At 71.5% G+C, this 57671-nt stretch carries 46 protein-coding genes and 2 pseudogenes; 27 read left to right on the top strand and 21 right to left on the bottom strand.

What is annotated here, in order from left to right:
* Positions 1–40: 40 nt before the first annotated feature.
* Genes AB0I88_RS24905 through AB0I88_RS24895 form a run of 3 tightly spaced genes read left to right on the top strand, consistent with a single transcriptional unit; the run spans position 41 to position 3983 of the window.
* Positions 41–1477 carry a Y4yA family PLP-dependent enzyme gene (locus AB0I88_RS24905; protein WP_361029025.1) on the top strand — a complete coding sequence of 479 codons (1437 nt, stop codon included), beginning with the start codon at positions 41–43 and terminating at the stop codon, positions 1475–1477.
* Complete coding sequence (locus AB0I88_RS24900; RefSeq protein ID WP_361029022.1) at positions 1474–2793, top strand: pyridoxal-phosphate dependent enzyme; 1320 nt, start codon at positions 1474–1476, stop codon at positions 2791–2793. The genes AB0I88_RS24905 and AB0I88_RS24900 overlap by 4 nt, the downstream gene beginning before the upstream one ends.
* Before the next feature lie 5 nt (positions 2794–2798).
* Entirely contained in the window at positions 2799–3983 is a 1185-nt protein-coding gene (locus AB0I88_RS24895) for an aminotransferase class V-fold PLP-dependent enzyme (protein WP_361029019.1), read from the top strand.
* A 27-nt stretch (positions 3984–4010) separates the two neighbouring features.
* Here the strand turns inward: AB0I88_RS24895 and AB0I88_RS24890 are convergent, their stop codons facing one another.
* On the bottom strand, positions 4011–5075 hold the full coding sequence (locus AB0I88_RS24890; protein WP_361029016.1) for a hypothetical protein: 1065 nt from the start codon (positions 5073–5075) through the stop codon (positions 4011–4013).
* A 14-nt stretch (positions 5076–5089) separates the two neighbouring features.
* The gene (locus AB0I88_RS24885) at positions 5090–5296 is read right to left on the bottom strand and encodes a hypothetical protein (protein ID WP_361029013.1); all 207 of its coding nucleotides are present in this window, start codon (positions 5294–5296) and stop codon (positions 5090–5092) included.
* Between the two features lie 115 nt (positions 5297–5411).
* On the opposite strand from AB0I88_RS24885, the gene AB0I88_RS24880 reads away from it, so the two are divergent.
* Entirely contained in the window at positions 5412–6227 is an 816-nt protein-coding gene (locus tag AB0I88_RS24880; RefSeq protein WP_361029010.1) for an SAM-dependent methyltransferase, read from the top strand.
* Positions 6228–6290: 63 nt separating this feature from the next.
* Here AB0I88_RS24880 and AB0I88_RS24875 read toward each other — a convergent pair whose 3' ends face one another.
* Together AB0I88_RS24875 and AB0I88_RS24870 are read right to left on the bottom strand one after the other, a co-directional pair.
* Complete coding sequence (locus AB0I88_RS24875; RefSeq protein ID WP_361029007.1) at positions 6291–8591, bottom strand: S8 family serine peptidase; 2301 nt, start codon at positions 8589–8591, stop codon at positions 6291–6293.
* A 231-nt stretch (positions 8592–8822) separates the two neighbouring features.
* On the bottom strand, positions 8823–9737 hold the full coding sequence (locus AB0I88_RS24870) for a hypothetical protein (protein ID WP_361029004.1): 915 nt from the start codon (positions 9735–9737) through the stop codon (positions 8823–8825).
* Between the two features lie 83 nt (positions 9738–9820).
* Here AB0I88_RS24870 and AB0I88_RS24865 point away from each other — a divergent pair, with 83 nt between their 5' ends.
* Positions 9821–10513 (top strand): hypothetical protein, encoded by a 693-nt coding sequence (locus AB0I88_RS24865; protein WP_361029001.1) that lies wholly within the window; start codon positions 9821–9823, stop codon positions 10511–10513.
* On the opposite strand, the gene AB0I88_RS24860 is transcribed toward AB0I88_RS24865, so the two are convergent.
* Positions 10514–11911 (bottom strand): GGDEF domain-containing protein, encoded by a 1398-nt coding sequence (locus AB0I88_RS24860; protein WP_361028998.1) that lies wholly within the window; start codon positions 11909–11911, stop codon positions 10514–10516.
* Between the two features lie 75 nt (positions 11912–11986).
* Between AB0I88_RS24860 and AB0I88_RS24855 the strand changes: the two genes are divergently transcribed.
* The 4 genes from AB0I88_RS24855 (at position 11987) to AB0I88_RS24840 (ending at position 19160) form a co-directional block, all read left to right on the top strand.
* The gene (locus AB0I88_RS24855; RefSeq protein WP_361028995.1) at positions 11987–14509 is read left to right on the top strand and encodes a helix-turn-helix transcriptional regulator; all 2523 of its coding nucleotides are present in this window, start codon (positions 11987–11989) and stop codon (positions 14507–14509) included.
* 208 nt (positions 14510–14717) lie between these two features.
* Positions 14718–15845, top strand: a complete 1128-nt coding sequence (locus AB0I88_RS24850; RefSeq protein WP_361028992.1) for a hypothetical protein — start codon at positions 14718–14720, stop codon at positions 15843–15845.
* Positions 15846–15858: 13 nt separating this feature from the next.
* Positions 15859–17640: a dynamin family protein gene (locus tag AB0I88_RS24845; RefSeq protein ID WP_361028989.1), complete on the top strand. Its 1782-nt coding sequence runs from the start codon at positions 15859–15861 to the stop codon at positions 17638–17640.
* On the top strand, positions 17637–19160 hold the full coding sequence (locus tag AB0I88_RS24840; RefSeq protein ID WP_361028986.1) for a dynamin family protein: 1524 nt from the start codon (positions 17637–17639) through the stop codon (positions 19158–19160). The genes AB0I88_RS24845 and AB0I88_RS24840 overlap by 4 nt, the downstream gene beginning before the upstream one ends.
* A gap of 8 nt (positions 19161–19168) precedes the next feature.
* Here the strand turns inward: AB0I88_RS24840 and AB0I88_RS24835 are convergent, their stop codons facing one another.
* Positions 19169–19654 (bottom strand): hypothetical protein, encoded by a 486-nt coding sequence (locus tag AB0I88_RS24835; protein ID WP_361028983.1) that lies wholly within the window; start codon positions 19652–19654, stop codon positions 19169–19171.
* A gap of 99 nt (positions 19655–19753) precedes the next feature.
* Between AB0I88_RS24835 and AB0I88_RS24830 the strand changes: the two are divergent.
* Positions 19754–20791 (top strand): annotated as a pseudogene (locus AB0I88_RS24830) (Hsp70 family protein); the annotation flags it as partial.
* 134 nt (positions 20792–20925) lie between these two features.
* On the opposite strand, the pseudogene AB0I88_RS24825 reads toward AB0I88_RS24830, so the two are convergent.
* The 3 genes and pseudogenes from AB0I88_RS24825 to AB0I88_RS24815 form a co-directional block, all read right to left on the bottom strand.
* Positions 20926–21144: pseudogene (locus tag AB0I88_RS24825) on the bottom strand (hypothetical protein); the annotation flags it as partial.
* Between the two features lie 752 nt (positions 21145–21896).
* Positions 21897–24608: a LuxR C-terminal-related transcriptional regulator gene (locus AB0I88_RS24820; RefSeq protein ID WP_361028980.1), complete on the bottom strand. Its 2712-nt coding sequence runs from the start codon at positions 24606–24608 to the stop codon at positions 21897–21899.
* 227 nt (positions 24609–24835) lie between these two features.
* On the bottom strand, positions 24836–25942 hold the full coding sequence (locus AB0I88_RS24815; protein ID WP_361028977.1) for a zinc-dependent alcohol dehydrogenase family protein: 1107 nt from the start codon (positions 25940–25942) through the stop codon (positions 24836–24838).
* Between the two features lie 67 nt (positions 25943–26009).
* On the opposite strand from AB0I88_RS24815, the gene AB0I88_RS24810 reads away from it, so the two are divergent.
* The 6 genes from AB0I88_RS24810 (at position 26010) to AB0I88_RS24785 (ending at position 31212) form a co-directional block, all read left to right on the top strand.
* Positions 26010–26387: a VOC family protein gene (locus tag AB0I88_RS24810; protein ID WP_361028974.1), complete on the top strand. Its 378-nt coding sequence runs from the start codon at positions 26010–26012 to the stop codon at positions 26385–26387.
* Positions 26388–26841: 454 nt separating this feature from the next.
* Positions 26842–27042, top strand: a complete 201-nt coding sequence (locus AB0I88_RS24805; RefSeq protein WP_361028971.1) for a hypothetical protein — start codon at positions 26842–26844, stop codon at positions 27040–27042.
* Positions 27009–29738 (top strand): AAA family ATPase, encoded by a 2730-nt coding sequence (locus tag AB0I88_RS24800; protein ID WP_361028968.1) that lies wholly within the window; start codon positions 27009–27011, stop codon positions 29736–29738. The genes AB0I88_RS24805 and AB0I88_RS24800 overlap by 34 nt, the downstream gene beginning before the upstream one ends.
* An 85-nt stretch (positions 29739–29823) precedes the next feature.
* Positions 29824–30135, top strand: a complete 312-nt coding sequence (locus tag AB0I88_RS24795) for a hypothetical protein (protein WP_361028965.1) — start codon at positions 29824–29826, stop codon at positions 30133–30135.
* An 89-nt stretch (positions 30136–30224) separates the two neighbouring features.
* The gene (locus AB0I88_RS24790) at positions 30225–30527 is read left to right on the top strand and encodes a GNAT family N-acetyltransferase (protein ID WP_361028962.1); all 303 of its coding nucleotides are present in this window, start codon (positions 30225–30227) and stop codon (positions 30525–30527) included.
* A 124-nt stretch (positions 30528–30651) separates the two neighbouring features.
* Positions 30652–31212 carry a DUF4262 domain-containing protein gene (locus AB0I88_RS24785; protein WP_361028959.1) on the top strand — a complete coding sequence of 187 codons (561 nt, stop codon included), beginning with the start codon at positions 30652–30654 and terminating at the stop codon, positions 31210–31212.
* Between the two features lie 12 nt (positions 31213–31224).
* On the opposite strand, the gene AB0I88_RS24780 is transcribed toward AB0I88_RS24785, so the two are convergent.
* Positions 31225–31734, bottom strand: a complete 510-nt coding sequence (locus AB0I88_RS24780; RefSeq protein WP_361028956.1) for a DUF309 domain-containing protein — start codon at positions 31732–31734, stop codon at positions 31225–31227.
* 457 nt (positions 31735–32191) lie between these two features.
* Positions 32192–33031 (bottom strand): NAD(P)H-binding protein, encoded by an 840-nt coding sequence (locus AB0I88_RS24775; protein ID WP_361028953.1) that lies wholly within the window; start codon positions 33029–33031, stop codon positions 32192–32194.
* Between the two features lie 108 nt (positions 33032–33139).
* On the opposite strand from AB0I88_RS24775, the gene AB0I88_RS24770 reads away from it, so the two are divergent.
* The 6 genes from AB0I88_RS24770 (at position 33140) to AB0I88_RS24745 (ending at position 38683) form a co-directional block, all read left to right on the top strand.
* Positions 33140–33502: a helix-turn-helix domain-containing protein gene (locus AB0I88_RS24770; RefSeq protein WP_361028950.1), complete on the top strand. Its 363-nt coding sequence runs from the start codon at positions 33140–33142 to the stop codon at positions 33500–33502.
* A 414-nt stretch (positions 33503–33916) separates the two neighbouring features.
* The gene (gene iolC / locus AB0I88_RS24765; protein ID WP_361028947.1) at positions 33917–34864 is read left to right on the top strand and encodes a 5-dehydro-2-deoxygluconokinase; all 948 of its coding nucleotides are present in this window, start codon (positions 33917–33919) and stop codon (positions 34862–34864) included.
* 243 nt (positions 34865–35107) lie between these two features.
* Positions 35108–35983, top strand: a complete 876-nt coding sequence (locus AB0I88_RS24760; RefSeq protein ID WP_361028944.1) for a TIM barrel protein — start codon at positions 35108–35110, stop codon at positions 35981–35983.
* A gap of 5 nt (positions 35984–35988) precedes the next feature.
* On the top strand, positions 35989–37026 hold the full coding sequence (locus AB0I88_RS24755) for a Gfo/Idh/MocA family oxidoreductase (RefSeq protein ID WP_361029086.1): 1038 nt from the start codon (positions 35989–35991) through the stop codon (positions 37024–37026).
* Between the two features lie 110 nt (positions 37027–37136).
* On the top strand, positions 37137–37544 hold the full coding sequence (locus AB0I88_RS24750; protein ID WP_361028942.1) for a YciI family protein: 408 nt from the start codon (positions 37137–37139) through the stop codon (positions 37542–37544).
* The gene (locus AB0I88_RS24745) at positions 37541–38683 is read left to right on the top strand and encodes a sigma-70 family RNA polymerase sigma factor (protein ID WP_361028939.1); all 1143 of its coding nucleotides are present in this window, start codon (positions 37541–37543) and stop codon (positions 38681–38683) included. Before AB0I88_RS24750 ends, AB0I88_RS24745 begins: the two co-directional genes overlap by 4 nt.
* Here AB0I88_RS24745 and AB0I88_RS24740 read toward each other — a convergent pair.
* The 7 genes from AB0I88_RS24740 to AB0I88_RS24710 form a co-directional block, all read right to left on the bottom strand.
* Complete coding sequence (locus AB0I88_RS24740; RefSeq protein ID WP_361028936.1) at positions 38674–40263, bottom strand: FGGY-family carbohydrate kinase; 1590 nt, start codon at positions 40261–40263, stop codon at positions 38674–38676. The genes AB0I88_RS24745 and AB0I88_RS24740 overlap by 10 nt on opposite strands.
* A gap of 103 nt (positions 40264–40366) precedes the next feature.
* Positions 40367–41680: an aromatic acid exporter family protein gene (locus tag AB0I88_RS24735; RefSeq protein ID WP_361028934.1), complete on the bottom strand. Its 1314-nt coding sequence runs from the start codon at positions 41678–41680 to the stop codon at positions 40367–40369.
* Between the two features lie 139 nt (positions 41681–41819).
* Positions 41820–42587, bottom strand: coding sequence for an alpha/beta fold hydrolase (locus tag AB0I88_RS24730; RefSeq protein ID WP_361029083.1), 768 nt, complete (start codon positions 42585–42587; stop codon positions 41820–41822).
* A gap of 173 nt (positions 42588–42760) precedes the next feature.
* Positions 42761–44410 (bottom strand): aminotransferase class V-fold PLP-dependent enzyme, encoded by a 1650-nt coding sequence (locus tag AB0I88_RS24725; RefSeq protein ID WP_361028931.1) that lies wholly within the window; start codon positions 44408–44410, stop codon positions 42761–42763.
* 89 nt (positions 44411–44499) lie between these two features.
* Positions 44500–46536: a cellulose binding domain-containing protein gene (locus AB0I88_RS24720; protein WP_361028928.1), complete on the bottom strand. Its 2037-nt coding sequence runs from the start codon at positions 46534–46536 to the stop codon at positions 44500–44502.
* Between the two features lie 66 nt (positions 46537–46602).
* The gene (locus AB0I88_RS24715; protein WP_361028925.1) at positions 46603–47181 is read right to left on the bottom strand and encodes a helix-turn-helix transcriptional regulator; all 579 of its coding nucleotides are present in this window, start codon (positions 47179–47181) and stop codon (positions 46603–46605) included.
* 7 nt (positions 47182–47188) lie between these two features.
* Positions 47189–47815, bottom strand: coding sequence for an AAA family ATPase (locus AB0I88_RS24710; RefSeq protein ID WP_361028922.1), 627 nt, complete (start codon positions 47813–47815; stop codon positions 47189–47191).
* 113 nt (positions 47816–47928) lie between these two features.
* On the opposite strand from AB0I88_RS24710, the gene AB0I88_RS24705 reads away from it, so the two are divergent.
* The 3 genes from AB0I88_RS24705 (at position 47929) to AB0I88_RS24695 (ending at position 51910) form a co-directional block, all read left to right on the top strand.
* Positions 47929–49041 carry a tyrosine-type recombinase/integrase gene (locus tag AB0I88_RS24705; RefSeq protein WP_361028919.1) on the top strand — a complete coding sequence of 371 codons (1113 nt, stop codon included), beginning with the start codon at positions 47929–47931 and terminating at the stop codon, positions 49039–49041.
* Complete coding sequence (locus AB0I88_RS24700; RefSeq protein WP_361028916.1) at positions 49038–49397, top strand: helix-turn-helix transcriptional regulator; 360 nt, start codon at positions 49038–49040, stop codon at positions 49395–49397. Before AB0I88_RS24705 ends, AB0I88_RS24700 begins: the two co-directional genes overlap by 4 nt.
* A 1106-nt stretch (positions 49398–50503) precedes the next feature.
* Positions 50504–51910: a hypothetical protein gene (locus AB0I88_RS24695; protein ID WP_361028913.1), complete on the top strand. Its 1407-nt coding sequence runs from the start codon at positions 50504–50506 to the stop codon at positions 51908–51910.
* Positions 51911–51912: 2 nt separating this feature from the next.
* Here the strand turns inward: AB0I88_RS24695 and AB0I88_RS24690 are convergent, their stop codons facing one another.
* Entirely contained in the window at positions 51913–53613 is a 1701-nt protein-coding gene (locus tag AB0I88_RS24690) for a DUF6119 family protein (RefSeq protein WP_361028910.1), read from the bottom strand.
* 473 nt (positions 53614–54086) lie between these two features.
* Positions 54087–54605: a TrmH family RNA methyltransferase gene (locus tag AB0I88_RS24685; protein WP_361028907.1), complete on the bottom strand. Its 519-nt coding sequence runs from the start codon at positions 54603–54605 to the stop codon at positions 54087–54089.
* Between the two features lie 126 nt (positions 54606–54731).
* On the opposite strand from AB0I88_RS24685, the gene AB0I88_RS24680 reads away from it, so the two are divergent.
* Together AB0I88_RS24680 and AB0I88_RS24675 are read left to right on the top strand one after the other, a co-directional pair.
* Complete coding sequence (locus AB0I88_RS24680) at positions 54732–55106, top strand: metalloregulator ArsR/SmtB family transcription factor (RefSeq protein WP_361028904.1); 375 nt, start codon at positions 54732–54734, stop codon at positions 55104–55106.
* A gap of 296 nt (positions 55107–55402) precedes the next feature.
* Entirely contained in the window at positions 55403–55882 is a 480-nt protein-coding gene (locus AB0I88_RS24675) for an SRPBCC family protein (RefSeq protein ID WP_361028901.1), read from the top strand.
* Here AB0I88_RS24675 and AB0I88_RS24670 read toward each other — a convergent pair.
* Positions 55879–57246, bottom strand: a complete 1368-nt coding sequence (locus tag AB0I88_RS24670) for a phenylacetate--CoA ligase family protein (RefSeq protein ID WP_361028898.1) — start codon at positions 57244–57246, stop codon at positions 55879–55881. The genes AB0I88_RS24675 and AB0I88_RS24670 overlap by 4 nt on opposite strands.
* Between the last annotated feature and the right edge of the window lie 425 nt (positions 57247–57671).

Here is a 57671-nt window from a genome sequence, read left to right as displayed (position 1 = left end):
TGGGGTGGACCGGCGCGAAGCGCGGTCGGGCGGGAGTGTGATGGCGCCATATCTCCAACCGCGCGTCGACGGCGATCTGCGGTCCATCCTCGACGGTCACGACAGACTTCACCAGATGGTGGACGCCCTGGGTTCGCCGCTGAACCTGGTGCTGCCGGACCGGCTCGCCGCCAACGTGCGGGACTTCCGGGCAGCCGTCCGGGCGCACGGCCTGAACGGCGGCGTCTACCTCGCACACAAGGCGAACAGATCCAGCGCCCTGATCCGGGCCCTGGCCGCCACCGATGCCGGAGCCGACGTGGCCTCACTGGGAGAACTGCAGCACGCGCTCGGCGCCGGCCTCGGACCCGACCGGATCATGGCGACCGGCCCGAAGAGCCGGGAGTTCCTGTGGCTCGCCGCGCGTACCGGGGCGACGGTCAACGCCGACTCGGCCGCCGAACTCGCCGAACTGGCCGCGATCGTGGCGGCGCACCGCCTGCCCCGCGTCCGGGTGATGGCCCGGTTGTCCGCGTTCGCCTCCACCGGCGCCAACGTGCTGACCCGGGCCAGCCGCTTCGGCACCCCGGCGGCCGATGCCGATCCACTCTGGGCGGTCCTCGGCGAACACCGCGACCAGCTCGACTTCCACGGCTTCGCCTACCACCTGGACACCAACGGGCTGCCGGAGAAGGCGACCGCCCTGGAAGGCTGCCTGGAAGCGATGGTCGAGGCACAGCGGCGCGGCCTCAACCCGCGGGCCGTCGACATCGGCGGCGGATTCGGCGTCAACTACCTCGCCGACAGCACCCAGTGGGAGGCGTGGACCACCGAGCTGACCGGAGCCGTCCTCGGCCGGCGGCCACCGATCACCTGGGACGGCCACGGGTACGGGCTGCGCAACGAGAACGGGCGGCTGCGCGGGACGCTCGCCGTCTACCCGGCCCACCGGGCACTCGCCGGACCGGCCTACCTGGACCGGCTGCTCGCCACCACGTCACCGGCGCACCGCCGCCCACTCGGCGAACTCGTCCTCGACCACCTGTACGACCTGCACCTCGAACCCGGCCGGGCCCTGCTCGACCAGTGCGGCGCGGTGCTGACCCGGGTCGAAGAGGTACGCGACGGCCTGGTCCGGATCGCCGCGAACAGCAACGACATCGCGCTGGAGGCGCACGGCGTACTGATGGACCCGATCCTCGTGCCCCGCGGGCAGCCGCGGCCGGACGACGGCCCGGTGGGGGTGTTCCTGACCGGCAACCTGTGCCTGGAAGCGGATCTGATCACCCGGCGGAAGGTGTTCCTGCCGGCCCGGCCCCGCGCCGGCGACCTGCTGGTGTTCGCCAACACCGCCGGCTACCTGATGGACTTCAGCGCCGGGAGCGCGCTGATGCAGCCCACCGCCCGCACCGTGGCCGCCTGGCGGCACGGTGACGGCTGGCGGTGGTGCCTGGACGAGCGGTACTGGCCCGTCACGGGCCGGGAGGAGACCGGGTGAGGTACGACAGCGTCACCGACATCATCGGCGGCACCCCACTGGTGCGCATCGACGACGCCGTGCACGGACTGCGCAACATCGACCTGTACGCCAAGATGGAGCTGTTCAACCCGTTCGGATCGGTGAAGGACCGCGCCGCGTGGAACATGGTCCGCCACCGGCTCGGCGAGGCGGCCGAGCGGGGCGACACCGTGGTCGAGCTGTCCAGCGGCAACACCGCCAAGGCGCTCGCCGTGATCGCCGGCATGCACGGGCTGACCTTCCGCAGCGTCACCAACCGGATGCGGATCCCCGAGGTGAAGGATCTGCTGCTGCTGCTCGGCGCGCAGATCGACGAACTGCCCGGCCGGTCCGAGTGCCTGGACCCGGCGGACACCGACGACCCGCTCACCCGGATGTACCACACCGTGTCCGCGGCCGGCGGCGGCTACCTGCACACCGACCAGTACTTCAACGACCTCAACGTGGAGGCGCACACCCGCGGGACCGGCCCGGAGATCATCGCCGACCTGGACGGCCGGGCCCCGGACTACTTCATCGCCTGCGTCGGCACGGCCGGCTCGTCCACCGGCGTGGCCCGCGTGCTGCGCCGCCACGACCCGGCGGTACGCGTCGTCGGGCTGGTCGCCGAGAAGTCCGACTTCATCCCGGGCATCCGCAACATCGACGAGGTGCACGAGGTGGGCCTGTTCGACCCGGACGTCTACGACACCATCGAGGCGGTCAGCTCGGACGAGGCGATCGACGGGCTGCTCACCCTGGTCCGCCGCTGCGGAACCCTGGCCGGGCCCACCGGCGGCGGCGCCTACCAGGGGGCCGTCCGCTATCTGCGCCGCGTCGACGAGGAGCTGACCGAACGGCGTACCGCGGTGTTCATCGTCTGCGACCGGGTCGAAAGCTACCTGAGCTACCTGCGGGAACGCCGGCCCGAGCTGTTCCAGCAGCCGGCCCGCGCCCACTCGGTGCGCACCCTCACCGGCGACGAACTGGCGGCCGTCCGGACCGTCGACGTGGCCGGGGCACAGGAGTGGATCGCCCGGGAACAGCCGCTGATCGTGGACCTGCGCAGCCCGTTCGCGTATAGGGCGCTGCACCTGGACGGGTCGGTCAACATCGCCGACGACCTGTTCGAGGAGATGCTGCGCGGCGGCCTGCCGTTCAGCCGGCGCCGCCCCGTGCTGCTGGTCTGCCCGGTCGGGGAGAAGTCGGCCCGGTACGCCGCCCTGCTCACCCGGATGGGCCACCCGGACGCCCGGTCCCTGTCCGGCGGGGTGATCGCCTGGCGGGACGCCGGCGCGGAACTGGTGAGGGACTGACACCGGTGTTCCCCGACGACCTACGGGACTGGCAGTCCCGCCTGCGCGACCAGTTCCCGATCCTCACCGCCCACCCGGGCCACGCCTACCTGGACAGCGCCGCCACCGCCCAGAAGCCACAGGCCGTCCTGGACGCCGTGACCGCCTACCTGACCAGCGAGAACGCCAACGCGGGCCGGGGCGCCTACCCGTGGGCCAACCGCACCACGGCGCTCGTCGACCTGGCCCGGCAGCGGGTGTCGGCGTTCCTCGGCGACCCGGAGCCGGACCGCTCCGGGGTGCACTTCGTCAGCGGAACCACCGAAGGACTGCGGGCGGTGGCCCGGGACTGGCTGGCCCACGAGCTGCGCGACGGCGACGAGATCATCGTGCCGTTCGCCGACCACGCCGCCAACGCGCTGCCCTGGCGGGAGACCGTGGACCTGCTCGCCCGGCAGGGCGTCCGGGTGACCGTCCGGCCGATGCCCTACGACGCGGCGCACGACTACGACATGCGCGCGCTGGCCGGGATGATCACCGACCGTACCCGGCTCATCGCCACCACCCACGTGCACCACGTCTACGGCGGCGACATGAACCTCGCCCGCCTCCGCGCCGCCGCCGGCCCCGACGTGGTGATCAGCGTGGACGCCGCGCAGAGCGCCGGCCACCTGCCGATCGACGTCGCCGCGATGGACGCCGACTTCGTGACCTTCTCCGGGCACAAGGCGATGGCGCTGCCCGGCACGGGCGTACTGTGGGCGGCCAACCGGCGCGGCCCGCGATTCACCCCCGGCGGCTGGAGCGGGACCCCGAACACCAGCGGCATCGTCAGCCTCACCGCCGCCCTCGACTGGCTGGACGCGGCCGGCGTCGACCGGATCGCCCGCTGGACCGTGGCCCTCGGCGCCCGGCTCACCGACGGCCTGCGCAAACTGTCCGCCTACGAGGTCCTCGGCTGCCAGCGGAGCCTGGCCGCCGACTCGCCGGTCCAGCAGCGGCACGGCATCGTGACCTTCCGGCACCACGCCATCGGCTCGAACGATCTCGGGTTCATCCTGGCCGCCGACGGGTTCATGGTCCGTTCCGACGGCCACTGCCAGGCCCATCACGGCGAGAAGACCTCTTCGGTACGGGTGAGCCTGCACGTCTACAACACGGTCGACGAGGTGGACCGCCTCCTCGACACCCTCGCCGGCCTCGACGACTGACCGATGCCGGAAGCGATATCCGTCTGATCAGGCGAGGTCGATCCGAAGCCGTTCCGCCTCGCCGAGCGCCCGGTAGTGCTCCGCCCTCGCCTCGTCGCCGGCCTTCCCGGCCGCGTCGGCGGCGGCTTGCAGCACCATCAGAGGCAGATCGGGCACGTCCCGCGCCTGACGGTCGGCCTCGGCGAAAACGGTGGCGGACAGGTCGCCGTCAGCGGCCGCGGCCAGCCGGAACAGCTCCTCGACATAGGTGCGGCCCAGGCCCACCCCGGTCCAGCCGGGCACATCGTCGAGGATGCGGCGGCACTCCCGCAGCGCAGCCCAGGCGGCATCGAGATCGCCGGCCCGGCGTTCCAGCGAGGCCAGATCACGCCGGCGGGCCGCGGAGTCGAACGTGCTCCAGGCCAGCGGGAGCCGCTCGCGCTGCACGGCCGCGGCCTCGGCGAAGGCGCCCAGCTCGGTCAACTGGTAGTGGAGCATGTCCAGGGTGTCCTTGTCCCGCGGGCGGCCGGCCGCCCAACGGTCCAGCCACTGGCGGGCCAGCACCGGATCGCCGGTCCGCATGGCCCGCGCGACCCAGGTGATCTCGTTCTCGTCGGCCGGATCAGCCGGAAAGGTGGCCCGCCGGTGCTCGAACCACTCCGCCAGCTCCTCCTCCGGCAACTCCGGTCGCCCGTCCTCGCCGAGCAGGTACTCCAGGACGTCGTCCCGGTCGGGGTGGGTGCTCTCGCGTACGAAATCGATGGTCCTCTGAACGCCCGCGGCGACCAGATGCTCCATGCCGTAGCCGCACCAGGTGTCGAAGTCGGTGCTCTTGATCTCCCAGTGCAGCCAGACGTCCTCGACCTGCCGGTACCCGGCGAGCAGGAAACCGGCCAGGCCGGTCTCCTCGTTCAGTTCCGCCTCCTGCTCGGCCAGCAGGCGCACCAGCGCGAGATCGCCGGGCCCGTGGTCGTACTGGAGCGCCCACAGCACCCGCGCCCGCCGCAGAGCGTTGCGGTCCTCGCCGTCCTGGTCCGGGTCGTGGCGCAACTCCTGCCACGCGTCGGTGGACTCCCGCATCCGTCGCAACTCGCGCCGCGCAGCCTCCAGCATCCGCCGATGATCTACTACCGGCCGGCGAGCCGTGTCACCGAGGTCCGGCGGCCCCACAGGATGGAGCCGAAGAACATGAACAGGTTAACGATCCCCGCGGATGAATCCGGGGGATTTCCCTCCGGGGCTGGTGGGCCCTGGATTTCCAGCTCGGACTGCATCTGATCCACGGAGGACGGCCAGGGAGCGATCGGGGTGGCGGTGGTGTCGGCGACGGTCATGACGCTTCTCCTCACGAAGGTTCGGGTCTCACTCACTCAGACCGGCGTGGTCACCGGAACCCATCGGTGGCCGGGCCGCCTCGCCACAGTGGATCGGTAGGTGTTAGATAGCGGCGTGGATCAGACGACCGCGGCCGCCCGGGGCATCGACCCGACGCAGCCCCACCCCGCCCGGCGGTACAACTACTGGCTCGGCGGCAAGGACAACTTCGCCGCCGACCGCGCGTCCGGTGACGAGCTGGAGAGACTGTTCCCGAAGGTGCGGCTCGGGGCGCTGGCCAACCGGGCGCTGCTGCAGCGCGCCACCCGGTTCCTCGCCGCCGAGGCCGGGATCCACCAGTTCCTCGACATCGGCACCGGCCTGCCGACCGCCGACAACACCCACGAGGTCGCGCAACGGCACGAACCGAACAGTCGGATCGTGTACGTGGACAACGACCCGCTCGTCATGGTCCACGCCCGGGCCCTGCTCAACAGCAGCCCGGAGGGGCGGACCGCGTACATCGAGGCGGACCTCAACGATCCCGGGGCGATCCTGGCGCACCCGGTGCTGCACGACACCCTCGACCTGAGGCAGCCGGTGGCGCTCATGCTGATCGCCGTCCTGCACTTCATCCACGGCGACGGCGCCGCCAAGCCGGTGGTCGGCCGCCTCCTCGACGCCCTGCCGTCCGGCAGCTACCTGGTCGCCACCCACGCCACCAGCGACTTCGGCACCCCCGAGCAGCAGGCCCTCTACCGGCAGCTCGTCGAGCAGGGCAAGTCGGACGTGTGGACCCGGCCGCGCGACGAGTTCGCCGACCTCTTCGAGGGCCTGGAACTGGTCGAACCGGGTGTGGTCCCGGCCAGCGAGTGGCGGCCGGAGGAGGGCGCGGTGATCCCGGAGCGCTCCGACATCAACGTGTGGACCGCGGTCGGCCGAAAACCCTGATCCGCCCGGGGCCGGGCGCGGTTCGCCCCGCGCCGTTCGCGATCGGCGGGGCTCGCCGGGTTCTCAGCCTCTGCCGGGGCCGGCCGTTGTGCTCCGGCGGTAGGCCATGACGGCGGCGTACGCATCGACTTGACCGGCGCCGGCGGCGGGCGCCGACGTCGCGCCGCAGGTCGGCTCGGCCGGGACAGCGGTGGCTGTGCTCGTCAGCAGCGACCTGGTGGCCGGCAGGTCGCCGATCAGATCCGGGGCGGCGGACCAGAGCAGGGCGACGACGCCGGCGACGTGAGGCGCCGCCATGGAGGTGCCGCTCATCGTGCCGTACGTGCCGCCGGGCAGGGCGGACAGGACCTCGGCTCCGGGCGCCACCAGGTCCGGTTTCGCTCGTCCGGCCGAGGTGGGGCCACGGCTGGAGAACGCCGCCACCGTGCCGGACTCGTCGGTGGCGCCGACCGTGACGACGTCGGGGTAGAGCGCCGGCGGGTCGGTGACCGTGCCGCAGGCCGGTCCGGTGTTGCCGGCGGAGGCGACCAGCATGATGCCGGCGGTGGCGAGTGCCGCGGTGGCGTCCGCGAAGGTGTCCGCTTCGCAGCCCTCGACGGCCGGGCATCCCCAGGAGATGGTCAGCACGTGTGGCGCCCGCGCCGGATTCCCGTCGGTGAACCGGTCCCCTCCGGCGGGGAACGGCGCCAGCATGAACTGCAGGCAGTCCAGATAGCGGGCGGGGCTGCCGAGATTGCGGTGCAGGTTGACGCACCCGGCCCACCGTGCGCCCGGCGCGACCCCGGTTCCCGTCCGGCCGACCGCCGAGGCCAGCGTGTGGGTGCCGTGACCGCCGTGGTCGACGGGCGTGGTGGCGTGATTCCATGGGTCGTACCAGGAGTCCCGGCCGCCCCGGAAGCCGTCGGCCAGTGCGGGATGGCCGCCGTCCGCTCCGGAGTCGGAAGCGCCGATGACGATGCCGGCCCCGGTCACACCGAGTTCGCGGGCGACCCGGTCCGCTCCGATCGCGGCGATGTCCCACGGGGTGCCGGCCGGAGCCGACTCGGCGCCGGTCTCCACCGGGATCGTGGCGGGAAGCGGCCGCGGCCGGGGGCTGTCCAGCACGGCGGCCACGTCCCCGCGTCGGCGCAACCAGGCACGTACGGCCGGCCCGCCGTCGACCTCGATCGCGTTGACGAGGTAGTAGGACGTGTAACGGACGTGCCCGCGGTCCAGCGCGGCACGCAGGTCCACCTGGGTTCGCTCGGCATGGGCGAGGAGGATCCGATGGACCTCGCGCACCCGGGCATCGCGGCCCGCCTGCCCGGTCCGGCGGGTGTCGACGCCGGAGAGGTCCGCCTGCTCGGTGAGGACGACGAACAACCGGTCGCCGTGCAGGCCCGGCTGGCCCGGACCCAGATGGACGGCGCCCGCCACGATCAGCACGACACCGGCGCACCCCGCCGCCAGCCTTCCCGACGGCCGCCGGGTGCGCCGCCGGCCGAACAGCAGACCGTAGCCCAGCCCGAGCGACGCGCCCACCCCGAGCGTCGCCACCCCGGCGACCTGCGTCCAGTACGGCACGTCACGGCCGTGCAGCATGACCGTCACCTCCTCCGGGCCGAGGAACGCCAACGGCCCGAAGACGGCGATTCCGATCAGCAGCGCCGTCGGCGCGGAGCCGGTCGCCGGCCGGCTCAGCAACGGTTGGAGGGCCGCCAGCGTGAACCCGGCGATTGCCAGCGCCGGTGACACCAGGGCCGGCCCCGGCTGTCCGGCACCCCCGGCGACCAGCGCCAAGGTGACCCCGGCAACCGCGCCGCCGGCCAGCACGGGGCGCGCGCCACCCGGACGCCGGCGATCGGCGTACACCGCGAAGAACCCGGGACTCAGGATGCCCGCCGCCAGCCAGCCGATCGCGGCCGCCGCAACGGCTGCCAGCACGGTCTCCAGCAGGCCGCCCAATGCGCCGAGCCACAGCCACGGCATCAGCGACACGAGCCCTCCGCCTCCGGCCGCCGCCAGAGCCGGCACATCCGCCCCGGCCCGGCCGGGATCCCGGCGCCGGCGCGGCAGCCGCAGCAGCAGCCCGCCGGACAGCGCGAGGACCGCCAGCACCGCGAGGTACGCCTCATGCCGGGAGACCGGGACCAGCCGGGCGACCGACAGCAGCGTGTACGCCGCCGCGCCCAGCGCCCACGCACGCCCGGCGGCTCGCACGGTGGGATGCACCGGCAACACCGCCAAGAGCAGCGCGGGCAGGCCGGCGAGCAATGCCGCCGTGCCGGCGAGCACAACCGCGGGCCGGCCGTCCGGTTGGTGCCCGGTAGCGGCCAGCACATCCTGCCCGGCCTGCCAGGCGGTCACCAGGCTGCGACGGGTCACCCCGATGATCCAGACCGCTACGCATATCGCCGACACCACAGCCCAGAACCGGCGTTGCGGCGTGAGGACGCGAATCCACAAAGGACTGCCGGGGTGACTGGCCATGTCGGCAGGATAGATCGCCACCTCGATGCGCACGTTGCGTTGCCCCGGCTCGGCTCGGCGCGGGTTCGTGCGAGTCCGATGCCGTGCGGTGCGAGCAACGCGGACGTCGACCGTGAAGGGCCGGTGTCAGCCGTCGGCGGTGAGACCCCGGGCGGTACGCGTCAGCTCGGTGAATCCGGTGGCCAGCAGGAAGGCCGCGTAGTCCGGCTCCTCATCGGCGTCGGCGTAGTCGAGCAGCCGGGTCACTCCGCCCAGTTCCAGCCAGCCGGCCGCCTGCCCGGCCAGCCAGGTGCCGATCCTTCTGCGCCGCATCCCGGGGCCGACCCACCGGTTCCCGACGTCCGCCCATGCTCCGGCCCGCGACATCCGCGGCCCGGCGTCGAGGTTCGTCTCCACCTCGATGTAGCCGACCTCGGCACCGTCGAGCAGCGCGGTGATCCGGGTTCCGTTGATCCCGACGGTCCGGCGGGTGGTCAGCCCGTCGAGTGGTGCCGCCGGGCGGGGCATGTCCTCCACCCGGGCGAGCAGGACGATCTCGGTGGGACCCGTCTGGCGGAAGCCGATGCGCTCGTAGACGGCCCGGATGTGCGGCCACTGCTCCGGCACCCCGTAGACGCCGGGGGCGGGCAGGGCCCCGTCGGCTAGGCGGCGGCTCACACCCCACCGCCGGAACTGGGCGTGGCAGGCGACGGCGAGGGCGTCCCCGGCCTCCGACGCGTCCGGCCAGTACGGGGCGTCCACCCAGCACACCAGCCACCGGATCTCGCCGGCGTCACGGTACGTCTGCCCGGTGCCGGGGTCGTCGCCGTACCGGAGCAGATGGGCGGCCGCGACGACGCGCCCGCGCTGCTCGGCGACCAGGGTGACCCGGTCGGAGACCCAGCGGTCGACGAACTCGCCCGGCTCCCGCTCCAGCTGGCTCAGCAGGGCCTGCACGGAGACGGACATGCCGGGTACGACGGCGGCGATGTGGGCATTCACCAGAGAGGTGACCTGATCACGGTCACCGCGCGCGAACGGACGGACAACTGTCGAGGACATGGCGGACCCTCCAACCCGATCGACTGGACGAGCCGCTACCACGCGGTACGGCACCACTTTACAAAGAGGCGCAAGGTGTAGACATGACGACCACATCGTTTCGCCGCACGGTGAGCGGCCTGCTGCTGCTGGCCGCGATCGCCGCGTGCGGCACCGGCACCGAGAAGGCCGCGCCCGCCGCGCCGGCGTCCGCGGCCCCCACCGGGGCTTCGACACCGGCCCCGGCCTCCCCGGCCGGCATCCCGGCCGCGGCGCTGCTGCAACCCGCCGACATCCGCGGCGCCAGGCCGGAGAACCTCGAACAGGGGGAGTACGCCTACGTGCGCCCGCTGCGCCCGTGCGGCGACGCCCGCTACCGCTCCGACAGCACCCGCACCGCCGCGGTGGCCAAACGGTACGTGGTGCCCGGCCCCGGCCAGGAGACCGTGCCGACCGTGGTGGTGCAGTTCATCGGCCGGCACTCGGCCGGCGGCGCGGCCGGCCAGGTCCAGGACATCGACGCGGCTCTGGCCAAGTGCCCGGGCGGGCTGGGTGAGGGCCGCCGGAAGTGGGACATCATCGAGTCGGACGCCGATTCGATCCTGGTGCGGATCGGCCAGCGGTTCAGCTACGCCGACGAGGAGCCGGCGACGGTCAACCACTACGCCGCACTGGCCCGGGTGAACGACGCGATCGTGGTGGTCGCCGACATGGGCTGGGAGAACATGGACGGCTCCGAGGACCTGGTCCGCGACCTGATCGGCAAGGCCCGGCAGCGTGCCGAGGCCGTCGGCTGATCAGCTCCCGGCCATCACCCAGCGGCCCCGGCCCTGCTTCTTCGCCTCGTACATGGCCATGTCGGCGTTGCGCAGCACGTCGTGTCCGGCGTCCGGCCCGTAGGCGGCGATGCCGACGCTGACGCCGATGTCCAGCGTCTCGCCGTGGAACGGGACGGGCCGGGCCACGTCGCCGAGCACCCGTTCGGCGAGGCGGATCGCCTCGGCCTCCGGCAGGTTCGGGCAGAACAGCACGAACTCGTCGCCGCCGAGGCGCACCACAAGGTCGGTGGCGCGTACGGCGCTGGACAGCCGTTCCGCGACCGTGGCGAGCACCAGGTCACCGGCGTCGTGCCCGTACGTGTCGTTGACCTCCTTGAACCCGTCGAGGTCGAGGTAGAGCACGGCGACCGGCCCGTCGCGCCGTTCCAGTTCGTCGGTGAGCGCGGCCCGGTTGGCGAGCCCGGTGAGCGGGTCGTGCCGGGCCTGGTAGGCGAGCTGTGCCTGGGTCCTCTCCTGTTCCCGGACGGCGAGGCTGAACCGGGTCAGCACGAACGCGGTGCTCAGGACGGTGGCGACCATCCCGGCGACGGCGTGATCCTGGAACAGCGAGAGCGCCGGTGTGGTCAGCAGCGCCAGGCCGAGGAACAGCACCCGCGCCGGGTGCAGCATGCCCACCCGCTGGCCGGGACTGGTCAGCTCGGCCCGCCGCTCGTGCAGGCACGTCGCGGTGATCATCGCGTTGCCCAGCATGATCAGCGGGCCGATCCGGGCCACGACCGCGTAGTCCAGGAACAGCGGCAGCACGTTGTAGGCGATGTCGATCGTCAGGTAGAGCACGACCGCGCCGAGCAGCAGCCGGGTCGGGACGCCCCGGTCGCCGGGCGACAGGGCGATGAACAGGATCGCGGCCAGCAGCACCACGTCGGCGACCGGGTACAGCGGCGGCACGATCGTCTCCGCCAGGGAGAGACCCGAGCCGAGGTACGGCATGATCAGGTACTGCCAGGAGGCCAGGGCGGCCGCCACGGTCAGGGTGAGGCCGTCCAGGACGGCGCCGCGCAGCCTGCCCGGGGCGCGGCGGCGGGCCATCATCGTCAGGGCCACCGCCAACAGTGGGTATCCGGCCAGCCAGAACGCGTCGGCCAGACCGACCGGCGGCACGCTGGACAGGTAGAAGTAGACCAGTTCGATGACGTCGCCGGTCAGCCACAGCGTCTGCGTGACGGCGGCCAGCAGCCACGGGCGGCGGTCCGGGCCGGGTGGGACACTTCGGACGGCCAGCCAGGCGAAGGCGCACAGCGTCGCGTAGACGATCAGGTACATGATGTTGCCGACCGTGGTGTTCCAGGTCAGCATCAGGCCGGCGACCGCCGCGGTCGCGCCGCAGAGGAAGATCCGGATCCGGCTGGTCGTCATGAGCGGACATTCGGTCGGCGGCGGCCCGATCCGCGGGAATCCCACTGTGACGCACAGCACCGGTATGGTCGCTGTGTGACGGTCGTGGTCGGGGTGGACGGCGCGGGCCGTACCCATCGGCTCCGCGTGCTCGCCGCGGCGGTGACCGGGCCGGTGTGGTTCTCCGGCGAGGTGACCGCCGCGCTGCGGGACGCGCCGCTGGTGGTCGTCGACGACGCGCACCGCCTCGACGCCGCGACCCTGCGGGAACTGGCCGCCCTGTGCCGCTCGGGCGTGCCGATGGCGATCTCCCGGCGGCCCACGATCGATCTTCCGGAACTGGCCGACCTCGATGAGGCCGCCGCGGCCGACGGCGTGGAGGTGCTCGGGGCGCTGGACTCCGACGCGGTGGCCCGGCTGGTGGCCACGGTGACCGGGCGGCCGGTGTCGCCCGAGGTGGCCGACGCCGTGCACCGGGCCTCGGGTGGGATCCCGGTGGTCGCCGTCGCGACCGCCACGGCGCCGGCCGGTGAGGTGGCGCCCGCGCTGCTGGCCCGGGTGCAGCGACGGTTCGCCGTGCTCGGTGATACGGCCGTCACCGTGGCGCGGGTGCTCGCGCTGCGACTGGACCTCGGCGACGAGGTGATCGCCGCCGCGTGCGGGCTCGACGTGACCGGGCTCGGCGCCGTTCTGCGGGTGCTGCGGGACGAGGGCCTGGTCCTGTCGTCGGAGCGGATGGCCCCGGCGGTGGCCGAGGCGGTGCTCGCCGAACTGCCCGGAGCCGAACGGCGGCGCCTTCACGATGCGGTCGCCGGCGCGTTGCTGGCGACCCGGGCCGATCCGGTCACCGCGGCCGGTCGGTTGCGGGCCGCGCGGGCGTCGACCGAGGCGGCCGCGTCCGTCTACCGCGCTGCGGGGGAGCGGTTGCGGTTCACCGACCCGTCGGCCGCGCTCGGCTGGTTCGACGACGCGGCCGACTGCGGCGCCGGCCCCGCCGGCCTGGCGGTGGGCCGGGCCGAGGCGCGCGCGCTGCTCGGCCTGCCGGTCGACGTCGACCAGCTCAGCCTCACCACCTCCCGGGAGAAGCTGGTCGCGGGGGCGGTCGCCGCCCAGGAGGGCCGGGCGGCCCGGTCCGCCGAGTTGCTGCTCGCGGCCGGCGGCATCGGCCGGATCCTGGCGGTGCCGGCGCTCGTCGCCGTCGGCCGGCCGGGTGGGCACGTTCCCGCTGAGCGGGTGGCCGATCCAGGCGATCCGGCGGTACGGGTGAGCGACTTCCCGCCCCCGGAAGCGGGCCTGTCGCCAAGCGCCGGCTCGCCACCCGTGGGACGGCACCCGGGAATGCGAGCGCCGGGTGGAGGGTCCCCGGGGGCGGGGCCGCCCGAGATCGGGCCGCCCGAGATCGGGCCGCCCGAAGCCGCCGCTCCCGAAAGCGTGTTGCCCGAGGTCGGGCCGTACGACGTCGGGGTGCCCGGAAGCGTGTTGCCCGTGCACGTCCCGGCCGCGTTGACGCGCCTCGCCGAAGGGGCTCTGGCGGCGACCGCCCCGGAGGCCGCGTTGCCGCTGCTCATCGAGGCGGCCGAGGCGATGGAACGCGGATCTCCGCAACTGGTCCTGCCGGACACCCCGCACGCGATCGCCGCCGTGGTGGCCGTCGCCGCCGGGGACGTCGCCTCGGCCGAGCATCTGCTCACCCGGGCCCGGGCGGCACGGGTCGGCGGCCCGGCGGCCGACGAGCGGCACCGGCTGCTGCTGGCCTGGGCTCGCTTGCGGGCCGGCCACTACGACACCGCCCTGCACGAGCTGCGGTTCCCGCCGGGCGCCGAACCGTCCGGCCGGGACCGGCTGCTGCGGGCCGCGCTGGCCGCCGGGGTCGCCCGGCGGCGGGGTGACATCGCCGGGCTGCGGGACGCCTGGACCGGGATCGAGCCGCTGCTGGCCCGCCGTGCCGTCGATCTGTGGCAGCTGGAACCCCTGGAGGAGCTGGCGGTGGCCGCGGCCCGGCTCCGCCGCCTCACCCGGGTCGCCCCGGTGCTGGCCCTGCTGGACCGGATCGTCGCCGGACTGGGCGGCCCGGCCACCTGGTCGGTGGCGCTGGACTGGCTGCGCCTGCAGACCGTGATCGTCACCGAGGACGCGGCGGCGGCCGCCGAGACGGCCGGGCGGATGGCGGCGGCCGATCCGGCCGAGGCCCGGCCGCGGGCGCAGTGTGTGGCCGCCCGGCGGTGGGCACAGGTGCTGGCCGGAACGGTGGACCCCGACGGCGTTCTGGCCGCCACCGAGGACCTGCACGCCGCCGAGCTGCCGTGGGAGGCGTCCCGGCTGGCCGGGCAGGCGGCGATCCGTACCGCTGATCCGCACGCCGCACGCCGCCTGCTGGAGCGGGCCCGGGAGTTGTCCGAGCCGGACACCGAGAGCCCCGGCGGCGGTGGCGGGCTGTCCGAACGTGAAGTCACCGTGGCCCGTCTGGTGCTGGCCGGCAGCACACACCGTGAGATAGGCGCTCAGCTATATATCGCGCCGAAGACCGTCGAGCATCACGTGGCACGGATCCGCGGCAAGCTCGGCGCGAACACCCGGGCCGAGTTGCTGGCGATGCTCCGGGAGATGCTGGACGGCTGACGGCCCCGTCTCGTGGATCTCCCGACCTGCCTCTTTGCAACGATTCCGCGATCCGATGAGTTGGATCTCGGACACCGCACTGTGGATCCCCTAGCGCACCCCCTATACCACGGGGGACACCCCGATGCCCGGACCGGGTTGCGGGTCGCACGCTGGTGCCGTGCCCGGATGAAGGAAGCGGGACACATACACCGACCTAGGAGAGATCATGACCGTCAACGCAGCCGACCTGCTCAAGGACTTCGTCGTCAATCTGCTGACTGACCGTGACTTCGCGGCCCGGTACGCCGAGGACCCGAACGGCACCCTGACCGCCGAGGGCGTCACCGATGTCGACCTGTCGGCCGTGAACGTCCCGGCGGTCGTCAACGAGGCCGCCGCCGAGCCGGAGGTCTCCTCCGAGGCCCGGTCGGCGCTCAGCAACTACTCCGGTGGCGGTGGCGGCGGCGGTGGCTCCGCGCCGGCCGCGTCCAGTGCCGGCACCCAGTCGGTCGAGCAGGTGGTGCAGCACCTGAACTACGTCACCTACACCACCTACGAGGGCGACGAGACGATCACGCAGAACCTCGACCTGTCCGTCACCACGATCACCGACAACAGCCTCGACCTGGACGTGGACGGCAACGTCTTCGGCGACATCGACGCCAGCAACACCAGCGCCTCCGGTGACGGGGCGGTGGCCGGCGGCGGGAACGTGAACGCCGCGACCGGTGACGGCGCGGTCGCCACGGCCGGCGACGGCGACGTGAACGCGGCCACCGGCGACGGCTCCACCGTCGTCGACGGCGACATCAACTCGGTGAGCGGCGACGGGGGCCTGCTGATCGACGGCGACAACTTCGGTCAGGCCAACACCGGCGACGGCGCGGTCCAGGCCGGCGACGACATCTCCGGCGCCGTGAACACCGGCGTCAACACCGGCATCGTGGCCGACGAGCTCGACGACGCCGTGGTCGGCGACGGCAACCAGACCGCCCAGGTCGACGGTGGCGCCGACGAGTCGGTGTTCAACTTCGGCGACGGCGACGTCAACAACCTGCCGGACGCCGAGATCGAGGACAGCGCGGTCACCTTCGGCGGCGGCGACGCCACCAACGTGTCCGACGTGACGGCGGACGACGGCTCGGCCGTGTCGGTCGGCGGCAACGCCGGCGGCAACAACGAGGACAACGACACCACCGTCACGACGGTGTCCGACAACGACACCCAGATCAACGACAACGACACGAACATCAGCGACAACGACACCAACATCACCGACATCGACACCACCAACGTCTCGTCGGACGACGACACGATCGAGAGCGGCGACGACACCACCGTCGTCGGCGCCTGACCCTGGAGGAGACGTGGCCGAGGTCGCGAAGGCCGTTGCCCTGGTCGATCTGGCGCTGCGCGCCTGTGAGGCGTACGACCGTCTCGACGCGGCCACCAGGCTCACCGCCGCGAAGGAGTCCCTGGCCGACCCGGTGCTGCACGTCGTCGTGGCCGGCGAGTTCAAACAGGGCAAGAGTTCCCTGGTCAACGCCCTGGTCGGGGCGACCGTCTGCACGGTCGACGACGACCTGGCCACGGCGGTGCCGACCTACGTACGGTACGGCGAGAAACCCGAGGCGGCCCTGCTGTACGGGCCGGGCCGCCGAGAGCCGATCCCGGTCGCCGACGTCCGCCGGCACGTGCTGGAGGGCAGCGCGAATCCGGCGGCGGGCGATCGGGTGTCCGGTGTCGAGGTCCGCATCCCCCGCAAGATCCTCGCCGGCGGTCTGGTCCTGGTGGACACCCCCGGCGTCGGCGGCCTCGGTTCGCCGCACGCCGCGGCCAGCCTGGCCGCCGTGTCGATGGCCGACGCCGTCCTGTTCGTCACCGGTGCCGCGCAGGAGCTGACCCGCAGCGAGATGGACTTCCTGCAACGGGCCCGGTCGCTGTGCCCGGTGGTGGCGTGCGTGATCACCAAGACCGACTTCTACCCGGCGTGGCGGCGCATCCGGGACCTGAACGAGAGGCACCTGGCCGCCCACTGCCCGGTGCCGCTGATGCCGGTGTCGTCGGCGCTGCGCTCCCGCGCCGTGAAGGCCAACGACACCGCCCTGAACGCCGAGTCCGGCTTCACCCACCTGGTCGGCTTCCTCACCGACAAGATCGGCGCGTCGGCCGCCGACAAGCTGGCCGCCGAGGCGGCGGCCGAGGTGAACGCCCTCTGCGACCAGCTCGACAGCCGGTTCCAGGCGGAACGCGCGGCGCTCGCCGACCCGGAGGCCGCCGCCCGGGTGGTCCGGCAGCTGACCGGCGTCAAGGAGCGCGTCGAGGCCCTGAAGAGCGCCGCCGCCAAGTGGAACCAGACGCTCAGCGACGGCATCACCGACCTCACCTCGGACATCGACCACGATCTGCGGGCCCGGGTCCGGGTGGTGATCGCCGAGGCGGACACCGCCATCGAGGAGGGCGACCCGGCCGACACCTGGGCGGAGATGGAGGCGTGGCTGCAGTCCCGGATGGCCGACGAACTGCTGGCCAACTACGAGCTGCTCCGCGAGCGGGCCACCGACCTGGGCGTACGCGTCGGCGACCACTTCCACGAGGCGTCCACGATGATCATGCGGCGGCCGTCGGTGACCGATCCGACCCCGCTGGCCAGCGTCGCCGACTTCCAGCACAAGATCGACCTGCAGCGGATGAAGCTCACCAAACAGGCCATGGTGGCGCTGAAGAGCGCGTACGGCGGCGCCCTGATGTTCATCATCCTGGGCAGCCTGGTCGGCGTCTCGCTCGGCCCGATCGGCATCGGCATCGGCCTCGTGATGGGCCACCGCGGCCTGCGCGACGAGAAGAAACGCCAGGTCACCAAGCGCCGCGCCGAGGCCCGCAACGCCATCCGCCGCTACTGCGACGAGGTCAGCTTCGTGGCCGGCAAGGACTCCCGGGACACCCTGCGCCGGGTCCAGCGGCAGCTGCGCGACCACTACAGCGGACTGGCGGAGGAACTCAACAAGGCCAACGCGCAGGCCCTGAACAGCGCCGCCGAAGCCGCCAAACGCACCCAGGCCGACCGGGAGAGACGGCTCAAGGACGTGGACGCCGAACTCGCCAGGGTCCGGCAACTGCGCCAGCGCGCCCAGGCGGTGACCACATGAGCAAGTTCGGACAGAGTTTCGACACGGCGCCGGAGCGCGGCGGAGGTGGCGCGATGAACCTCACCGACCGGACTCGCGCCGTCCTCGGCCAGGCGATCGCCACCTACCACGGCACCGCCGACGCGGCCCGCCTCGCCGCCGTCCGCGACCGGCTCGCCGCCCCGCTGCGGGTCGCCGTCGCCGGCCGCGTCAAAGCGGGCAAGTCCACGCTGCTCAACGCACTGGTGGGGGAGCGGCTCGCGCCCACCGACGCGGGCGAGTGCACCCGCATCGTCACCTGGTACCGGGACGGCCACGCCTACCAGGTGCAGGCCGCCCTCAAGAAGGGACCGGCCCGGCCGCTGCGGTTCACCCGTGACGACGGCGCCATCGACATCGACCTCGACGGGCTGAACGCCGCCGACATCGACCGGCTCACCGTGACGTGGCCGTCGCGCGCGCTGCGCACCGTCACCCTGATCGACACGCCCGGCATCGGCTCACTCTCCGAGCAGACCGCCCGGCACACCTGGGAGCTGCTCGCCCCGGACGACGAGGAGACGCCCGCCGACGCGGTCGTCTACCTGCTGCGGCACCTGCATCCGGGTGACGTCGAGTTCCTGCGCGCCTTCCACGACACCGAGGTGTCCCGGCCCAGCCCGGTCAACGCGATCGGGGTGCTGTCGCGGGCCGACGAGATCGGGGCCGGCCGGCCCGACTCGATGGCGTCGGCCCGGCGGATCGCCACGCGACTCGGGACCGACGGCAACGTGCGCAGGCTGGTGCAGTCGGTCGTACCGGTGGCGGGTCTTCTGGCCGAGACGGCCGTGACGTTGACCGAGACCGAGGTCTCGCAGTTGCGGAAGATCGCCGCCCTGCCGGTCAAGCAGGCCGAGGAGCTGCTGCTCTCCGCCGACCGCTTCGCGTCGGCCATGCCCGAGCTGGGACTGACCTCACTCGAGCGGGAGGCGCTGCTGGCCCGTTTCGGCCTCTACGGGGTACGCCTGACGAGCACCCTGCTGCGCCGGGAGGTGGCCACCACCGCGACCGCCCTGGCCAAGGAACTCGCCGACCGCAGTGGCCTGACCCAGCTCAAGGAGATCATCGGCTCGCTCTTCTACGACCGCGCCGACGTGCTCAAGAGCCGGTCGGCGCTGCTGGCCGTGGCCGAGACCGTGCGGGAGCGCCCACGGCCGGGCAGTGAGGCGGTGGCCGCCGCCGTCGAGGAGATCATGGCGTCCGCGCACCCGTTCAACGAACTGCGCGTGCTGTCCAGTCTGCGCGCCGGGTGGATCACCGGGAAACCGGACGCGGTCGCCGACCTGGAACGTCTGATCGGCGGCGCCGGAAGCGCGCTGAGCGACCGGCTGCACCTGGCACCGGACGCGGCCGCCGCGGAGCAGGCCGCCAGTGCCCGGGAGGCGCTGGCCCGCTGGCAGCGCCGTGCCGAGAACCCGCTCACCTCGTACGAGATGAGCGTCGCCGCCCGGGTGGCGGTGCGTTCCTGTGAGGGCATGCTGGCCCGGCTGGAGCAGCGCTGATGTGCCGCCTAGAGGACGGCGTCGCCGTCGCCTGGGAGGTCGTCGATCTCCGGCCAGTCCACGGCGAGGTCGTCCATGCCGGCCTCCACGGTCGTCTCCGCGCCGGCCTCCAGGCCGGTCTCCGCGGTGCCGAAGTCGGGCAGCTCCTCGTGCGTGATCTCGACGGCGTCCTCGTCGAACAGGCCGGTCGGCTCGCCGACCGTGTCGGCGCCCGTGCCGAAACCCAGGTCGGTCTCGTCGATCTCCGGCTCGGCCTCCACCGGCGCGGTCGCCAGCAACTCCAGCCAGCCCGGATCCCCGGCCTGATCGTGGCCGCCGACGGCGCTGTGGGCGCTCACGAACGGCGCCAGATGCTCGGCGACCTCGGCGGGCGCGGTGTCCGCGTAGCTGACCACCGCCTCGGCGACCAGCTCCTCCGGCAGCTCGCGCAGGAAGTCGCCCGGGTCACGGCCCGGGCCGGCGAGTCCGGCGAACACGTCGCGGAGGGGTTCCATGCCTCTACCTTATGAGCGCCGAGCGCCGACCCGCCTGGGGGAAACCCCCTGCCGTACCCCCAACCCGACCGATCACGACACGATACGGAGCATCCGGCGATGTACGCACTCGGCATAGACCTCGGTACCACCTACACCGCGGCCGCCACCTGGCGCGACGGGCACGCCGAGATCGTCCCGCTCGGCAGTCACGGCGCCGCTGTCCCGTCGGTGGTCCTGCTCCGGGAGGACGAGACCTTCCTGACCGGGGAGGCGGCCAGCCGTCGCGGCCTGACCGAACCGCACCGGGTGGCCCGCGAGTTCAAACGCCGCATGGGCGACACCACACCGATCCTGCTCGGCGGGGTGCCGCAGTCGGCCGAGGCGCTCACCGCCCGGATGCTGCGGGCCGTCGCCGACCAGGTGATCGCCAGGGAGGGCGGGGCACCGTCGGCCACCTGCGTCTCGTACCCGGCGAACTGGGGTCCCTACAAGACGGACCTGATGCGGCAGGCCGTGCGGATGGCCGACCTGGACGGGCCGGTCACCTACACCACCGAGCCGGAGGCGGCCGCGGTCAGCTACGCCCAGCAGCAGCGGATCGAGGCCGGCTCGATCGTCGCCGTCTACGACCTGGGCGGCGGCACCTTCGACGCCGCGGTGCTGCGCAAGACCGGCCTCGGCTTCGGCATCCTCGGCCGCCCGGAGGGCATCGAACGGCTCGGTGGCATCGACTTCGACGCCGCCGTGTTCAGCCACGTGCAGGCCGCGCTGGGCGGCAAATTCGCCGAACTGGACGAGGACGACAGCACCGCGATCGCCGCGGTGGCCCGGCTGCGTGAGGAGTGCGTCCACGCCAAGGAGGCGCTCTCCGCCGACACCGACACCACCATCCCGGTGCTGCTGCCCAACGTCGCCACCGAGATCCGGCTCACCCGCTCCGAGTTCGAGGCCATGGTCCGCCCCGCCCTGTACGGGTCGGTCGAGGCGCTGAAACGCGCCCTCCGCTCCGCCGACGTCACCTCCGCACAGCTGCACTCGATCCTGCTGGTCGGCGGCTCGTCCCGGATGCCGATCGTCGCCCAGCTGGTGGCCGCCGAGTTCGACCGGCCGGTCGCCGTCGACGCGCACCCCAAACACGCCGTGGCGCTCGGCGCGGCCTGGCTGGCCAGCGGGAAGCAGGCCCAGCCCGGCGGTCCGGTGTCCGGGCGGGCCGTCGCGCCGCCGCCCCGGCCGGTTCCGGTCACCCCGGTGAGTTCCGCGCCGGTCAGTTCCGCGCCGGTCAGTTCCGCGCCGGTCAGTTCCGCGCCGGTCAGTTCCGCGCCGGTCAGTTCCGGTCCGGTAAGCGTGCCGCAGGGCGGTTTTTCGCAGGGCAACGTCCCGCAGGGCGGCTTCTCGTACGGCAAGCCTCCGCCGCCGGCCACCACCTTCCTGCCGGCGTCGCCCGTCCCGCCGGCCGCGCCGGTCAAGGCCCGGGCGGCGGCCGTCCCGAGCGGAGGCCTGCCCACCATCACGCCGCGGCCCGCCCCCACCGGGAAGGCCGCCGTCACCCGCCGGCGGTCCCGCCGCCGGCTCACCGTGCTCGCCGCCGGGAGCGCGGTCACGGCCGTGCTGGTCGCGGCGGGTGTCGCCTACGCCGAGTACCGCCTCGACGATCGCGGCGAGAAGCTGACCGGCGCCGGGGCCACCACCCCGGCGTCACCCAGCGTGAACGCCGGGCCGCCGGCCGACGAGGTGTGCAGCGACGCCATCAAGAGCAACAAACGCTGGGTGTGCCTCACGTCGGCGGTCGTCAGCGACGGCAGACTCACCGTCGACTACGACGTCGAGTGGGCCGGATCCACACCGGACGTCAGCGGCGGCTACCACCTGCACGTCTGGGGCGGGGACGGGAAATACCCGGCAGACCATGACATGGGCTCCCACGCCCCCAAAGCCGACCAGGGCGAATGGTACGTCGAGGACCGGAACCCGTCGGTGCTGGACCTCGACGACAAACGGTACCTGCGGGCGATCGACGACGCGCCCAAGGTGTGCGCCCGGATCGCCCTCGCCGGGCACGGGCTGGTCAAGGACGAGAACTCCACCTATCTGACGGGCAACTGCGTGCCCATCACCCGCGAATGACGGCACCCGCCGTACGCCCGTCCGGGCTCCGACGGACCGATGGCGGCTGTGCGGCGGTGACTCGCCCGGCCGCCGCCGCTCAGCGGGCCGGCCGACGTGGAGCCGGGCCGACTCCGCCGCGCCGCGGCCGGTGATGTCAGAGGATTCCGAGGCGACGGGCCTGGGCCACGGCGTCACTGCGACGCTCCACATCCAGTTTGCGGTAGATCGACCTCATGTGAGCCTTGACGGTGTTGACGGACACCCCGAGTTCGGTCGCGATCTGGGCCGCCGTCAGCATGGTGGGCAGATAACGCACCACCTCTGCTTCGCGTTCGCTGAGGGGCCCGCCGGTGGGCGCCGGCGCGGCCGGCTGCCCGGTCGTACGCAGGTCGTCGATCATCGTCGTGGTGAGGTCCGGATCATCAGGGGTGAGGAGCCGCATCCGGTCGGCCAGAGCCGTGAGCCGGCTGCCGGACAGGGTGACGAACGGCCGCCGGATCCCCTCGTGAGCGGCCAGGCGCACGGCGGCGGCGAACAGGTCCACCGCCCGGGTGGTACGACCGCGCGCGTCGGCGACGAGGGCCGCGACGATTCCGGCGGTCACCGTGGCGACGGACCCGTCGGCCGTGGAAGCGCCGACGGCGAGCAGCTCCTCGGCACGGCGCGGCTCACCTCGGTCGAGGGCTGCCCGGGCGAGGCAGACCCGGTGCGCCAGACCGGACGGCGTGCCGGTGGACAGGGCCGCGTAGCGTCGTTCGACCCGGTCGGGTGATCCCGCGGCGAGGTCGGCCTCGGCATCGAGCAGCAACACCCAACGGTCGAGTTCCGGCACCCGCATCCGTTCGTTGCGGTCCTGGTGCGCCTGGGCCAGCAGGGAGCGCGCCTGACCCGGTTGCCGGTGCGCCAGCGCCAATCGCGCCTGGACCAGGAGCGACACGATCCGTTGAGCGGCCTCCGGCTCGCTCTCGTGAGCACGCAGGCCGTGCCGGGCGGCCTCCGCCGCGGCGGCCGGCTCATGGCGTTCCAGATGCACGAGCGCCTGTGCGAAATGCGCCGCGACGGCCTGCACGGTGTAGCTCCACCCTCGGCGTTCGGCAAGCCGCCGGGCGTTGCCGGCGAGTTCGGCCGCCTCCCGGACCGACCCGTGCATCAACTCCAGCAGCGCCAGGTGACCGGTGGCGTTGACGTGGGCCAGCTCGACGCCGACCGCCTTGGTCGCGGCGGTTGCGGCACGCAGGTCCCGGGCGGCGCGACCGATGTCACCGGTCCACAACCGCGCCAGGCCCCGGCTGTTGAGGCCGATCGCCCGGTACTGCGCGGCCGCTGTGGCGTCGTGGAACGGAGACTCCGCCAGTGACGTGAGCGCCTCGGACTCCACCGCGACGACTGACGGCATGTCCCCGACGGCTCGATCCGCGGCCACCCGCAGGGCCATCAGCAGGACCTCGGCGGGATCCCGGCTCGCGGCCGGGAGCCCCCGCAGCAGCTCGCGGATCCGGGCGACGCGGGGCGGGATGGCCTCGTAGTCGCCGGAGTAGAACAGCAGCAGCACGTCGCCCGCCATCAACTCCGGCGTGGAGGTCATCACGTCGCGGGGAATCTGGCGGAGAATCCGGATCAGCGGCCCACGGTGAGCGGTGAGGAGGAGCGGCCCGGCCTGGCCGACCAGCAGCCGGCCGGCATACGGCCAGTCCTCGCCCCGGACCGCCTGCGTCAGGGCCTCGATCACCGAACCCCGGCCGGCGTACCAGCGTGCCGCGCGACGGTGCAGCTCGGCCACTCTGCCCGGCATCTCCAGCCGCAGCCGGTGGCGCAGCACGTCATGCAGCAGATGGTGGTACCGGAACCAGACGGGTTTGGGGCCCAGCCGAGTGACGAAGTCGTTGGCGTGTTCGAGATCCTCCAGCATGCGCTGCCCGTCACCGGCGCCGGTGATCGCGTTGACCAGGTCGGCGCACATCTGGTCGCAGACGCTGGACTCGAGCAGGAAGCGGCGTTGCCGCGGCGGGCGCCCGGCCAGGACCTCGTCGGTGAAGTACTCGTCGATGCCGCGGATGTCGCCGGCGAAGTCCGCGACGGAGCGGGTGCCGCCGTCACCGGTGAGGAAGGCCGCACCGAGGCGCAGACCCGCGACCCAGCCGGCGGTCCGGTGGAGCATCATGGACATCTCGTCGGGATTCAGGGCGAGCCCATGGCTGCTCAGCAGAGCCGTCGCCTCGTCCATGGTGAAGGCCAGATCCTCGGCCAGCACCTCGCCCACCTGCCCGGCCGCCTGCAGCCGGGACAGCGCCAGCGCGGGCGCCGTCCGGCTGACCAGGATGAACCGAAGCGGCGACGAATGCCGCAACAGGGCGTCCATCTCACCGAGCACCTGACGGTCGTCGACGAGATGGAAATCGTCGATCACCAGCACGGTCTGATCAGGAAGCCGGGTGAATCCGGCGAGGATCCGCTGACGGCGCTCCCGCTCGTCGCGCGGCACCGATCGCATCCCGGCCAGGGGACTGTCCTCGTTCAGGGCTCCGGTGGCCCGGAGCGCGGCCACCACATACGTCCAGAACCGCTGCGGGTCGTTGTCGTAGGTGTCCAGGCTGAGCCAGGCCACCGGAGTGCTCCTGCGGTGCGCCCAGGCGGACACGAGAACGGTCTTGCCCCAGCCGGCTCCGGCGCGGACGATGGTCAACTGCTTACCGGCGGCCCGGTCGAGGAGCTCGAGCAGGCGTGGCCGGGGGACGTCACCGTACGTCGCCACCGGACGAGCGATCTTGGTGACCGCCAGGGACATCAGCGCGGGGGCGGTCACCGGCCGGCCGTCGCCGGCATCCGCCGTGGCCCCCGTCGATCCCGCCGCGCTGCCGTGGCCCACATCGGCACGGTAATTGCTGTTCATCGACACCCGGCATCGCCTCACCCGCGGGTGTGACTGTCAGCCACACGCCCCGGCGCACGTGTTCACGTCGTCGTCGACGCGACCAGGCGCCAGCGAAACATGAAACCCGCGCGGCGGCAAACCTTCGACCCGTGATCTCCGGGACCAAGGTCCATCGACGACAGGGTGGCCTGCCCGCCGGGGCGGAGACGATGCCTTGACGTCTACCTGCGGCCTCTTCGGCCGTCGATCACCGCCACGCCGTGATCGTCACCGGCCACCGGCGTCTCCGGGACGGGCAGGGCCGGGTCGATCATCGTCATTCCGGCGACCGGGGCCCGGTCGAAGTGGGGCAGCAGCCCGGCCGCCTCGTCGAGCCCGACGGTCCGCTCGATCAGCCGCTGCGGGGCCAGCACGCCCCGCTCGATGATCGCCATCATGGCCGGATAGTCGGCGGCCGCCATGCCGTGGCTGCCGAGCACGTCGAGCTCCCAGCCGATCACCCGGGCCATCGGCACGCGCGGGTGGCCGTCGACCGGCGGCAGCAGCCCGATCTGCACGTGGCGGCCCCGGCGGCGCAGGCTGAGGATGGCGTCGGCGCAGGTCTGCTCGCTGCCGACGGCGTCCACCGCGACGTGGCCGCCACCTCCGGTCAGCGCGGCGACCGCGGCCGGGACACCGTCGCCGGCGAGCAGGGTGTGCTCGGCCCCGAGGTCCGCGGCGACGGCCAGCGCCCCCGGATTGCGGTCCACGGCGATCACCCGGGCGCCGAGGGCACGGGCGATCATCACGGCGCTCAGGCCGACCCCGCCGGACCCGATCACGGTGACCCACTCACCCTCGGTGACCCGCGCCCGTCCGGCCAGAGCACGGTACGCCGTGGCGAACCGGCATCCGAGACTCGCCGCCGCCGCGAAACCGACCGTCGCCGGAACGGCCACCAGGTTGGTGTCGGCGGCGTGCAGGGCGACGAACTCGGCGAACGATCCCCAGTGCGTGAACCCGGGCTGCTCCTGGTCCGGGCACACCTGTGCCTGCCCGGACCGGCACCACTCGCACCGGCCGCAGCCGCAGACGAACGGCACGGTCACCCGGTCGCCGACGGTCCAGCGGTCGACCCCGGCGCCCACCTCGGCGATCACACCGGCCAGCTCGTGGCCCGGCACGTGCGGCAAAGTGATCTCGTCGTGCCCGGCCCAGGCATGCCAGTCGCTGCGGCACAGCCCGGTGGCGGCCACCCGCACCACCACCCCACCGGGCGGGGCCACCGGGTCGGCCACCTCCCGCACCTCGGGCCGGCCCTGAATCGCATCGAAGATCACCGCACGCACCCGTACATCCTGTCAGGCCTTGAGCAGAGGTCAGAAACCGGCCGCAATGGACGGCAGGATGGGACTCATGACAGCGACGTGGAAGATCGAGCTCATCCCGGTGCCGGTGACCGACGTCGACCGGGCCAAGGCGTTCTACGAGAGCATCGGGTTCAACGCCGACCACGACCACACGGTCCACGAGGGGCTGCGGTTCGTGCAGCTGACCCCGCCCGGTTCGGCCTGCTCCATCGCGATCGGCGACGGCCTCACCGAGAAGACCCCGGGCACCCAGGAGATCCAGGTGGTCGTCGCCGACGCCGACGAGGCCCGCGAACACCTGCTGGACGCCGGCGTCGAGGCGAGCGAGGTCGACGAGCAGCCGTGGGGCCGTTTCGTCTACTTCCGCGACCCGGACGGCAACAGCTGGTCCCTGCAGGCGATCAAGCACCGCCCCCAAGGCTAGCGTGTGGAGTACGGGCGCGGATCGCACCCGAATTTCACACGCTGGGTTGGCGTGCTGGTGGTGGACCGAGGGTCGGCGAGAAGCGCTGGTCGATGCCGGTGTGTGGGGTATGGGTGCGGATCGCACCCGAATTTCACACGCTGGGTTGGCGTGCTGGTGGTGGACCGAAGGTCGGCGAGAAGCGCCGGTCGATGCCGGTGTGTGGGGTATGGGTGCGGATCGCACCCGAATTCCACACGCTGGTTTGGGCGTGCTGGTGGTGGACCGAGTTGTCGGCGAGAAGCGCCGGCCGGTGTTCGGTGTGTCGTCCCATGGCCGACTAGGTATACCTAGGCGCCCCGCGCACCTGTCCTAAGTACCCCTGAGCAGCGAAGATACGTACGGCGTTGCCGATGTGCCGGGCCTTCCCGCGACCGAGGATCGATGTATCGGAAGTCGACCGGAAGGAACGGACATGTTGCTGCACCCCGACATGATGCTGGATCTGGCGAACGCGCGGAACCGCGAGCTGATCGCCGAGGCCGACCGCGGCCGGCTGCTCCGCCGGGCCTGGTGGAGCCGGGCCCGGCGGGCCGCGAAAACCACACAGGTACGCGGACGCCCCACCGGTAACCTGGCGTCGTGCGAACGACCCGTGGCGGCGCCAGCCCGATGATGATCGGACGGGAGGGCGAGCTGCGCCGGTTGGCGCGGCTCGCCTGCTCACGTGAGCCGGCCGTCGTGATCATCGCGGGGGAGCCCGGCATCGGCAAGACCCGGCTCGTTCACGAGCTGCTCGACACCGTCCCGGCCGAGACGGTCGTGCTGGTCGGGCAGGCCGAGCCCGGCTCGCTCTCCCGGCCGTACGAGGTGCTGCTCGACGCCGTCGACGGCCGTCCGGGCGTCGACGGCGACCAGCTCACCGCCCTCACCGACCCGAGACGCAGCCCGGTCGAGCGGCTGCACGCCGGCCTCGCCGTCCTGGACCGGCTGATCGGCGACGCCCCGGCCGTCGTCGTCTTCGAGGACCTGCACTGGGCCGACTCGGAGAGCGCCGCCCTGTTCGAACGGATCGCCGACCAGCGCGGGCCGCGACTGGTCATCGGCACCTACCGGCCGGACGAGGTGACCGTCCGCCAGCCGGTCGCCGGCCTGCTCGCCCGGATGGAGCGGCGGCACGCCGTCACGTACGTCCGCCTCGATCGGCTGACCCCGTCGCAGACCGCCGCCATGCTCGCGGCCGCGACCGGAGCGCCCGCGCCGCTGCGCGCCGCGACGGCCCTGCACCAGCGCACCGGCGGCAACCCGTTCTTCCTCGAGGAGCTGTTGAGAGCCCTTCCGGGGTACGACGTGGAGGCGCTCGTCGAGCAGCCGCTGCCGTGGAGTCTCGCCGACGTGCTGCGCCGCCAGGTCGAGGATCTCGACCCGGTGCGCCTCCGCATCGTCGAGACGGCCACCGTGCTCGGCCACCGGATCCCGTTCGACCTGCTCGCCGACGTGACCGGCGCGAGCGAGGACGAGCTGATCACCGTCCTGCGCGAACTCGTCACCAGAGGGGTGCTGGTCGAGTCCGGTGAGGACGAGTTCGCGTTCCGGCACGCGCTGGTCCGCGAGGCCATCGGCGGGCGGATGCTCGGCCGCCAGCGGCGCCGGGTTCACGAGGCCGCGCTGGAGGTGCTGATGCGCGGCGGCGGCTCCGACCCGGCCATGGTGGCGCACCACGCCTGCGGCGCCGGCCGGTACGACGACATGATCGCGGCCGCCCGGAGCGGGGCCGCTCTCTACCTGTCCATCGGGTCCGCCTACCAGGCGCTGCAACTGGCCGAGATGGGGCTCGACGAGGTGGCCGACGACCCGGAGCTGCTGGCCTCGGCGGCACGGGCCGCGTGGCTGGCCGGGCTGCTCGACGACGCCCTGCGGTACGGGCGTCGCTGGCGGGACCTGGCGCCCAGCACCACCGACCGGGCCGAGGCCCTCTACCTGCTGGTCCGGGCCGCCTGGGAGTCCCGGGAGCACGAGGAGATGCGCGCTCTCACGTACGCCATCGAGGCTTTGATCGCCGAACTGCCGCCGGGCGCGGCACAGGCGCGGGCCATGACGGCGATCGCGCAGTCCGCCTATCTGCGTGACGATCTCGACGCCGCGATGCTCTGGGCGGACCGCGCGCTGGCGCTCGCCGACGAGTTCGGCCTGCCGGCCGTCCGGCGGGCCGCCCTGCTGGAGAAGGGCTCGACGCTGATCGAGCGCCCGCACACCGCCGCCGACGGCCGGAGGATTCTGCACGCCCTCGTCGACGAGGCCGAGAAAGCCGGCGAGTGGGTGCTCGCCGCCCGCGCCCTGCACACCCTCGTGCACGGCGAGCCACCCACCTCGCCGGTCGAATACGCCGAGATGCTGGAACGGGCCCGGGTCGACGCCGAACGCGCCGGATTCGAGTCGCTCGCGGTGGCCGCCTACTTCCAGGGCCGGGCCCGGCTGGCCGTCCGGTCCGGTGACCTGCGCGCCGCCATCGCGGCCCTGGAGGAGGGCCGCGACCAGGATCGCGGCTACCGGCGGCGGGGCCGCTGGGCCGACTACCACGGCGTCTTCCTGGCCGGCCTCTACCTGGAGGCCGGGGAACTGGACCGGGTCGAGCGATTGATCGCCGACCTGGCGGCGCTGCCCAACAACCCGCCCACCGTGATCCCCGGCCTGGAGTTCCACCTGGCCTGCCGCCGCGGCGACCTGGCCCGTGCCGAGACCGCGCTCGCCGGCCTCTACACCGCGCTCGCCGCCCAGACCTGGCGCAACGGCGAACAGGCGCATGATCTGGTGTCCGCCGCCCTGGAGCTCGGGCTGCCGTTGCCGAAACTCGACGAGATGGCGGTCGCGCTGCTCGACGCCGACGTGTGGGACGCCTACCGCACCCTCGTCGACGCCCAGCTGTCGGCGGCGCACGGACGGCACGCCGAGGCGCTCGCCGCATTCGAGACCATCACCGAGGCACACGTGCTGGGGCCCGCCGCCCGCGGCACGGTCCGGTTGTCGGCGGCACACTGCCTTCTCGCGCTGGGCCGTCCCGCCGAGGCCGCCGCCCAGGTGACCGCGGCCGCGCCGCTGCTGGCCGGGTGGGGTGGCTGGCGGGTGGCGCAGCTCGCGCGGATCCGCGCCCAGCTGGGCATGGACCCGGACGGCGCGGCGCCCGCCCCGGCGCTGACCCCACGCGAACGCGAGGTGGCGGTCCTGATCAGCGACGGCCTCACCAACGCGGAGCTGGCCCGCCGGCTGTTCATCTCGCCGAAGACGGCGGCCGTTCACGTGTCCAACATCCTCCGCAAGCTGGGCGTCGCCTCCCGCACCGAAGTCGCCGGCCTGGTCGGCCGCCGCCCGTAGCGTCCCGGCTCGATCGGCCGATGTGGCACGATCTGTCGTCCACAGCGGGCGAGTGCGCCCGGGCGGCCACCGATAGCATGCCCCGATGAATGGCTTGGGCCTGTTTCTGGTGGGTGTGGGCGCGGGGCTGGCCGGCGGGGCGATGGCCGGGCCGGGGGCGTTGACGGCGGCCGCCGTCCCCGTACTGGTGGGGATGGCCCTGTTGATCCTGAAGGGCCGCTCGGAGCCCGAGGGGACGCGGCCGGGCCCGGTCCTCTCCGGTCTCGGCACCCGCGTCCACGACATCCTGCGACTGGCCGAGGATCAGGCCGCCGACCACGTCGCGGAGGCCAGGAGGCAGGCCGACCGGATCGTCGCCGACGCCCGGGCGAAAGCGCGCCGCATCCACCCGGAATGACGCATGGCCGGCCGTCGGCAGCCGGTGGGATCGTCGCCGAGGTGGAAGCCAGACGTATCGACCCGGATTGAACGTGGTTGGATGTGGGCGTGACGATCACGGTTGGTGAGGCGCCCGAGAAGGAGCGCTTCGAGGCGCGCGACGAGTCCGGCGAGCTTGCCGGGGTGCTCACCTATCAGGTGACCGGAAACATCATCGTCTACACGCACACCGAGGTCGATCCCCGCTTCGAGGGGCAGGGCGTCGGTTCGGCCCTGGCACGCGCCGCGATGGACGATGCCCGCGCCCGCAACCGCACGGTGGTCCCCATGTGCCCCTATCTCGGGGAGTGGCTGGACAAGCACAAGGAGTACGACAAGATCGTGGCCCGGTCCCACCGGCGGGTCAAATAGCCACCGGCGTCCCTCCGCCGGATCCTGGCCGGCCGTGCGATCGCAGCCGTCCACGCATCGAACCCGGAAGCCGCCGGCGGACGCGCCGGGCTCGTCCCCGTCCCGATGACGCAGCGAGGTCCCGTTGTTCGAACCCTTCCTCTACCGGCAGCAGCGGGAGCAGACGATGGCGGAGAGAGGGTGGGGTGTCGTCGAACAGGTCCCCGACGCGGGCGACCAGATGGCGCCGCACTCGTACACCGTGGGCCTTACCCTCCGGGACCGGCCCGAACTGTTGAGCACCTCGCCGGCTGGGCATGCCGGGGAGGTGCTCGCCGAACTGGGCCGCCGCGTCTACGACGAGGGGAAGCGGTTCACCGACGGCGAGCGGATCACCGACCTGCCGTCCGGGCAGGTGACCGTCCGGGACGCGGCCGCAGCCGTGGGGCGGGCGCCCTCGGTGGCCCACGACCTGTACGGCGCGGACCGGGTCCGGGTGCAGCAGGTGGTGTTCCCCGGCGATCAGGACCTGCTGCCCCGCCCCGGCGACGTGTCGTTCCCGCACCTGGCGCCGCCGATCTCGCCGCCGGTGCCGATCAGCCCGCCCGTCTCGCCCCACGACGAGCCGGTGTTCCGGTTGCCGCGCCCGGTCGTCCCCGATGATCGGCCGCGTATGCCGGGCCCGGACGGCTGGCCCGGCATGTGATGCCGCGGCGGCCTACCGGTCCGGGTCGGGGGAACTCTGGAGCCGGGGCGTCAGCTCCGCTTCCGGGATCGGGCCGCCGTGCTCACCGACCCGGGCGATCAGCGCGCGGGCCCAGGCGGTCAGATCGGTGACGGCCACACCGTGCGGGGCGACCTCCGCGTACGGCTCGATGCGATCGGCGGCGCGAGTGAGCAGCCGGACCCCGCCGACCGCGTTGCCCCGCCGCAGGTGAGTGATGCCGACGGCCAGTTGCGCCAGGCCCTTCCACAGCTCACGGTTGTCGTCGTCGCAGCTCTTCCAGGCGGTCTCCAGCACCTCGTGGGCGTGGAACGGCCGCCCGGCGTCGAGCAGCCGCTGCGCCTCCCGCAGTGACTCGTCCGGCGGCAGCACCAGATCCTCCGGTGTGGTCGGCACCCCGGTCAGGCCGCGCGGCAGCGGCCGGCCGAGCCCGTCACGTGGGCGGTTGTTGCGCGCCCGCCCGGACTCGTCACGATCACGCGGCACAGGCATTCCGGAGGTCATTTCTCCATGGTGCACGGCCCGCCGCCCGCGACGGCCGGAACCCCCGGCACCGAGTGACCGTACCGGGCCGCGTCGCCCGCGAACTGCTGCGTGCCGTCAGCGGTTAGCTCGTCGCTCAGCCGGTTCGGTGGGGCTTGGCGCCCTTCCTGTGACGGGTCGTTGATGCGCCTGGCCGGTGACCAGGATGAGTCCGACGTCGTGGTGGACAGCGGGTTGCCGGTCACGGGAGCCGGGCGGCGTCCGGGACCGGGCCGGCGCGTGGACCAGACGACCATCCGCCGCCCGCATCGATCGCATCCGCCCTTTTCCGTCGCGACCGCCACGGCGGGCATCGATAGGCGCCAGATGCGCCCCGCCGAACCCTGTGAATGCGCGGATCTGCCGGTGATCGGACAGCCGTCCATGACTGTCCGATCACCGGCCACCGCAGGAAGGGGCCGTTCAACCCGCCCAAGATCTACCGAAAAGCGTCGATGTTGCGCGCGGCCCATGCAGTGAAGGGGCGTGGTGATCGGCCCAGAACCTCCGACACGTCCGGGCTGATCCGCTGTTCTCGTGCGGTCGGCGTGCCAAGGATCGCGAGCGTGCCCTCGACGACGGGTGGTGGCATGTACCGCAGCATCTGTTCATGGGCTTGCTCGGGGGTTTGCTCGATGAAGCGGATGGGCTCGCCGAGCGCGGCGGCAAGATCAGTAACCCGTTCCCGTGGTGTGCTCAGCATCGGACCGGTCAGCTCATACGTGCGTCCGTTGTGAGCGCCGTCGCGCAGCGCGGCGGCGGCCACCTCGGCGATGTCGTCCGGGTCGACCACGGGCAGGCCGACGTCGCCGAATGGCGCGGTCACCGTACGACTGGCCCGGATCGGCTCGGCCCACGTGAGGGCGTTGGAGGAGAAGCCGCCGGGCCGCAGGATCGTCCAGCCGAGACCGGACCGGCGTACGAGGTCCTCGATGGCGTGCAGGGGTGCGTGTGACGTCGCCCCCGGCCTGGTGTGTACTGCTTGCGAGGATTGCAGCACGATGCGTTTCACGTCGGCGGCCGCAGCGACCCGCAGGATTTCGGGCATGTCGAGGTGCGCTCCGGCGCCCTCCACGAGCAGGAAGACCGCTTCCGCGCCGACGAACGCTGGACGAAGGGTCTCCGGCTGTGCAAGGTCCGCGAGATGGTGGCGAACCCTGCTGGGCATGACATGGCGGCGTCGTCCACGAGACACCGCCGTCACCTCTGCGCCCGACGCCGCAAGGATCGACACCAGCGTCCGGCCGACATTTCCGGTGGCGCCTGTCACCACGAACATGTTCGTCTCTCCAGTTCAGCCGCGTCGTTCGCGCGGTTGAAGCTGACGTTAGTGGCGCCGGTATAGTAGGTACCTACAGGATAGTAATGGCGTTGTGATGGAGGACACGTGGACCGATCCGCGGACCCCGAGCTGGCGTGCCCGGTCGCGCCGGTCGTCGATGTCGTGTTCAGCCGATGGACCACGCCCATCCTCTGGGCTCTTCACGAGTACGGTCGGCAGCGATTCGGGGAGCTCGAGCGCCGGCTGACCAGCATCACGCCGAAGGTGCTCACCCAGCGGCTACGCCAACTCGAACGCGACGGGCTGGTGGCCCGCACCTACCACGCCGAGATGCCACCCCGTGTCGAGTACGAGATCACCGAGCTGGGCGCCAGCCTCGGTCCGATCTTCGCCCATCTGGTCACCTGGGCCGACGCTCACCTCGAAGACGTGGAGCAAGCCCGTCGTGCCTACGACGCAGCGCGATGAGACCGACCCCGCCGGATCATGCCGGTTGCGGAACGGCTCCACTGCTGCGGCTTCGGCCGGTGTCCGACCACCCGCACGACTCAGCGGCTGCCGACGTCCGCATCTGCCGCAGATGACGCCCGCTTGTCCTCATCGCCGCCCGCGCCCAGCGCGCGGGTCCCGGCCCCGAGCACGCGCCTGACACCGCTCATGCCGCGAGCGTAGAAGCGGACCCAACTCGATCTTGGAGTCTTGGACACGGTCAGCATCGTGTCGGCGAGCCGCAGCCGTTCGCAGTGGACCAGCCGATCGGAACCGGGCAGGCCGGGGCATCCGGCGGCGTGCCGGTCGACGCAGTCGATGCCGATGTCGATACAAAGCCTTGACCTGGCCGACCGCCGGACCGGAGGCTGCAGACACAGGGTCGGAGGTGAGATGCGGGACTTCGAGGTCGTCACCATGGGACGTGTCGGTGTCGACATCTACCCGTTGCAGACCGGCGTCGGCCTGGAGGATGTCACCTCGTTCGGCAAGTTCCTCGGCGGCAGCGCGACGAACGTGGCGGTCGCCGCGGCCCGTCACGGCCGCCGGACCGCGGTGATCACCCGCGTCGGGCAGGACCCGTTCGGCAGGTACGTGCGCCGCACCCTGGCGGAACTCGGCGTGGACCACCGGTTCGTCGCCACGGTTCCCGGCCTGCCGACGCCGGTGACGTTCTGCGAGATCTTCCCACCGGACGACTTCCCGCTCTACTTCTACCGCCTGCCGACCGCGCCCGACCTGATGATCGAGCCCGCCGAGCTGGACCTGGCGGCGATCGGTGCGGCGGGCGTGTTCTGGTGCACGGTCACCGGCCTCTCCCGGGAGCCGAGCCGGTCCGCGCACCACACCGCCTGGCGGGCCCGCGGACGCCGCCCGTCGACCGTGCTGGATCTGGACTACCGGCCGATGTTCTGGGACTCGCCGGAGACCGCCCGGGCCGCGGTCCGCGAAGCGCTGCCGCACGTCAGCGTGGCGGTCGGCAACCTCACCGAATGCGCGATCGCCGTGGGTGAGGACGATCCGGACGCGGCCGCCGCCGCGTTGCTCGGCGCCGGTGTGTCACTCGCCGTCGTCAAGCTGGGCCCCGGCGGGGTCCTGGCCAAAACCGAAGATCATGTGGTACGCGTACCGCCCGCCGAAGTGGACGTGGTGAACGGCCTGGGCGCCGGCGACGGTTTCGGCGGCGCGCTGTGTCACGGCCTGCTGGCGGGCTGGCCGCTGGACCGGATGATCCGGTTCGCCAACGCGGCCGGCGCGATCGTGGCGGGCCGCCTGGAGTGTTCCACCGCCATGCCGACGACCGCCGAGGTGGAGCTGGCACTGGAGTCCGGCCGTGTGTGACGGCGTGGCCGGGCCGGGGGCGCGACAACCCATTCCGGCTCTGTGTGACGGCGTGGCCGGGCCGGGGGCGCGACAACCCATTCCGGCTCTGTGTGACGGCGTGGCCCGGCCGGGGGCGCGACGGCCCGTGCCGGCCGGGGCGACGGACACCGGCGGCATCCGGCTCGCCGGCGCACGCTGGTTCGGGCGGCGCACGGGCAGTATCGGTACGGCGGGCGCGACCACTTTTGAGGAGACGTTTCGATGAGCTTCGCGGACCGTATCGGCGGGGCGCCGATCTCCTGGGGTGTGTGCGAGGCGCCCGGCTGGGGCTACGAGTTGTTCGCCGACCGGGTGCTCGCCGAGATGGCCGGGCTCGGGCTGCGGGCCACCGAGCTGGGCCCGACCGGCTATCTGGGCAAGACGTCGGCGGACGTCCGGGCGGTGCTGGACCGGCACGGGCTGCGGCTGATCGGCGGCTTCCTGCCCGTACCCATGCATGTCTGCTCGGAGGCCGATCTGCGCGAGGCGGCGACGGCGATGGACACGCTGGCCGCCGCGGGCGCCGAAGTGGTGGTGCTGGCCGCGCGGTCCGGTGACGGCGGCTACGACCGCAAGGTCCGGTTGGACGACGGCGAGTGGCGACGGCTGTTCGCCACCTTGGACACGTTGCGGGAGATGGCCGGCGACCATGGCCTGCGGCCCAGCCTGCACCCGCACGTCGGCACCGCGGTCGAGGACCGGGAGTCGGTGCTGCGGCTGCTCGACGGCAGCGACATGCCGATCTGCCTGGACACCGGTCACCTGCTGATCGGCGGCATGCGGCCGGCTGAGCTGCTGGAGCGGGCGGCCGGCCGGATCACCCACGTCCACCTGAAGGACGTCGATCTCGCGGTGGCGGCCAGTGTGCGCGACGGCAGCCGCAGCTACATGGACGGGGTCAAAGCCGGCCTGTACACGCCGCTCGGCGCCGGTGACGCCGATGTCGCCGGGATCGTCGCCGGGCTGGAAGCCGCCGGATACAGCGGCTGGTACGTGCTGGAACAGGACTGCGCCCTGGCCGGCCCGCCCGCCGCGGGCACCGGGCCGGCCGGCGACGTGCGCCGCAGCCTCGAGTTCCTGACGGGGGTGGCGCGGTGACGACGATGCTCCGGCCAGGGCAGACGCCCGCCGGGACGGGCGGGCCGACGGTGACGCGGATCGGGGTCATCGGCACCGGCGTCATGGGCGCCGACCACGCCCGGCTGCTCACCGGGGCGGTGTCCGGCGCCCGGGTCGGCGGCGTCTTCGACACCGACGGCGCCCGGGCTCGCGGGGTGGCGACGGCCAGTGGCGGGGCCCGGGTGTTCGCCGACCCGTACGCGCTGATCACCGACGACGGCATCGACGCCGTGCTGGTCGCCTCGTCGGACGCCACCCACGAGGACTACGTTCTCGCGTGCGTGGCGGCCGGGAAGCCGGTGCTGTGCGAGAAACCGCTCGCCCCGAGCGCCGCCGCCTGTGCCCGGATCGTCGAGGCGGAGGCCGGGCACGGCAGCCGGCTCATCACGGTGGGTTTCATGCGGCGGTTCGACCCCGGCTACACCGACATGCGGCGGCTGCTCGCGGCGGGGGAGATCGGCGCCCCGCTGATGCTGCACAACGTGCACCGCAATCCGGCTGCGGTGCCCGGCCTGCCCGGCTCGGCGCTGATCACCAACTCGGCGGTGCACGAACTGGACATCGTGCGCTGGCTGTTCGGTGAGGAGATCGTCGAGGTGGCCGTGCACACCCCGAGGGCGAGCGCGCAGGCGGGCGGCACCCGGGATCCGCAGCTGCTGGTGTTGCGGACCGAGTCCGGGGTGCTCGCCGACGTGGAGATCTTCGTCAACGCCCGGTACGGCTACGAGGTCCGCTGTGAGCTCGTCGGCGAGGCGGGCACGGTCACCGTGGACGCGCCGCCGCCGACGTCGCTGCGCCGGGGCGGACTGAACGCGCGGACGCTGCCGGGGGACTGGCGGCCCCGGTTCGCCGAGGCGTACCGGCTGGAGCTGCAGGACTGGATCGACGGGGCGGGCGCCGGTGCGACGGCCTGGGACGGTTTCGCGGCGACCGTCGTGGCGGAGTCCTGTGTCGCGGCCCTGGCCAGCGGGCAGCGGCACCCGGTCGCGCTGCCCCCGATGCCCGCTCTCTACCGCGGGTGAGCGGGCGTACGAAAAATCTCGGGTGGTGATGTCGAGAATCGGTGAGCGGCTCCGTCCCCGGGTCGAACGCCGACCAGAATGGGTCGCAACCGGCATCGAGGAGAGCCACCATGGCCAAGTACCTGCTGCTCAAGCACTACCGTGGCGCCCCGTCCGCGGTCAACGACGTGCCGATGGACAAGTGGACGCCGGAGGAGATCTCCGCCCACATCAAGTACATGAACGACTTCGCCGATCGGCTGGTGCAGTCCGGTGAGTTCGTCGACGGGCAAGCGCTCGCCCCGGAGGGCTCCTGGGTGCGCTACGACGGCGAGGGCCGCCCGCCGGTCACCGACGGGCCGTTCGCCGAGACCAAGGACCTGATCGCCGGCTGGATGATCATCGACGTGGACAGCCATGAGCGTGCCGTCGAGCTGGCCGGGCAGCTGTCGGCCGCCCCCGGCAAGGACGGCAGGCCGATCCACGAGTGGCTGGAGCTGCGCCCGTTCCTGCACATGCCGCCGACGATCAGCGAATGACGGCTGAGGAACTCCTGCGGAGCCTCACGCCGAACGTGCTCGGCATCCTCGTCCGCCGCGGAGCAGACTTCGCGGCGGCCGAGGACGCCGTCCAGGAGGCGCTTATCGAAGCGCTGCGGGTGTGGCCGGCCGATCCGCCGCGCGATCCGAAGGGCTGGCTGGTCACGGTCGCCTGGCGGCGGTTCCTCGACGCGGCCCGGTCCGACGCGGCCCGCCGCCGCCGGGAGGAGATCGCCGAGGTGCAGCCGCCGCCGGGGCCGGTGCCGGAGGCCGACGACACACTGCGGCTCTACTTCCTGTGCGCGCACCCGTCGCTCACCCCGGCGTCGGCGGTGGCGCTCACGCTGCGGGCCGTCGGCGGGTTGACGACCCGGCAGATCGCCGAGGCGTACCTGGTGCCGGAGGCGACCATGGCGCAGCGGATCAGCCGCGCCAAGAAGACGGTGTCCGGGGTGCGCTTCGACCAGCCCGGTGACGTGGCGACCGTGCTGCGGGTGCTCTACCTGGTGTTCAACGAGGGTTACACCGGTGACGTCGACCTGGCCGCCGAGGCGATCCGGCTCACCCGGCAGCTCGCCGCCGCCATCGATCACCCCGAGGTGTACGGGCTGCTCGCACTCATGCTGCTTCATCACGCCCGGCGCGCTGCCCGTACCGATGCCGACGGTGGTCTCGTCCCGCTGGCCGGGCAGGACCGCACACGCTGGGACACCGCACTGATCGCCGAAGGCGTGGTGATCCTCCAAGCGGCGCTGGCGCGTGACCGCCTGGGCGAGTTCCAGGCGCAGGCGGCGATCGCGGCCCTGCACGCCGACGCGCCGGCCGCCGCGGAGACCGACTGGGTGCAGATCGTCGAGTGGTACGACGAGTTGCTGGCCCTCACCGACAGCCCGGTGGTGCGGCTGAACCGGGCCGTCGCGGTCGGCGAGGCGGACGGCGCCCGGGCCGGCCTGGCCGCTCTCGCGGACCTGGATCAAACCCTTCCCCGGTACGCCGCGGTCGCCGCCTACCTGCACGAACGTGACGGCGATAAGAGACGGGCGGCCCGGCTGTACGCGGAGGCCGCCGGCCGGGCGACGAACCTGGCCGAACGTGACCACCTGACCCGCCAGGCCGCCCGTCTCAACCGTCAGCTGTGACGGGTCGCCGCCTCCTCGACCGGGAGCGCGGCGACGTACCGCTGCATGAAGGCGTTGAAGCCGTCGACGTCGGCCTGCTCGGGTTCGGCGGTGTCCAGCCGCGCATCGGCGAAGACCACGTCGTTGAGGAACGAGTCGAGGCTCTGGCCGGGCTGTTTGCCGGTGAGGAAGGCGGCCAGGACCGCGATGCCCCAGGCACCGCCCTCGGAGGCGGAGTCGCCGACCGAGACCGGGGTGTCGATCGCGGCGGCGAGCAGCCGCTGCGCCACGCCCTCGGTCTTGAACAGGCCGCCGTGCGCGAACATCCGGTCCAGCCGCACCGACTCGGCCTTCTGCAGCACGTCCATGCCGAGGCGCAGGGTGGCCAGCGCCGAGTACAGCTGGGTCCGCATGAAGGTGGCCAGGTTCAGGCTGCTGCCCGGCTCGCGCAGGAACAGCGGCCGGCCCTCGTGCAGCTTGGTGATCGGCTCACCGGACAGGTAGTTGAACGCCATCAGGCCGCCGCCGTCCGGGGCGCCGTCGAGCGCGGCCTTGAACAGCGTCTCGAAGACCGTGTTGCTGTCCGCCTTCGCCCCGAGCGCGGTGGCGAACTCGGCGAACAGGCCGGCCCACGAGTTCAGCTCGCTGGCGCCGTTGTTGCAGTGCACCATCGCCACCAGGTCCCCGGCCGGGGTGGTGACCAGGTCGATCTCCGAGTGCCGGCGGCTCAGCTCGCCGTCCAGCACGATCATGGCGAAGATGCTGGTGCCGGCGCTGATGTTGCCGGTGCGGCGGGCCACCGAGTTGGTGGCGACCATGCCGGTGCCGGCGTCGCCCTCCGGCGGGCACATGGCGGCGCCCGGCTGGAGCGTGCCGGACGGGTCGAGCAGCCGCGCGCCCTCCTCGGTCAGCGAACCGGCCGCCTCGCCCGCGGGCAGCACGGCCGGCAGCAGCTCGGCCAGCTTCAGCGGCACCCGGCCGGCGGCCAGCTCGTCGAACTGGCCCAGCATGCGGGCGTCGTAGCCGCCGGTGCTGATGTCGATCGGGAACATGCCGGAGGCGTCGCCGACACCGAGCACCTGACGGCCGCTGAGCTTCCAGTGCACGTAACCGGCGAGGGTGGTGAGGTGGGCGAGCCGGCCGAGGTGCTCCTCGCCGTTGAGGACCGCCTGGTAGAGGTGGGCGATGCTCCAGCGGTGCGGGATGTTGTAGCCGAACAGCTCGCTGAGCTGCTCGGAGGCGTCACCGGTGTTGGTGTTGCGCCAGGTGCGGAACGGGGTGAGCAGCTCGCCGTCGCCGTCGAAGGCCAGGTAGCCGTGCATCATCGCGGACACGCCGAGGGCGCCCACGGTGCGCAGCTCGGTGCCGTGTTTGGCGCGCACGTCCTGAGCCAGGGCGGCGAAGCAGCCCCGCAGCCCCTCCCACACCGCTTCGAGGGAGTAGGTCCAGGTCCGGTCGACGAACTGGTTCTCCCAGTCGTGGCTGCCGACCGCGATCGCCGTGTGGTCCGGGCCGGTCAGCACCGCCTTGATGCGGGTCGATCCCAGCTCGATGCCGAGGGCGGTCCGCCCCTGGTCGATCGCCTCGCGCAAGTCAGCCATCGTGAAAGAGTCCTTCCGTACGTGTTTCCGACCTTCGCCCGACAGGGACACTACGCCCTGTCGGGTACACCCGGGCCGGGTGATCCACTGTCCGGGGATGAGATCAGCGGCCTGCCCGGGTGGTGACCGTTTTCTCCCAGATCAGGCGGACCGCGGGCAGCACCTCGGACACCGCCGGAATGGCCGGGCCGGGCTCACGGACGCCGACCGTGAGGGCCGGGGCGGACCGTTCCAGCGTGCCGGCCATCCGGTCGATGTCGGTCATGATCGAACCGGTGAGGACCAGGACCCCGGTGTCGTCGATCTCGGTGCGGACCTTGCGGAGCGTCTGCCGACGGGTCTCGCGCAGCTCGTCCAGGACGTCGCCGAGCTTGTCGGCGTCGCTGGCGTGCGCCTCGAACGCCTCCGACGCGGCGGTCAGCACCGGGCCGATCTGCCGGGGGACGTCGGGGGTGTGCGGGGTGGCGGCCGCGTCGAACATCGACCGGGCCACCGAGTTGACCTGGTGCACGCCGTGCTCCAGGGCCCGCACCGTCTCGTCCAGCGGGGCGACCTTGGCGACCGGCGTGGTCAGTGACCAGCGGGCCTGCCTGGTCAGCTCGTCGACCGCGGCGACCGCCTCCTCGAGGTCCTCGTCGAGCTCCCGGGACCGGGCCAGCCACTGCTCGGCCTGCTCCCGGTCGTACCCGTCGTGGACGCCGTCGCCGAGCTTGCGCAGCAGGCGGGCGATCTCGGCCGACAGGTGGGTCACCTTGAGGCGGGCGCGCTCCCGCGGGGTCACGCCGCCGACCAGCGGCGACAGGATCACGCCGACGACGATGCCGAGCACCGTGGCGGCGACCCGCTCCCACACGAACGCCTCGGTGACCGCGGTGCCGCCGACCAGGACGCCCAGGGAGGTGAGCGGAACGGCCACCGAGCCGTCGCCGAGGCGCAGCACCCGGCCGACGGCCAGGCCGAGCCCGGCGATCACCGCGATCGACCACGAGCTCACGCCGAACGCGCCCCAGGCCACCACCGCGACGGCGATTCCGGCGACCGTGCCGACCAGCCGCTGAGCGCCCTCACGCAGCGACGCGTGCGAGCTCATCTGCACCGACAGGGTGGCGGAGATCGCGGCGGTGACCGGGCCGACCAGGTGCAGGGTGTCGGCGGCGGTCCAGGCGATCTCGGCGGCGACGGCGGTCACCAGGATCGAGCGGACGGTGTCCGCCTCGACCCGGTCGCGCCAGCGGCGGGCCAGGCGGCGCAGCGGTGCGGGCAGGTGCGGTCGCACCCACTCGACGGCGGCTTCGCAGGCTCCCTCGACGACGGGGCGGACGGTGCGGCGCAGCAGGGTCGCCACCACGGCGCAGAGCGCGAGGCCGGCGACGACGAGAGTGATCGGATCAACGGAGGTGGCGAGCGAGAGGAGCAAGATACGGCTTTCTCTTCCACGATCGGGTTCGTCAAGAAACCTATCGGCGTCCCGAAGAACAAATGGTGGAAACAGGTCCAATGTGACGACCGTCGCTCACTCTCGGTGAGCAGCGGCCTCGCCGGGGCCGTACGACGTGTCAGTCGCCGGTGTCCAGTCGCAGGATCTGGGTGATGCCGGGCTGATCGGGGTCGTCGGTGATGTCGCGGCCGTCCAGCCAGCAGCCGATGACGTGGGCGAGCTCGCCGGGATGGCTGAAGTTCATCGCGTGGGCCGCGCCGTCGATGACCGCGATCGTCACCTGTGGCGGCGCGAGCCGGCCTACCTCGCGCACCCGCCACAGTGGCGGCATCAGCGGATCACGCGACCCGAGGACCGCGAGGGTGGGCACCGGGGTGCGCAGAATGCGTTCGAGTGACGGGAACCGCATCAGCTCGCTGAACAGTTGCAGCGCGTTCAGCGGCCCGAAACGCAGATAGTCCGGCAGCGCGACGCGGACCATCGCCGGGCTCTCCCGCACGGCGTCACGCGCCAGCTGGCCCAGGGCGCGCAGAAGCGGCTGGTTGTGCATGCCTCCGGCCGGTGAGGCGAGCACGATGCCAGCCACCCGCTCGGGGGCGCTGTGCGCGACCTCCAGGCAGACCGGTGCGCCCATCGAGTTGCCCACCAGGGTCGCCCGGGGCAGGCCGAGCTCGTCGAGCAGCTCCAGCAGCGTCCACGCCAGCGACGAGATGCCGAGGACGTGCCCCCACCCCTTGCTGCGGCCGTAGCCGGGCAGGTCGGGCACCAGGCTGGTGGCCCGGTGGGCGAGCGCCTCCGCGGTCGGCATCAGATAGCTTCCGGACACCGCGAAACCATGCACGTGCACGAGTGGGGTCGTGCCCGGAACCTCCGGCCCGAGGCGCACGAAGACGCGCCGTCCATGCAGCGTGACGTACTGCTCGCGCCAGCCCGGCGCCGTCACGTGCCGCGCCCGGGAGGCGAGCCGCGGCGTCTGCTTCGGGTCATCCCGCGATGGTGTCAGGTGGGCCGGCCGGCTGAAATCATCCGCGGTGGGTGAACGGCCGAGGGGCGCGGTGGTCAGCCGGCCAGGCACCCGTCCGGCAACAGGAACCAGCGCAGCTTCTCGAAAGCCGGGGGCAGATCCAGGCGTACGCCGTCGGCGGGCACCGGACGGCCGGCCAGGATCCGCTCGGCCTCCGCCAGATAGCCGGCCAGCGCGTCCTCGCCGGCGCGGGCCGACGGCGCCGGCGGGGTGGTGACCGTGCCGTCCGCCTCCAGCCGCAGGTCGGCCAGCCGCACCCGGCCGGGCGTGTGACCGGCATGGGCCCACCGGGCGGTCCGCGGATCGAACCGGTACTCCGGCAGCAGCCGGGCCCCGTGCCGGGCGATCAGCAGCACCGCGTCGATCAGGTAGTCGGCGACCGTGCCGGAGATGAAGTAGTTGAGGTTGAGCCGGCTCCAGCCCGGCTTGATGCCCTCCCAACCGTCCACGATCTCCCCGCGGAACTCCCGGGAGTGCGCCTCGTCGATGCCGAGCAGCCGGTGCCCGTACGGTCCGGCGCACGAGCATCCGCTGCGCGCCTGGATCCCGAAGAGGTCGTTGAGCAGCGCCGCCACGTAGTTGTGATGCAGGTACCGGTCACCGGCGCGGATCTGGAACGACACGATCGACAGCCGCCGGGCGTCCAGGTCGCCGAGGATCTCGATGGCGCTCTCCGCCGCCCACCGGGCGCGGGCCCGCTGCCACAGGGCGTGCTCGCGCCGCTCGATGAGGTCCGCGCCGACCGTCTCCTTCACGGCGAACACCAGCCCGGCCCGGATCGACTCGACGATCGCCGGGGTGCCGCCCTCCTCCCGGGCCACCGGGTCGGTGAGGTAGCGGTGGCCGGCCGGATCGACGTACGCCACGGTGCCGCCACCGGGGACGACCGGCACCCGGTTGGTCATCAGCCGGCGGTGCACGACCAGCACGCCCGGGGTCTGCGGCCCGCCGGGGAACTTGTGCGGAGACAGCACGACCGCGTCCTTGCCGGCCATCGAGATCGGCACGTACGGGCCGGCGGCGGCGTAGTCCCACACCGACACGGCGCCGTGTTCGTGCAGCAGCCGGGACACCGCCTCGGTGTCGGTGAGGATGCCGGTCACGTTGGAGGCGGCCGAGAAACTGCCGATGCGCAGCGGCCGGCCGGCGTAGGCGAGCAGGGCCTCCCGCAGGACGGCCAGGTCGACGTGGCCGGTGTGGTCGGAGTCGATCTCGATGACGTCGGCGATGGACTCGCGCCAGGGCAGTTCGTTGGAGTGGTGCTCGTACGGGCCTACGAAGACGACCGGCCGTTGTTCCGCCGGAATGTGGGCGCTCAGCGCGTACCGGTCGTCGAGGTTCTCCGGCAGACGGAGGCCGAGCGCGCCGACCAGCTTGGCCACCGCGGACGTCGCGCCGGAACCGCAGAAGATCACCACGTGGTCGGGGGTGGCTCCGACGGCGCGGTGGATGATCCGGCGGGCCTCCTCGCGCAGCGCCCCGGTCTGCGCGCCGGTCGCGGACACCTCGGTGTGCGTGTTCGCGTAGCGGGCCAGCACGTGATCGCGCAGGAAGTCCTCGATGAAGTCGAGCGACTGGCCGGAGGCCGTGTAGTCGGCGTAGGTGATCCGGCGTGGCCCGAACGGCCCGTCGAGCACCTGTCCGGCGCCGATCAGCCCGTCGCGGATGCGCTGCAACATGTCCATGGCGCCGTCTCCTCACCGAGGTGCCGGCCCTCCATTGTGAGCCGTGCTCGCCAGGTCCGGGCATCCGCCGCCCGGACCTGGCGGGGTCGTCACGCGCTGGTGCAGACCGTCCCGTTCAGGGTGAAGACGGTCGGCAGCACGTTCGGTCCGCTGTAGTTTCCGACGAAGCCGACGCTGGTGGACGCTCCTGCCGCGAGGCTGTTGTCGCTGGTCACCCGGACCGTGCGGCCGGTCTGGGTCCAGGTGGCGTTCCAGCCGTTGCTCACGCTCTGCCAGGTGGTCGGCCAGGTGTAGGTGAGCGTCCAGCTTCCGGTGGCCCGGGCCGTGTCGTTGGTGATGTCGACCTGGCCCACGTAGCCGTTGCCCCAGTCGTTGACGTCGCGGAACTTCACGGTGCAGCCGGAGGTCGTGGGCGTGCCGGTGGTGAAGGTCAGCGGCGGTGAGGCGGCCGACGCCCGTCCGGCGCCGTCGCGGGCGACCACGTTGACCGTGTACCGGCGGCCCGGCTCCAGGTTGTTCGCGGTCAGCGACGTGCCGGTGGTCTCGCCGAGCAGTTCCGCCTTGCCGCCGTTCTGCCGGTACACCTCGTACTTGAGGCCGGAGCCCGTCGACTGCCAGGAGATCGTCGCGGTGCGGTCGGTCACCGTCGTGGTCGGCTGGGCCGGCGCCTTCGGCGCGCCCGTCACGGTGTCCGCCGACTTCAAGGTCAAGACCGAGATCGAGTACGGGGGAAGCGTCTGCGCCGCGGCGGTGCCCGACTGCCCGGTGGCCACCTCGTCGGCGCCGTTGACGTAGGTGGAGACGGCGGGCGTGCCGGCGGCGGCCGTGAACCCGTGGTAGTTCAGTGCCACGGTGTGCTCGGCCTCCGGATCCTTGTTGATCATCAGGACCGCCACGTCACCGTTGGGCCGGCGGACCGCGTGCGCGCTGACCAGCGGGTCGTCGGCGCCCGCCGCGATGAACCGGTCACCGGGCCGGGCGAAGTCACCCATCAGCGACAGCGCGTGGTACGGCGCGAACGGCGTGTTCAGCGGCGGCTGGCAGACCGACTCGTCGGCCGTGCAGTTCCCGCTGGACAGCAGCCCGTAGTCGCCGTAGTCGGTCTGCCCGGCCACCGTCGAGACGGTGCCGAGGCCGTTGTGCACGTTCCACCAGTGGACGGTGAAGACGCCCTGGGCGAGCAGGCCGCTGTAGACGTCGGCGAGGAACAGCGCGCCCGGCTGGGTGTTGCGGCCGACCTCCACGTTGGTCTCGGTCATGCTGATCCTGATGCGGTCGGCGCTGTCCGTGGCGTACCGCTCGATCTGCTGCCGCAGCGTCCAGACGGCGTCCTGGATCTGCGCGGGTTTGGTGAGCGTCTCGGCGGGGGTGCTGCCGCCCGGGTACCAGTGCACGTCCACGAAGTCGATCACGTGGCCGGCGCGGGTGAGCACCTCCTGGTTCCAGGAGCCCTGGTCGCCCGGTCCGACGATGGCGTCCGGCCAGTTGCCCGGCATGGTCAGCACCGCGCCGATCTCGATGTCCGGGTCGACGGCCTTCATCGCCTCGGCGTAGGCGAGGACGGTGGCCGCGTACTCCTTGGGGCTCTTGTCGGCGTGCTCGTCGGCCTCCCAGTTCGCGCCGTAGTGGCCGTTGCCGTAGTTCTCGTTGCCGATCGTCCAGTAGGTGACGTCGTAGTCCTTCTCGACGTTCGCGTACCGGACCCAGGCGGCCGCCTCCTGCGCGGTGCCGGTGCCGTAGTTGGCGATGATCATCGGCTCGGCGCCGGTGCGCTGTGCCCCGGCCATGAACGTGTCGAAATCGGTGCCGGGCGCCACGTAACCGCCGGGGGCGGTGTGGGTCTGCCAGTGGTAGATGTCGGCGTAGGACCCGCCGGGGTAGCGCAGCATGCGCACCCCGGCGTCCTTGAGCAGGTCGGCGACGGCGGGCGTGCCGAGCTGGGCGTCCCAGATGGCGTGGTTGACGCCGAGTGCCTGGTCGGCGACTTCTGCGAGCCCGGCCCGGACGTCGACGTCGACCCGGGTGGTGGGGGCGAGGGCGGTGGCTTGGGCGCCGGACGGCGCGGTGGTGACGGCGGCGAGCAGGACGGTGCTCGCCAGCGCTTTCCACGACAGGGATCTGCGCACGGGGGTCTCCGCGGGGAGCGAGGGGATGGGAGCGCTCCCAATAGTGATCCTCTGAATAGAAAACTGTCAATCGGCGAGGGCTGTCAGATCCTCCACGGTCATCCCCACGTGCGGCGCCAGCAGTTTGATCAAGAGCCGGTGCGGGCGCCTGCCGCGCATCGCCGCGTTGATCGTCGACTCGGCGAGCCCGCAGCGCCGCGCCAGGTCCCGCGGTCTGATGCCGTGCGACGTCATCAGAGCGGTCAGCACCATCCCGAACGGATGCCTCTCCGGCTCGCCCGCCGGTTCCCGGCCGGGAGCGATGGCCAGGTCACCGACCTTCGCCCCGAACCGGATCACCCGATCCCCGTGGATCCGGATCCGGGCGGACAGCGGCATCTCCGCCCCGTCCTCCCGGCCGACGGCGCCGGGCACGGCCACCTCGACCGGATCCGGATCCACATCGACCCGGGTCATGTCGACCGGATGGGCGAAGCCGGCCCGGGTCACCCGCCAGGCGCGGTCCCACCACGGCCACTCGTCGAGGAGCTCGTCGAACAACGGCACCAGGACGCTGGTGTCCACCTCGGCGCTCCCGTATCGCGGCCAGCACCGTAGCGCGGCGATCTCCGCCTCGGCCAGCGGCCGCTTCAGAATGGTGTCCATCGATGCATCATTCCCTGTCGCGGGCCTTCTCAGCGCACCGGCGACAGCGGACCGGGCACGGGGTCAGAGCGGCCGCCGTGGCCAGACCGCTGGTGTGCAGGATCGTCCCCACGGCCTCGCCGAAACCGGTCGACTCCTCGATGACCCGCTCGCCGTCGACGCCGAGCAGATCGCGATCCGTGTACCACTCCCGCATCATCGCCGCGGTGACCGGGATCGGCTCGGCGCGGCCGGCGTACCGGCGCACCGTCTCCTCGAACGACACGTCGAGGTAGAAGACACTGCTCGGCCCGGGATGATCGGCGATCAGCCGGCGCAGGATGGTGGCGTGCCCGCCGGAGTCGAGAATTCCCTCCAGCACCACGTGATAGCCCAGGCCCAGAGCCGACCGCACGGTCGCGTCGATGAAGGCCGGCGCCACCGGATCGTGGCCGGTGCCGCCGTGCTCGCGCAACAGCACCCGCCGCAGATGGTCCTGCTCGACCAGGGCGGTGCCCCGGCCGTAACGGCGGCGCACCTCCCGGGCCGTGGTGGTCTTGCCGGATCCCGAGTTGCCGCGGATCACGACCAGCGTCGGAAAGTGCGGGGAATTGCATCTGATGCAAGAAGTTTCGGCTTCCTGACCTTCTGACATGCGAAATCGTAGCAGTCGCTGTCCGTCCAACATCACACCCGTTGAGCTGCGAACTTGCCTCGTGTCATGCATCTGATGCAAGATTCGCGCGTCGAACGGAAGGGCGGTCGGGCGTGGGCGACGGCGAACAGCCGGATGGGGCGGCACGACTGGAACTGGCGTCCGGCGTGCGCCTTCTGCACCCAGAGGACGCCGTACTACAGGCGATGTTGTCGGGCTGGGCGAAGCAGCAGTTGGGCGGGCGGCGGCTGGACCCGAAGACGGTCGCGTCGCGGGAACGAACGATCAACGCATTCGTGGCGTTCAGCAACGAGTACCCGTGGCGGTGGACTGCGGCTCTGGTGGACGAGTGGACCACGCACCTGGTGACTGAGCGGCGCCTGGCGAGATCGACGATTCGTTCGTATCAAGTCGCATTGAGGTTGTTCTGCGACTACCTGGTCTCGCCGTATTACGGGTGGGCGCAGGAATGCCTTGACCGGTTCGGAACCCACCCGACCCAGGTCTGTCATGAGTGGAACACCGCAGCCCACCTGGTCGAGTACGAGGGCCGGCCCGGACGGCGGCCGCTGACCCGGGATGAGGTACAGCGCCTGTTCGACTACGCGGACGCACGAGTGGAGCAGGCGGTCCGTCTGGGCCGCAAGGGGGCACTCGCGGCCTACCGAGATGCGACGGTTCTGAAGACGATCTACGGGTGGGGGTTACGGTGCACGGAGGTGTCGCGGCTGGATCTGGCGGATTTCTATCGCAATCCGCAGGCGCCGGCATTGGGCCGATTCGGGCTGGTACACGTGCGCTGGGGCAAGGCCACTCGGGGGTCCGGGCCGCGGCGGCGGATGGTGGCCAGCCTGATGCCCTGGGCAGTTGAAGCCCTAGAGGATTACGTGGTCAACATTCGACCTCGGTTCGGGCTGAGCCAGCATCCCGGCGTCTGGGTCACCGAGCGGGGCGGCCGGTTGAAGCCCCGGGAAATTGAGGAGAGGTTCGGCGCCTACCGTGATGCTCTCGGCATGGACGGCGATCTCTCACCGCACTGCCTGCGGCATTCGTACATAACGCACTCGATCGAGGACGGCGTGGATCCGAAATTCGTGCAGGATCAGGTCGGTCACCTCTACGCCTCCACCTTGGGCATCTACACCCACATCAGCCCGGCGGCGATGAACACGATGATGGACGCCGCACTGGAACAGGCATTCACGGTGGATGGAGAGAGACAGTGACCGCGAAGCTGGATTATCGGTGGCGGCTACGCGAGGTGATGGCGGAGCGGGGGATGTTCTCCACCACCGACATCCGGGGGCCGCTGGCGGAGCGGGGTATCGACCTGTCTCCCAGTCAGGTCTACCGCCTCGTGGTGGAGAAGCCGGAGCGCCTGAGCCTGCGCACCTTGATGGCGTTGATCGACATCCTCGGCTGCCAGATGACCGATCTGATCGTTCCGGTCGCCGCTCGCGGAGCCGGTCGAGTTCGCAAGGCTGTCGGCGCCGAGTTGCCCGCGAGCAGCGGCGACGGACCGGACACGGGCGTGGGTGAGTTGCGGCCACGCCGGGCCCGGGTCCTGCGCACCGACACGTGACGGCAGCCGACCAGCCAGCACGCTTCCTGACCGATCCTCGAGCCGTCGTCGTCGAAACCGTGATGGCCGCCGAGCCGCATCTGGAAGCTGCGGTGATCGCCAGAGTGGTCGATCAGGTTGCTCACACGCGTGCAGAGCTACGGCGGCTGGCCCGTGCCTTGCATACTGATCCAGCCTTGCTGATCTCTGGTGAACCGGACGGACCACGGCTGCTGCAGACGCTGATCGGTGCTTTGATCGAGGCTGGCGCTCGCACCGTTCGGCGGGCCCCTTGCTGCCGGTGCGGCCGGTTCCAGCCGCTGCGGCGCCGACTGGCCGGTCGGCTTTCCTGTGAACCCTGTGCACAGCCCGAAGACGTCATCGAATCGTGTGCTCGGTGCGGTCGAACCGGCCGTGTCGACGGTCGGGACGGCAGTGGAGCACCGCTGTGTTCGGCTTGCAACCGGAGGCAACGCGCGACCGATCCGCTTGCTCAGCTCGTCGACGCCATAGCACGGCTCGACACCGGACTACCGCCCGTCGCCCTTAAAACGTTGGTGGCCAGGGCCCTCCCGCGGCCGCACCAGCAGCGGGCCGTCACAGCCGAACTCAATGAAACCCCGACCCTGCTCGCCAGCAACGCTGCTCACGGCTCTCACCAGCTCGTCATGCTGGCCGAGGCATTGGTAGCTGCTGATGCCGTCGGCGTCGCTCGGCCATCGTGCCCGTTTTGCCAGAGAGTCATCCCGGTCAGGTTCCGCCGCGAGAGACTCCGCTGCTGCAAACGGTGCTACGAGGCCATCCGAGCCCAACACTGCACGCGTTGCGGCCAGGCGAAACCCGTCGTCAGCCGAACTGCCGAGGGCGGCGCCTTGTGCAAGGCGTGCGATCAGAGAGAACCGGCGAATTTTGCGCCTTGCGCGCGTTGCGGCCGGGTCGCCTGGCTAGCTCCCACCGACGCCGGCGACCGCTGCTGCCGCACGTGCTGGCGCGCGCCGATTGCTACCTGCTCGGTCTGCGGCCGACAGCGGCCCTGCCACGGCGCCGCCGGCCCCGGCCCTCGCTGCGAGACCTGTGGCAAACGTTCCAACACGGCAGCCTGCAGCCGCTGCGGCAACGTCCGCGTCGTGGCCGCCCGCACCGAACAGGGCGATCCGCTCTGCCAGCCTTGTTGGATGCCGAGGGAGGAATGCACCAACTGCCGGCGGATCCGTCCGGTGATCGCACGCCCCGCGGACGGACCGCTCTGCGGCACCTGCTGGCGCCGCCACCCCGCCGCCACCCGGCCTTGCGACCGATGCGGCGTCATCACCCGGTTGCACCACTTCGGCCTCTGCGCCGCCTGCGCCCGCCCCGAGGTGGTCCGCAACCTGCTCACCACCCCCGAGGGCCACCTGCACCCGGCCGCTAACGGCGTCCTCGACGTGCTTTGCGGCAACGACAACCCTGCGGCCGTGCTGAAGTGGCTGCAATCGGCCACCGCACGCACCCTGCTGATCACCATCGCCCAACACGCTAAGCCGCTTGATCACGCGCTCATGGACCGGCTACGCCCGGCCAAAGCCGCGGCCAAGCTGCGCGCATTGCTCGTCGCCCACGGCGCGCTACCCGCCCGCGACGAGCACCTCGCGATGCTCGAACAATGGGTCGGTATGGCCACCGCCGCCATCGCCGATCCGATCGAGCGGCGCCTCGTCCACCGTTTCGCCATCTGGCACCACCTGCGGCGGCTGCGTCAGGCTTCCTCGCCACAGAACCCGATCGGCTACGGACCGATCACCGTGGTCCGCGGCGAGCTGTCTGCAACCATCGCCCTGCTCACCTGGCTGCGCAGGCGCGGCACCACCATCGGTGCCGCCAATCAGAGCGACATCGACGATTGGCTCACCTCGGGCCCCGCCGGCCGCCGCGGCGCCAGCGCATTCGTCACTTGGGCCGTTCGGCGCCGCCACGCCATCGGCATCAATCTGCCCGCCCGGACTGGCACCATGCGCCGCCAGGTCCTTCCTCACCACGACCAGCGCTGGCAACTCACCCGCACGCTGCTACACGACGAGGACATCCACCCCGTTGACCGAGTCGCAGGCCTCCTCGTGCTCCTCTACGCCCAACCCGTCACCCGAATCGCCACACTTACCCTCGACCGTATCCACACCGACGCGAACGGAACCCACGTCCGCCTCGGTCGCAGCCCGATCCGGCTGCCACCGCCACTCGACAGCCTCGTCGACAAGCTGGTGCAACGCCGCAGCGGGCACATCGCCATCGGCCGGTCCGCACCCAACAGCTGGCTGTTCCCCGGCGCCGCGCCAGGACGCCCGCTCAGCGCGGCCCGACTGAACGCACGACTACAACAGCACGGCATTCCCGTCCGCCTCGGTCGCAACACCGCACTCATCGACCTTGCCGCGCAACTGCCCGCCGCAGTCCTCAGCCAGCTTCTCGGCCTGCACTTACAGACCGCAACCAACTGGACGGTCGAAGCAGGCAACACGCGGCTGCGTTATGCAGCAGCCGTTGCCGTACAGCCATAGCATCATCTACTTTTTGCTCTTTCCCGAACGTCAATCAGCGCCTGCTCGGTCATGACCTCGGCGCTCGCGTCAATCTGGGAGATTTCTAGCGGCACATTCATCACATCGAGGCGAACCGCAAGACGATGCAGTGTCACCTGGGAGAACGTGAACAATTCGTTCGGCGTCGCTGCCCTGCCCGCGAACGCAAGGACAACCTTAGAAGGGCGGAATCCAGCCGGAATTTCACGCTTTCCCCCCGACGCCAGATTGACAACGCGCCGGAAAGCATCGACCGCGTCCACCTGGCGAAGCGCTTCAGCAGAGACAAGCGCTTGATTGAAGAGATGACTCGCCGATACCGAATCAGCCAGATCTTTCACATGGATTAACTCGTTCCCCGGACCCAGCAGATCGCAGCTCTCGAATCCACGGGGGTGCTGCTCACATCGAACAAGTTTTTTATCGAGGCACACGAAGTCTGCAGAGTTACGGTCCTCGACGAGGAGGTTGTAATCACCCTCGACGACGGGATCGATATACTTCTCGTTCGTCTTCCGTCGTTTTTTCTCGGTGACAGGCCATGCTGGCAACGCTACGGCGAAGCGTATAGCCAAGATTCGCGAAACCTTTCCATGGAGTCTCGCAAGATACTCACCTCCGATGTCGTACCACTGACCGCGATGAAAGACATAGCGGCGACCTTCGTGTACGTGTTCGAATGTGATCCACTTGTCTGCCGCAATCGCCCTGCTCGTGACGCTTCCGTCATTTTTCACGCCATGAATACGCCCACGCTTCAGAAACCTCAACCGATCCTTCGGCAGCTTGTCAGCAATCGGTAGAATGAGGTCTTCGAGTTCAAGTTCGTCACGGGTGCCATTAAATTCTTCCCTAAACTTCGAAAGTTCGAACCTGGAAGCCTCGCCTTGCTCGTCTTCCCAACCAGCTGGCCAGGAAAGAGCAAGACGCGGTGTCCCTAGCGCGAGTCGCTCCGACAAGGCGCTGTCTAATTGCTTTACTAGGTCTGAGCCGCCCCGCAGTGGATGAGTGTCCTCTAGGTGTTCAAGCTCAGCAACCGGCGAGCCGTTCTCGACAACCTCATTGATGGCCGCAAGGTCGCTCAGAAGAAGATTAGGCGTTCTCCCTAAAGGCAGACTTAGTGCGTCGCTACCTCTGACAGTAATCCACGTTTTTCCGTCCTCCGTAGCACACGAGAGGCCATCCGCTGGGACCCGCCCTACGAGCCGACTTAGAACCTCACCCAACTCCTCCATTCCGAAGGCGCCAATCTTCGCGCCACCGAGAACGGAAGTCTTCGCCGTCCGCGGAAGAGTATCCAGGGCATGAACGGTTAGCGACCGTACCTCATCAGGATCGGCCCGCCTAATCGCAAAGCGGAGACCGAATCCAGGATCGACATATTTTTGGTCGAATAGCAGAAATCCCATTCCCCAAGACAAGGCGAAAACGAAGCCGTCGACAGGAACCAGCAGCAGGCCAGCTGCAGTTTGGTTCGAAACATCTAGCTGGCTTCCAGTGAGGGTAGTCAAGTGATCCACCCAATCAGGAGGCCCCTCACGAGCGATAATTCCATGCGTCATGACGCATTCCACATTACCAACAGTCACGCTGATGGGCGCAAATCCTGAGTTTACGTACTTTTCTTGGATCATCCCCTGAAGTTCGACTCCACCCTTGGGGGAAAGGCGGTATAGGGTCACCTGGGCAGTCGACGTCGGCTCTGCCAAAGTAGCCCCCTCCAGGACCAGAAGAACGCTTCACACACGTAGAGGCTCACCAGTGCGCAGCTTGGCACTCCCGCGATAATCTCCGCACGCGCGCCATTATGCAATGTCTCTAATCAATCTTGACGGCATTCTGACACGCCCTTGCGTCGAAGCTACCAGCATGAGCGACCAAGGCGGGCCGACTCCTGTAGCTTGCGGCCAAGAGCCACAAGCGGCCGATCCTTCTCACGGCTTGTCATCCCGCTGCGGCGACTACCTGTCGCTGAGCCTTGCATCGAAGGACCCCGCGGCCAGATCACGGGACGAGTTGTGGAGCGCCAGGCACTCGAGCTTCACAAGTTGCCCGCCTGCCAGACGCGGAGGGCGGCAGGCAGGCGTTCGATCATGCCGTCAGCATTCCGCAAGTTCTGATATCCAGCTATCCCAATATTCACCATGCCTCAAGGTCACAACAGTCCGGCAAGCTTGTACAGCACCAGCGAGCCGGCGACCGCCACGTTGAGACTCGACCCGGTGCCGACCATGGGGATCTCCACCACGCCGTCGAGCAGGTCGAGAGCCTCCGGCGGGATGCCGGTGGCCTCGTGCCCGAGCACCATGACGGTCCGGCGCCGGGCCGCCGGCAGGTCCGCGAGCCGGACCGCCTCGTCGGCGAGCTCCACCCCGAGGATGTGCGCGCCCGCCGCACGCTCCGCGGCGAGCCAGGCCGGCGGATCGCCGACACGGTGCACACAGGCGGGACTCCGCAGAGTGTTGCCCCGGGCGAGAGCCTCGTCGACCCAGCGGTACGGCGGCGCCGCGAGGCAGGCGCCGACCGCGTCACAGGTACGCAGAAGGGTGCCGAGATTGGCGTTGTGCATCGGCCAGAGGGCCGCCGCGACGAGATGCCCCCAGCAGCGGTGCCGGCGGGAACGGCGGACCGACCGGATCTCCCGCGGCGTGCGGGTGCGGATGGCGGGGCTCACCGGACGTGAGCGGAGACGCTCCACGACTCGAGAATCATGCGGGACGTGCTTCTCGGCGCACGCGGGCCATCGACGGGAATGCTGTGCCCTCACCATACCGCGTTGCGCTGACATAATGCGTAACCTATGCGTTACGCTTCCTGGGTGGACGAGGTGGCGGGCGCGATCGCCGACCCGGTGCGGCGCGAGATCCTGTGGATGCTGCGGGGGGAGGCGCTGACCGCCGGGCAGGTCGCCGACCGGTTCGCGATCAGCCGGCCCGCCGTCAGCCGCCACCTGCGCGTGCTGCGCGAGGCCGGACTGGTCCGCGACACCGCCGACGGACGGCGCCGGGTCTACGAGCTGGTCACCACGCCACTCGACGAGCTGGCCGGGTGGCTGGAGGCGCTGCGGCGCCCGTCCGGTTGGCAGCACCACCTCGACGCCCTGACGACCGAGGTGTACCGAACCCGCCGCGAGCGGCGCACCGGTCCCGAGATCTCGACGAAGGAGAGCGCTTAACGATCCCCACGGATGAATCCGGGGGATTTCCCTCCGGGGCGAGGCCCGGGATTCCCAGCTCGGACTGCATCTGATTCACCCTCCCGGAAGGGCCGACCCTGTGGTCCAACTGGTACCTCGTCGCCACCGCCGGCGGCGCAACCCTGGAGATCGTGAACAGGTTATGGCGAGAACCAGCGCAACGCCTGACCAGACGCCCATCCGCCTCGACGGCGCATGGGCTATCCATGACCTGCTCCGCAGCAAATCCGTTTCCTCCCCACGGCCAACGCCGGAGTTTCCACGAAAGGATTTCGATGAGCCCGACACCCACCGGCCGACTTCTCGGCGGCGACCTCGTCCTGACCCGCAACTTCCGAGCGCCGGTCGCGGACGTGTGGGCCAGCCTGACCGACCCGGAGCGGACCGCCCGATGGTTCGGCCCGTGGAAGGGCGACGCCGCGCCCGGCAACACCATCCAGGTGCAGATGGCCCAGGAGGAGGGCCGGCCGTGGATGGACATGACCATCGACGCCTGCGAGGCGCCCCGCCGCCTCGGCCTCTCCGCCGTCGACGACCACGGCAGCTGGCATCTCGACATCGTGCTCACCGAGAGCGACGGCGTCACCGAGCTGCGTTTCACCCAGCACCTCTCCGGTACGGAGAACGTCGGCGACGTCGGCCCCGGCTGGGAGTGGTATCTGGACCTGCTGGTCGCCTCCCGCGACGGCACCCCTGCCCCGAGCTTCGACGACTACCACCCGGCCATGAAGGAGCACTACGAGGCCCAGCGCTAGCGGCGCGTGTAGCGGTGCTTCACGCCGCGGGGGAAGAACTCCGGGTCGTCGGCGGGGCGCAGCTCGATCCGCGGGGTCTGGTAGGACGCGGGGACGTAGTTGGCGAACTCGCTGTTCAGGCGCAGCAGCTCGGCGCGGATCGACTCGGCGGCCAGACCGGCACGCTCCGGGGACGGCTCGGCGCCGGTGGCGAGTTCCACCACCACCGACAGATGACGGTCGTGGTCGGCGTCCTCGACGGTGCGCAGCACGAAACGGCCGGTCGTCCAGTCGCTGACGCCCGGCCGTTCCAGGCCCACGGTGACGTTCTCCGGATAGACGTTGGCGCCGAAGAACGACACCGTGAACAGGGAACGGCCGAACACGTACACGAACGGCAGATCCGGGCCGTCGCCCGGGTCGAAACCGTGCTCCCGGCAGAGCGCCACCATCTCCGGGTACGGCAGCAGCCCACCCTCGTCGGCGATGTGGTACCGGACCAGCGGCACCATGCCGTCGGCGCTGAACGCGAGCGTCCCGTCCCCGGCCGACTCGAAGAACCGGGCGGCCGGGTCGTACTGGACCAGCGTCGGCAGACGCGAATCGCCGAACAGCCGCGTGGCGACCTCCGGGCGGTCGGCCAGAAAACGCCTGACGCGTACGCTCAACGGCGTCTCGTTGCCGAGCACCCCGGCGTCGGCCGTCCCGTACAGCGACGCCACACCCGACACCGGGTCGCCGATCCCGGCACGGGCCGCGACCAGGTCCCGCCACTGCTCGCTGAACACCTCACCGGCCAGGACGAGCTTCACGTCGTACGCGGGCCAGTCCACGCCCCGGGCCACCCCGGCGTCGATGACGTTCTTCACGAACGGTGGATAGCCGAGCAGCACCACCTGCTCGAAATGCCCGCCCACCTCGCCGACCACCCGCAGGATCTCGTCGATGTCGTTGCCCGGCGCCGCCACGGTCACCGGAAACCCGGCGGCCGACAGGTTCCGGCACGCGGCCACCGTGTACATGCCGCCGACCCAGTTGCCGAGCGCGAAACACACCACGGCCAGGGTGCTGCGCCGGTCCGCGCCGAACCCGTCCCGGAACACCTGCGCGAACCGGGCGATCACCGGCTTCTCGTCGCGCTCCGACCGCGGCCACACGGTCGCCCGCCCCGACGAGCCGGACGACAGGGCCACCATGGCGGCCGCCTCCAGCCGCCCGCCCCGGCAGCGTTCCGGCAGCGGAAAACGCAGGTGGTAGCCGTCCTTGGTCATCAACGGGATCTGCCCCGGATCGCTGACCGCCGACGGGTCGACGCCCTGCTCGGCCAGAAACCGTCGATAGGCCGGGACGTCACCGGCAGCGTCGCGGAACAGCTCCAGAACCATACGGACACTCTGCACCACCGACACCCACACGGTGCCGCAAAGCCGTTTCGTCGACACCGGGCGATGGCTGCCCGCGTTCGCCGGGGCGTGTCCGTCAGCAGGTGGTGATGCGCTGTAGCCGATCTTCTTCAGCTGGTCGTGGGCGCCCTCTCGGAGCGCCTGAGACAGCGCCGACCTGCTGGCTTATCAATAAAGGCTCGCTACCAGCGCATATCCGGTCCGGCCCCGCTTTGCCAGGCCTCACGACGCGGGTGCCGGGTAGCGGGGACCGGACCTGGATCAGGGATTCGATGACCGGCGACGGCGACGGCGACGGCGACGGCGGTCGGTGGTCGGCGGTCGAAGTCCGGTGAAGATCCGTCCGTTGCGGCGGTTGCGCATGTGGACGGCATTGTTTGAATGGTGTGCTCGTCGCTGGGCAAGAC

This window comes from Actinoplanes sp. NPDC049802, assembly GCF_040656595.1.
Lineage (GTDB): Bacteria > Actinomycetota > Actinomycetes > Mycobacteriales > Micromonosporaceae > Actinoplanes.
The sequence above is the reverse complement of the archived record's forward strand: the minus strand, read 5'-3'. Positions and strand labels throughout refer to the sequence as shown.

Excerpts from the sequence above, each read along its gene's own strand:
- AB0I88_RS24905 (WP_361029025.1), top strand. The coding sequence starts at position 41 with ATGGCGCCATATCTCCAACCGCGCGTCGACGGCGATCTGCGGTCCATC.
- AB0I88_RS24890 (WP_361029016.1), bottom strand. The coding sequence starts at position 5,075 with ATGCTGGAGGCTGCGCGGCGCGAGTTGCGACGGATGCGGGAGTCCACC.
- AB0I88_RS24885 (WP_361029013.1), bottom strand. The coding sequence starts at position 5,296 with ATGACCGTCGCCGACACCACCGCCACCCCGATCGCTCCCTGGCCGTCC.
- AB0I88_RS24870 (WP_361029004.1), bottom strand. The coding sequence starts at position 9,737 with ATGTCCTCGACAGTTGTCCGTCCGTTCGCGCGCGGTGACCGTGATCAG.
- AB0I88_RS24865 (WP_361029001.1), top strand. The coding sequence starts at position 9,821 with ATGACGACCACATCGTTTCGCCGCACGGTGAGCGGCCTGCTGCTGCTG.
- AB0I88_RS24860 (WP_361028998.1), bottom strand. The coding sequence starts at position 11,911 with ATGACGACCAGCCGGATCCGGATCTTCCTCTGCGGCGCGACCGCGGCG.
- AB0I88_RS24850 (WP_361028992.1), top strand. The coding sequence starts at position 14,718 with ATGACCGTCAACGCAGCCGACCTGCTCAAGGACTTCGTCGTCAATCTG.
- AB0I88_RS24840 (WP_361028986.1), top strand. The coding sequence starts at position 17,637 with ATGAGCAAGTTCGGACAGAGTTTCGACACGGCGCCGGAGCGCGGCGGA.
- AB0I88_RS24835 (WP_361028983.1), bottom strand. The coding sequence starts at position 19,654 with ATGGAACCCCTCCGCGACGTGTTCGCCGGACTCGCCGGCCCGGGCCGT.
- AB0I88_RS24810 (WP_361028974.1), top strand. The coding sequence starts at position 26,010 with ATGACAGCGACGTGGAAGATCGAGCTCATCCCGGTGCCGGTGACCGAC.
- AB0I88_RS24805 (WP_361028971.1), top strand. The coding sequence starts at position 26,842 with ATGTTGCTGCACCCCGACATGATGCTGGATCTGGCGAACGCGCGGAAC.
- AB0I88_RS24795 (WP_361028965.1), top strand. The coding sequence starts at position 29,824 with ATGAATGGCTTGGGCCTGTTTCTGGTGGGTGTGGGCGCGGGGCTGGCC.
- AB0I88_RS24780 (WP_361028956.1), bottom strand. The coding sequence starts at position 31,734 with ATGACCTCCGGAATGCCTGTGCCGCGTGATCGTGACGAGTCCGGGCGG.
- AB0I88_RS24775 (WP_361028953.1), bottom strand. The coding sequence starts at position 33,031 with ATGTTCGTGGTGACAGGCGCCACCGGAAATGTCGGCCGGACGCTGGTG.
- iolC (WP_361028947.1), top strand. The coding sequence starts at position 33,917 with ATGCGGGACTTCGAGGTCGTCACCATGGGACGTGTCGGTGTCGACATC.
- AB0I88_RS24760 (WP_361028944.1), top strand. The coding sequence starts at position 35,108 with ATGAGCTTCGCGGACCGTATCGGCGGGGCGCCGATCTCCTGGGGTGTG.
- AB0I88_RS24755 (WP_361029086.1), top strand. The coding sequence starts at position 35,989 with ATGCTCCGGCCAGGGCAGACGCCCGCCGGGACGGGCGGGCCGACGGTG.
- AB0I88_RS24750 (WP_361028942.1), top strand. The coding sequence starts at position 37,137 with ATGGCCAAGTACCTGCTGCTCAAGCACTACCGTGGCGCCCCGTCCGCG.
- AB0I88_RS24745 (WP_361028939.1), top strand. The coding sequence starts at position 37,541 with ATGACGGCTGAGGAACTCCTGCGGAGCCTCACGCCGAACGTGCTCGGC.
- AB0I88_RS24740 (WP_361028936.1), bottom strand. The coding sequence starts at position 40,263 with ATGGCTGACTTGCGCGAGGCGATCGACCAGGGGCGGACCGCCCTCGGC.
- AB0I88_RS24725 (WP_361028931.1), bottom strand. The coding sequence starts at position 44,410 with ATGGACATGTTGCAGCGCATCCGCGACGGGCTGATCGGCGCCGGACAG.
- AB0I88_RS24715 (WP_361028925.1), bottom strand. The coding sequence starts at position 47,181 with ATGGACACCATTCTGAAGCGGCCGCTGGCCGAGGCGGAGATCGCCGCG.
- AB0I88_RS24710 (WP_361028922.1), bottom strand. The coding sequence starts at position 47,815 with ATGTCAGAAGGTCAGGAAGCCGAAACTTCTTGCATCAGATGCAATTCC.
- AB0I88_RS24680 (WP_361028904.1), top strand. The coding sequence starts at position 54,732 with ATGCGTTACGCTTCCTGGGTGGACGAGGTGGCGGGCGCGATCGCCGAC.
- AB0I88_RS24675 (WP_361028901.1), top strand. The coding sequence starts at position 55,403 with ATGAGCCCGACACCCACCGGCCGACTTCTCGGCGGCGACCTCGTCCTG.
- AB0I88_RS24670 (WP_361028898.1), bottom strand. The coding sequence starts at position 57,246 with ATGGTTCTGGAGCTGTTCCGCGACGCTGCCGGTGACGTCCCGGCCTAT.